The organism is Allosphingosinicella deserti (assembly GCF_003012735.1).
Lineage (GTDB): Bacteria > Pseudomonadota > Alphaproteobacteria > Sphingomonadales > Sphingomonadaceae > Allosphingosinicella > Allosphingosinicella deserti.
Map to the genome: position 1 here is coordinate 228,298 of NZ_PXYI01000006.1, position 57,671 is coordinate 285,968.

The window sequence follows — 57,671 nt, forward strand, 5'->3', positions numbered from 1 at the left end:
ATCCCGTCAGGCGCATTCAAGCACCCCCATCGTTCGCGCGCTGCCGGTCTCCAGGCGCGCGAGCAACTCGGCGCGTGAGGTCCACGCCGCCGCGCTGCTGGAATATTTGTCGCGTCCGTGCGCAGTGTTCATTCCCGTCGCCCGGGCACGATCGGCCTCGGCCAGGGTGAAGCATCCTGCCGACGTGTCCTGCGGCGGTTTGTTGCGGTGGGGAATGGCCCGAGCCATCCCCGAGGCGGTCGGTGCTGCTGCCGTCTGAAGACGTGATGACATGTGATCCTCCTGCTGGATGAGCGGGAGCACGTCGTCTCTCAGCCGCCGGCGCTCGAATTTAGGCCGTCGATCGCTCTTATGTGGGGCTGCCGGCCGGAATTACCAGTCGAATGCCGATTGCGGGAACGTGCGGATACCGGATGCCAGGACGTTTGCTCGACCGGAAATGGGCCGGAACCCGCCTCGGCGCCGCTGCCCCATCCTATAACGCCTGAATATCAAACGAAATCTGGATCATGATGCGCTTCGTTCACCTCCTCTCCGTCGCTTGCGCCGCCGCCGCCTTGATCCTCCCTGCATCGGCTTCTGCCGCCGGCATCGGCAGCGGGCTGTCGATCAGCGGCGACGCCGCTCTGGTATCCGACTATCGCTTTCGCGGGGTATCGCTGTCGGGCGAGGATCCGGCGCTGCAGGGCGGCCTCACCATCAGCCACGAGAGCGGCCTTTATGCCGGTGCGTGGGGCTCGTCGATCGAGGACAGCGATCTGATGGGCGAGGTCGAACTCGATCTGGTCGGCGGCTGGAGCGGCGATCTCGCGGCGGGCATGTCCGCGGACGTCTCGATCACTTATTATCATTATCCGAACGGCAAGGCCGCAGCGGGCAACAGCGATTATGCCGAGGCGATCGCCAAGCTTACACGAAGCTTCGCGAACGTGGAGGCTGGCGTCGGTGCCGCCTATTCCTGGGAGCAGGAAGCGATCGGCGGGGACAATCTGTACCTGTTCGGAGATGCTTCCACTACGATCCCCGGGACGCCGCTCACCGTCAACGCGCATATCGGCCGCTCGAGCGGCAGTCTCGACTTCGGAGATCCTTATCTCGATTGGGCGGCGGGCGTGGAAACCACCTTCGGTCCGGTCAGGGCCGGCGCGGCCTATGTCGATTCCGATCTGGCAGGCGAACTTGGCGGATCGGCGCTGGTCCTGTCCATCGGCCTGGGTTTCTGAGCCGAAGGCGCGATCGTCCCAGCGGCGTCAGGCGTCGTCCGACAGGGTGCAGTGCGCGGCGACGAAGTCGACGAACGCCCGAACCCGGGCCGGCAGCGGACTCGCGCCGCCGAGATAGACGGCGTGGATATCCTCTCGATCGCCGGGATTGTAGCGCTCGAGCACCGGAACGAGCAAACCCGCTTCGATGTCGGGCCCGACGTGGAAGCGTGCGAGCCTCGCCAATCCGATACCGCCGAGCGCGAGCATGCGGGCGACGTCGCCGTCACTCGCGCGCGCGATCGTCGGCGGCAGCCGCTCTTCGTTCGTGCCGTCGAGCTGGAGCGGCCAGCCGCCGATCGTCCGCGGAAACGTCCAGCCGATCCCCTTGTGACTGGCGAGGTCGGCCGGCCGATCCGGCATGCCGTGCCGCTCGAGATAGGCGGGTGAGGCGACTACGACCATGCGGCTGCTGCCGAGCTTGCGGATCATCAGGCTCGAATCGCGGAGAGGACCGATGCGGATCGCGACGTCGGCACGCTCTTCGAGCAGGTCGATGACCGTGTCGGACAGGATGATGTCGAGCGTGATGTCCGGATGGCAGGCGCTGAAGTCCGGGATCAACGGCATCAGAAAGCGCATGCCGAACGGAATGTTGCTGTTGATCCGCAAATGGCCGCGCGGTGCCGCGCCGGCGGCGGCTTCGCGCTCGGCTTCGTCGATCTCGCCGAGGATTCGCGCCGCCCGTGCGTAGAAGGCCTGCCCTTCCGGAGTGAGGGTCAGACGGCGTGTCGTCCGGTTGAGCAGGCGCGCACCAAGCCGGGCCTCCAGTCGCGAGACCAGCTTGCTGACGCCGGAGGGCGTGAGGCCGCAGGCATGGGCTGCCGCCGTGAATCCGCCAAGATCGACGATACGGACGAACACCTCCATTTCGGCGGCGCGATTGATGTCCAGGCGGGCGATATTCATGATCCCGGGTCATGGAAGATGAGACGCGATGCAGCCTAATTCACCACGCCGGCTTGCGCCATATCGGCCGCCTTCGCTTGTGGAGACGATCGATGCCGATTGCCGTACTCGCTCTTGCCGCCGGGGCGTTCGGCATCGGCACCACCGAATTCATCATCATGGGCCTGCTGCTGCAGGTCGCTGCCTCGATGCAGGTGTCGGTCGCATCCGCCGGCCTGCTGATCTCCGGCTACGCTCTCGGCGTCTTCGTCGGGGCGCCGATGCTCACGCTCGCGACGCGGCGAATGAAGCGCAAGCGCGTGCTGCTTGGCCTGATGGCGATCTTTACGATCGGCAACGCGGCCTGCGCGCTCGCACCCAATTACGAGTTGCTGATGGCGGCCCGAATCCTCACCGCGCTTGCCCATGGCACCTTCTTCGGCGTCGGCTCGGTGGTCGCAGCCGGGCTGGTCGGGAATGAGAAGCGCGCGTCGGCGATCGCGACGATGTTCACCGGACTGACGATCGCAACCTTGCTCGGCGTCCCGTTCGGTGCCTGGATCGGGCTCATGCTCGGGTGGCGAGCGGCTTTCTGGGCAGTGGCCGCGATCGGCGTCGTCGCATTTGCGATCCTTGCCCGGTTCGTGCCGCGCGATGTCGGCGCGGATGCTGCTCCGGCAGCCCTGCGAAGCGAGCTTGCCGTGCTTGCCAGGCCGCAGGTCCAGCTGGCCCTGGCAATGACCGTGCTCGGCTTCGGCGGATGTTCACCGTCTTCACCTACATCCAGCCGATGCTGACGCAGATCAGCGGCTTCCCGATCGCCTCGGTGTCGCCGATCCTGCTCGTGTTCGGCGCAGGCCTCTCTGCGGGCAACCTCCTCGGCGGGCGCTTCGCCGATCGTAACCTGCGGAGCGCGCTGGTCGCTACGCTCGGGATGATGATCGTCGTGCTGCTGGTGATGGCGCCGGCGATGAAACTCCAGGCGACGGCAGTGATTGCGGTTGGGCTGCTTGGTCCGGCGTCGTTCGCAACGGTGGCGCCGCTGCAATTGCGGGTTCTTCAGGAAGCCGGGACCGCCGGGCAGACGCTCGCGTCCAGCCTCAACATCGCAGCGTTCAACCTCGGCAATGCGATCGGTGCCTGGCTCGGCGGCTGGGCGATCGAACGGGGGCCGGGGCTTGCCGCTTTGCCGCTGGTCGGCGCGGTGGTCACCGCCGGAGGTCTCGGCCTCGCCCTGACCAGCCTGCGCCGCGACCGTCAGGCGGACACGCCGGCACGCGCCTGACCTTTTCATTTCAGCACGGGAGACCCATTATGGACTATCGCACACTCGGCGCCTCGGGACTCAAGGTCCCCGCGCTAAGCTTCGGCACCGGCACGTTCGGCGGCCAGGGACCGCTCTTCTCCGCCTGGGGCAATAGCGGCGCCGCCGAAGCACGGCGGCTGATCGACATCTGCCTCGATGCCGGGGTCACGCTCTTCGACACGGCCGACGTCTATTCGGCCGGCGCGTCGGAAGAGGTGCTCGGCGCGGCGATCAAGGGCCGGCGTGACCGGGTGATCATCTCGACCAAGACCGGCCTGCCGATGGGGGATGGTCCCAACGATGCCGGCACCTCGCGGCACCGCCTGATCGGGGCCGTCGATGCGGCCTTGCGGCGACTGGGCACCGATTACGTCGATCTGCTGCAACTCCATGCCTTTGACGCCGCGACGCCTGTGGAGGAGGTGCTGCAGACGCTCGACAGCCTCGTGCGCGCCGGCAAGGTCCGCTATGCCGGCGCATCCAATTTCGCCGGCTGGCAGCTGATGAAGTCGCTCGCCGTCGCCGATTCCCATGGCTGGTCGCGCTACGTTGCCCACCAGGTCTACTACTCTCTGGTCGGCCGCGACTATGAATGGGAATTGATGCCGCTCGCGATCGACCAGAAGGTCGGCGCGCTGGTCTGGAGCCCGCTCGGCTGGGGGAGGCTGACCGGAAAGATCGGGCGCGATCGTCCCCTGCCGAAAGACAGCCGGCTGCACGACACGGCGCAATGGGGACCGCCGGTCGACGACGAACGTCTCTATGATGTCGTCGATGCGTTGGGAGCCGTCGCCGACGAGACCGGACGGACAGTTCCCCAAGTCGCGCTGGCCTGGCTGCTCGCGCGACCGACAATCTCGTCCGTGATCATCGGCGCGCGCAACGAGGCGCAGCTGCGCGACAATCTCGGCGCCCTCGGCTGGACGTTGGCGCCGGACCAGATTGCCCGCCTCGATGAGGCGAGCGACGTCATGCCCGCTTATCCCTATTACCCGTATCGGACCCAGGAGGGCTTTGCGCGCTTGAATCCGCTCCCGGTGTGAGCGAAGCACCGTTGGCGCACCAGAGGAGCAGACATGTCCAGGACCCTGACCATTGATTTCGTCTCGGACGTGGTCTGCCCCTGGTGCGTGATCGGCCTCAGGGGATTGGAGATCGCGCTGGAGCGACTGCAAGGCGAGGTCGACGCGCAGATCCGATTCCACCCTTTCGAGCTCAATCCGGACATCGCTGCGGAAGGGGAAAACATCGTCGACCATATCGGCCGGAAATATGGCTCGACGCCGGAGCAATCGGCGATCAACCGCGCCACGATACGCGCGCGTGCCGGCGATGTCGGCTTCGCCATCGCGATGTCGGACGAGAGCCGGATCTACAACACGTTCGATGCCCACCGGCTGCTCCATTGGGCGGGCCTGGAAGGACGGCAGCAGGCGCTGGAGCATGCCCTGTTCGCAGCCTATTTCAGCAACGGCCTCAATCCCGCGGACTTTGCCATACTCGTCGCGGCGGCCGGTGAAGCCGGGCTCGACAGGGCGCGTGCAGCGGAGGTGCTCCAATCGGGGCTGTACGCGGACGAGGTTCGCGCCGGCGAGCGCTTGTGGCAATCGCGCGGAATCTCGGCCGTTCCGGCCGTGATCGTCAACGAGCGCTATCTCATCTCGGGTGGCCAGCCGCCGGAGGCTTTCGAGCAGGCGCTGAGGAACATCGCCGCGGAAGCCTGACGGCCGCCTCGCGTGCCAGAGTCAGCAGAACGTCACGCGACCGCAACGCCTCTGTAACGCGTCCGCAGCGCTGCTGACACGAGCCCCGGTTAGGACGCGTGAACGTTCACACCCGGGGGTAAGATGAAACCGCGCTCAGCCGCATTCCCATCTCTGCAGACGCCATCTCAAGTGGCGCTCGGCGCCATGGCCGGCCTGCCGACGCGCTCCCGATAGCTGCCATTCGACGCGACCCGGGCAGCGGCGCTTCGCCGACATGCCGGGCGCAGGAGAGGAGCCGCCGGCTCTGTTCGCCGGCCGAAAGGCTCAACCGATTTCCAGGGGGAATGAGATGACACGCTCGACGCTTACCACGCGGCTGCTCGCCGGCTGCGCGATGTTCGGTTTCGCCGCGGGCGCTGCCGCCCAGACCGCGGATGCCGCCGCGGTGCCGCCGGCCGATCCCGCCGCCTCCAGCGAGGAAGCCGAGATCGTCATCACCGGCTCGTTCGCCGAGAGCCTTAACGATGCCCTGCGCATCAAGCGCCGCGCCGACAGCATCGCCGATGCCGTCTCCGCTGCCGACATCGGCGACTTCCCGTCGGTGAACGTCGCCGAAGCGCTGCAGCGTCTGCCGGGCGTGTCGATCTCGCGGGAAGCCGGGGAAGGCCAGTTCGTGTCGGTCCGCGGCCTCGGACCCAACTTCGCCAACGTTACGCTGAACGGCGCGCCGATCGCGTACAACGAGAATATTCGGAATTCCGACCAGAGCGGCCGCCAGTTCCAATTCCGGGTCATTCCGGCCGATCTCATTTCCGGAATCGTCGTCACCAAGGCGCCGACGGCCGACATCATCGACGGCGGAATCGGCGGCAATGTCGACATTCGCATCGCCAGTCCGCTCGACACCAAGAGCTTCGTCAGCGCACGCGCATTCGGCCATTACGAGCAGCGGACCGAGGAACTGACTCCGAACGGCTCGCTGTCCGGCGGCTGGCGTAACGATGCGCGCACCTTCGGCGTGCTCGGCGGCATTTCCTACCAGACCCGCAAGGTCCAGTTCGAGCGCTTCCAGCATTTCGGCTATACCGACCGGGTCATCGCCGGGCAGACGGTCAGCGTCCCCAACGACATCGTCACGACCCTGGAGCGCGAGGATCGCCGCCGCCTGAGCGCGATGGGCGGGGTTGAATGGGCGCCGATCCCGGCGTTGCGTCTCAAAGCGGAGGCGCTCTACTCGAACTTCAACAACGAGATCATGGAAGACCGCGTCAGCTTCGAATGGGGCACGCGCGCCGATTTCGCCTCTAGGCTGGTGCCCGGAAGCGCAGTGGTGAAGGACGGTGTCCTTTATGGCGGCGAAATCCGCGGCGGACGAGTCAACCGCAACGCGGAATTCTCGGAGCAGACCCACGAAAATCTCTTCCTGCAAGCGAGCGCGACCTATGATGCGGACGGTTGGCGGATCGCGCCATCGTTCAGCTACTCCCGGGCGGAAAGCGGCCTCGATCTTCCGCTGCAACGGATCGACGGGCGCACGGCCGACAACCAGCCGGGCCTGGTCTACAGCCTCGTCTATGGTGACGATCCGGTCGGCAAGCGCCGCATCGGGCGAGTCCAGACCAACCTCGATCTCACCCAGGCCGGAGCAGCCCCGTTCTATCGTTACCGCATCCGCCCGACCAACTCGCTCGACGACGACAAGACGGCGTTGCTCGACATCAGCCGCGAATTCGAAGCCGATCTCGGCGGCTTCACGCTCTCCAAGATCAGCATCGGCGGCCAATATACCGACCGCAGCCGCGACTATCAGCGGCGTGACCGCACCGTATCGCTACGCCCGGGCGTCAGCGTCGACGGATCGTTCGTCGACCAGCTTGTTCCTTCGAACGTGTTCAACCAGACGATCGACGATTTCTATGGCCGCTGGGTGAGCTACGATCGCGATGCGTTCAAGGAGGCCTTCATCCTCCCCGGCGAATATGACGGCACCGATCCCCAGTCGGACGACCTCGTCGCCAACGGCCAGGATCTCCAGCAATCCTATGGGATCGGCGAGAAGATCAAGGCGGGATATGTGCGGGCGGACTTCGCTGCCGACGGCCTTGGCCTTCGCGGCAATGCGGGGCTGCGCTACGTCACCACCCGCACCGAGGTGGACGGCACCATCCTGCGGGCGGGGACGGCGCCGAACGGCACCGCCACGACGATCATCGAGCCGGCACGGTTCGAGGGCAAGTATGACGAGTGGCTGCCCAGCCTGAACCTCAACTTCGATCTCACCCGCAATCTGGTGCTGCGGCTCGCGGCATCACGTTCGCTGACCCGCCCGTCGCTCGCGGATCTGCGCACCGCCACCGTGCCCAACAGCTCGGTGATCTCGGATGTCTATGATCGCGGCCAGGCGGCGATCGACGAACGGCCCGCGTCCGCCCTCAACGGCGTCGGCGGAAATCCGGATCTCAAACCCTATACCGCGCTCAATTTCGACGCTTCGCTCGAATATTATTTCGAGGGATTCGGCGGCGTCTCGGTCGCCGTCTTCCACAAGGATATCGAGAATTTCATCGGCTCGATCGGCCGCACCGAACAGGTCGTGCTCAACACCCGCACCGGCCAGACCGTCACCGCGGACTTCCTGATCACCAGACCGCAAAATATCGGCGACGCGAAGGTCAGCGGCATCGAGGTCGGCGCTGCAATCGACATTGCCTACGGTTTCGGCATCGCCGGAAGCGCGACCTTCACCGACAGCGAGGCGAAGATCGAGACGCCCGCGGGGGTGGTCAAGGCGCAATTGCAGGGCGTCTCCGACACCAGTTTCTCGATCAGCCCGTTCTTCAAATTTGGTCCGGTCGAGGCGAATTTCAGCTACACTTGGCGTTCGGACTTCAGCACCAATGGCAACATCTCGCCGGGCAGCAACGCCGTCACCAACCCGCTCGATGCGATCGTGCAGGACGGATCGGGCACGCTCGACATGAGCGCCAAGGTCAAGCTGACCCCGGCGTTCGAGATTTTCGTCGAAGGCACCAACGTCCTCGACGAGCGGCAGGCCGCCTATCAGGGCACCGAGGCACGCCCGTACCAGATCCACGAATATGGGCGCAGCTTCAATTTCGGCGTGCGGGCTGCCTTCTAGCAGGGCCAGGAGTGGCGCAGAATCCCAATATTTGGCGAGATTGCACGGCGGCTTAGTCCAGCTTGGAGCCTGCTTGTACGCTAAGCTATTGGAAATGCGTCGTCCGGCCGATTTGGCACGGGTCGTGCTGAGGGAGTGGCAAGAAATCACTGCCACTCCCAAGGAGCCGCCCCGATGCAAGCCACTCACTCCAACACGCTCTTCCGCGAAGACACGATGCTCGGCGTCTGCGAGGCGCTCGGCCAGGATTTCGGCTTCAACCCGATCTACCTCCGGATCGTGCTCGGCGTGTCGCTGCTGTGGCAGCCGGTGGGCGTGATCGCCGTCTACTTCGGGCTCGGCGTCGTCGTGGCCCTGTCGCGGCTCGTCGTTCCGAACACGCCGCACCGCTGGCTCCGTCGCAAGAAGCAGGCGGCAACGGTACAGGATTCCGCCCCGGAAACCCTCGATGATCAGGTCCCGGAGGTCGCGCTCGCCGCCTGAGCCCGACAAGAGTTGCCAGCGGGGACGCCCCTGTCGCGCGAGCGGCGGGGGCGTATCCTTTGGTGCGGCTCAGCCGTGGCTGGCGCGGCTGTCCGGAGGCGCTTGAGCGCGATCGTGGAGGCCATAATCGCGGCTGACTTCGGCGATGCGGAGCCGGTAATTGCGGAACAGCCCGGCGCGGCCCTGCGCCTGTACCGCCCGATGCGCGCCGCTATTGCGCCATGCCGCCACTGCGGCTTCGTCTCGCCAGAAGGAGAGGGAGAGGAGCTTGCCGGGCTCGGCCAGGCTCTGGAAGCGCTCGATCGAGACGAACCCCTCGACCGCCTCCAGTTCCGGCCGGAGCGAGGCGGCGAGATCGAGATAGGTTGATGCATGGGCTTCTCCCGGCCAAACTTCGAAGAGCACGGCTATCATGCGCGCACCAATGGCGCATGCGGACCTGATGCAAGCCGCAGGAACAGGCGATCCTCCCGCTGGATGAAGCGCTCGCGGCGGCTGAAGGCGTAGTTTTCGCGGCCGAGCGGATTCTCCTTGAGCCGTGCCCGATAGGCCTCGTAGGCGGCGAGACTGTCGACCGTATAGACGCCGTAGGCGGTGGTCGCAGACCCTTCGTGCGGTGCGAAATAGCCGATGAGATCGGCCCCGCAGCGAGGAATGGCCTGGCCCCAGTTGCGGGCATATTCATCGAACGCCTCTGTCTTGTGCGGATCGAGCTGGTAGCGGATGAAGCAAGTGATCATGGCTGTCCTCCTGGTGGCGGGGGCTTAGGCTCCGACGACGAGGAGACGCTTCGGGGCTGGCCGAAGCATCGGCGGCCGATCCCGGGTAGCATGGAGCGGCGAAGGAGAGATGATGTCGAGCATCGGGTCGCTTGCCGGAATCGCGGCGCTGATCGGCGAGCCGGCGCGCACCGCGATGCTTGTTTCGCTGATCGACGGGCGAGCGCTGACTGCGACCGAGCTGGCGGAAGCGGCCGGTGTCGCGCCGGCGACGGCGAGCGGTCACCTCGGGCGTCTGCTCGAGGCCGGGCTGCTCGCACTCGAACGGCAAGGCCGGCATCGCTACTTCAGGCTGTCCAGCCCCGCCGTCGCGGCGACTCTGGAGGGGCTGATGGCGCTGGACGCGACGCTGCGGAGCCACGTCCCGCGCAAGACGATCGTCACCGGTCCCAAGGATCACGCCTTGCGGCGCGCCCGCCTCTGTTACGATCATCTGGCCGGGGAGGTGGCCGTCGCCATTGCGGATCGCATGGTCGCGCGCGGTCAGCTCGATCTGCGCGGCGATGGTGCGGCGGTGACCGGAACCGGCCTGGAGTTTCTCGGGTCGCTCGGCATCGAACTTGCGCCGGCGCGGACCGGCACCGCCTTCTGTCGACCCTGTCTCGACTGGAGCGAGCGCCGGCCGCACATTGCGGGTGCGGTCGGCGCCGCGCTGTATCGCCGGTTCGCCGAAAATGCCTGGCTGCGGCGTTCGTCAGAGGGCCGGGCGGTGACGATCACCGTGGCCGGACGGGCCGCGATCGAGCGGCATTTCGGCCTTCGTACTTAAGCTCCGGATCAACCGGCTGCCAAACCGCCATGATGCTCGTCATTGGCCGGGGCACGGTAGCGCGGCGCGACCTCGCGCCTGGACAGCTGCGGCGCCAGGGCAAGACGGGCGCGCTGCATCGCCTGCCACTCCCAGTCATCATGCAGCGGCGGAATGGTCACCACCTCTCCGCGATCGAAGCCGGCGAGCGCGGCGTCGACGAGATCGCCAACCTCCATCACCATCTCCGGCGGGAAGGCGTCGACGTCCTTGCCGGAGCGTGCCCAGATCTCGGTGCGGGTGGCGCCCGGCAGCACCGCCTGGACGTGGACGCCGCTGCCGCCGACTTCGTGCGCCAGGCCCTGGCTGAGCGTGAGAATGAAGGCCTTGGTCGCGCTATAGGTGCCGTCGAACATCTCGGGGGCGAGCGCCAGCACCGAAGACAGGTTGATGATTGCACCCGCTTTGCGCGAAACGAAGGCACGCGCGGCAGCGGCAGCGAGCAGGGTGGGTGCGGTGACGTTGAGCGCGACCAGTCGGACCAGCGTCTCCGCCGGTGAGGTGGCGAGCGTGCCCTCGAGCGACATGCCGGCATTGTTGACCAACAGGGTGAGCGCGGGATCGCTGTCGATGCGCTGCTCGATCCGCGTGCGCTGGACCGGATCCGTGAGGTCGGCGGGAAGCACGTCGATGGTGCGCCCGGCTTCGCTGCGGAGGCGCTCGGCAAGAGCGTCCAGCCGCGCTTCGTCGCGGGCGACGAGGATCAGGTCGTAGCCGCGCCTCGCGAGGCGATCGGCATAAGTCGCGCCGATACCGGTCGATGCGCCGGTGATGAGGGCAGTGCCTTTGGTCATGAACAGTCTCCAATGTATGAGGGGGAGGGATCAGGGACGAAGGCGGACCTTCGCCGTGACGGAGAGGCCGGGCCGCAGGGATTCAAGCGCCGGCTGGCCGGGATCGAAGCGGATGCGCACCGGCACGCGCTGGACGATTTTGGTGAAATTGCCTGCGCCGGGCTCGAACGGCAGCAGCGAAAAGGTGGCGCCGGAGCCCGGGGCGAAGCTCTCGACCCGGCCATCCAGGGTGCGTCCGAGCGCATCGACATGCACCGACACGCGCTGGCCCGTGCGCATCTCCCGTGTCTGGGTCTCCTTGAAATAGGCCGTGACGTAGAGGTCGTGGAGCGGCACCAGGCTCAACAAGCGCGACCCCGGCTGGACATAGTCGCCGACCCGGACCTGGCGGTTGCCGACGACGCCGTCGATGGCTGCGCGCACCAGAGTGTGGCCGCGGTCCTGGCGGGCGAGATCGATCGCTGCCGCCGCGCGAAGGCGTTGCGCTTCGGCTTTCTGGAGTGCGGCCAGCAACGACGCGCGTTTCGCCGAGGTGACGGCGGCTTCCCGCTCCGACACCGCCAGCATCGCCCGCGCGCGGGCTGCGCCCTGTTCGGCGCCGATCGCCGTCGTCCGGTAGCTGTCCGCGTCCCGGCGGGCGACCGCGCCGGTGGCGACGAGCGCGTCGTAGCGGGCCCGGTCGGCGCCGGCGCGATCGGCTTCGGCCGCGGCGGCGCGGATGCTGGTGCGGGTCGCGGTGACATTGGCTGCGGCGAGCTGCTCCTCGGCATCCAGGCTGACCAAAGCGGCATGGGCGGCGGCGACTTCGGCATCGGCGTTGGCGAGGTCGGCGTCGGCGCTTTCGAGCCGCGCATCGAACTCCTCCGGATCGATCCGGACGAGCGGATCGCCGGCGCGGACATTCTGGTTGTCACGGACCAGCACCGCACCGACCAGGCCGCGCACCTTCGGTGCAACCGTGGTCGCGTCCGCAGAAACATAGGCGTCGTCCGTCGACTCCGTTGTCGGGGGGGCCGTGATCCAGGCGGCGCCGCCAAGCGCGGCGGCAATCGCGAGGCCTGAGACGACCAGGGTTCGGGGCGCTATCCGGCGCCCCCGAGGCGCCTCGGTCTCCGCGGCCGCTGCAGGCGAATCCTCCCCGTTCTTGCTCCTTCGAAGCTCGATCACCTGCTCGCCGGTCGCGCTCATCCTCTGGTTCCCTCATGGGCAGGCGCTCGCCGGAACGCCTTGATGATATGATGAGCGTAATATAAATGACAGTCGTCATATGTCGAGAGGAATGTTGGTTGTGGCGGAAGCGAGACGATGATCGGAGTGCTCAACGGCCTCAGCCAGGACTGGTCCGCCGATCCGACCGCGATGCCGGACTCCCGGAAATTCCTGATCTTCGGCGTCATGGCGTTCGGCCAGTTCATGGCCCTGTTCGACATTCAGATCGTCTCGGCGTCGCTGAGCGAGGTGCAGGCCGGCTTGGCTGCCGGTCCGGACGAGGTCAGTTGGGTGCAAACCGCCTATCTCATGGCGGAGTTGGTGATGATCCCGCTCTCCGCCTATCTCGCCCTGGCAATGTCGACGCGCTGGCTGTTCGTGCTTTCGGCAGGCCTGTTCACGCTCTCCAGCCTGTTCTGCGGTCTGAGCTGGAACATCGAGTCGATGATCGCTTTCCGGGCGCTTCAGGGCTTCACCGGCGGTGCGATGGTGCCGCTCGTCTTTGCGGTGGGCTTCACGATCTTCTCCGGCAAGCAGCGGGCGATGATCCCGGCGATCCTCGGCACGGTCGGCGTGCTCGCGCCGACGCTCGGACCCACCGCCGGCGGCCTCATCACCAGCGCCTTCGACTGGCGATGGCTGTTCTTCATCAACATCGTGCCGGGGGTGATCGTGACCGTCCTCGCCGCTTTGGTGATCCGGGTCGATCGTGCGACTCCGTCGATGTTCGCACGGATCGACTGGAGCCATTTCGCGGCGATGGCGATCTTTCTCGGCGGGCTTGAATATGTGCTGGAGGAGGGACCGCGCAACGACTGGTTCGGCGACCACGGTATCGCGATTGCGGCCTGGGCGTCGCTCGTCGCCTTCCTGCTGTTCCTGGAACGCGCCTTCTTCTCGTTCAATCCGATTGTCCGGCTGACACCGTTCCGCAAGCCGCTTTTCGCCTTCGCCTGTCTGTTTTCGATCGTGATCGGCTTCGGGATGTATGCGTCCATCTACCTGATCCCCGTCTACCTCGCGCGGGTACGCGGCTTCGATTCGCTGCAGATCGGGACGACGGTGTTCGTCGTCGGCGTCGCGCAATTGTTCAGCACGATGCTCGCAGCATCGCTCAGCCAGCGGATCGACATGCGCTGGATGATCACCGCGGGCCTGCTGCTCTTCTCCTGGAGCCTGTGGCTGACCTCGCACATGACGAGCCAGTGGGGCTTCTGGGAGCTCGCCTTTCCTCAGGCCGTGCGGGGGCTTGCGTTGATGCTGTGCATCGTGCCGAGCGTCAACATGGCGCTGTCCGGCTTCGCGCCGGCGGAACTGCGCTACGCCTCGGGCCTGTTCAACCTGATGCGCAATCTCGGCGGCGCGATCGGCATCGCCGTCGTCAACACGCTGCTGCAGGACCATGGCCGCATCGCTGCGCTCCGGCTCGGCGAATCGATGGCGCGCGACCGTGCGACCGCAGAAACGCTCGTCCAGGGCGTTGCCCGCCGGATGTCGGAGATCACGCCGGATCCGGAGCGGGCGCTGCTGATGGCGCAGGGGCTGTTCGCCCGTGTCGTCGAGCGCGAGGCGCTGGTGCTGGCGTTCGACGACGTGTTCCGGCTGATGGCGTGGATGTTCCTCGCCGCGCTGGTGATGGTGCCCTTCTGCCGTCCGGCGGCCAATGCCGCCCCACCGCCACCCGATGCGGCCCATTGAGGAGACGAGTCTTGCGCCTATCCCTTCTGCTCAGCGTTTCCCTGCTCGCCGGCTGCACCGTCGGGTCGGACTATCATCCACCCTCGGCCGCGCTGACGCCCGCCTACCACGCAGCCGGCCTCAGCCCACTCGGCGAGACCGAGCGCGATTGGTGGCGCGCATTCGGCGACCCGAAGCTCGAAGCGCTCGTCAGCCGTGCCCTTGCCCAGAATCTCGACATCGAGGCCGCGGCGGCACGAGTCGCACAGGCCCGCGGGGCCGCCCACGGTTCCGATGTGGCTTCGCTCCCGCGGCTCGACGCAACGGCTTCGGCCGAAACGGTGCGGCAATCACTGGAGACCCCGGTCGGCCGCGTTGCCGACCGGCTGACCCTTCCGCGAAGCTATGAACTGTATCAGGTTGGTGTCCAGGCTGCGTGGGAAATCGATTTGTTCGGGGGCTTGCGCAGGGGTCGTCAGGCCGCGCGTGCGGATCTGGAGGCGGCTGCCGCGGACGCGGGCGCTGTTCAGGTCAGCGTCGCCGCCGAAACCGCCGACGCCTATTTCCAGCTGCGCGGCCTGCAGGCGCGGCTCGCGCTGGCGACCGAACAGCTCCAAACGGAGCGCACCCTGCTCGATCTGGTTCGACAGAAGGTCGAGCAGGGCATCGTCGCGAATCGCGAGCTCAACCGGCTGATTGGGGAGGAGCAGGGGCTGCAAGCCGCGCTGTCGCCGCTCCGGGCCGCGGCGGCGGGGCAATTGGCGCGGCTGGATGTGCTGATCGGAGCACAAGCGGGGACCGATCCGCTCGACCTCGGCTCCTCCTCCAACATTGCGGACGCGCCGCCGCCTGACGGTAGTAGCAACCCAGCCGATTTGATGCGCCGTCGTGCCGATATTCGTGCGGCCGAGCACCGGCTCGCCGCCGCGAATGCGCGAATCGGCATTGCCATCGCGGAGCATTATCCGCGCGTCTCGTTTGGGGGCCTGATCGGCGTAGTCAGTCTGGGCATGTCGAACCTGTTCACGGACGGCGCCGTGCAGGCGAGCGGCGGCGCGGGCCTGCGATGGCGCCTGTTCGACTTCGGCCGGGTGGATGCCGAAGTGGCGCAGGCGCGGGGACGCGAAGCCGAGGCGCTGGCGCTCTATCGCGCAACCTTGCTACGAGCGACCGGAGAGGTCGAGACGGCGCTCGTCCGCTATGTGGAGGGCGGGAGCGAGATCGCCGCGCGCCAGCGCGAGGTCGCTGCACTGCGCGCCGCCCGGGATCAGGCGCGCCAGGCTTATGCGGGCGGCGTGCTGGCGCTGATCGACGTGCTCGACGCCGATCGTGCCTTGCTGGTCGCCCAAGATCGCCTCGTGATGGCGAAGGCGGAGACCGCTCGGGCGTCGGTGGCGGCGGTCCGTGCGTTGGGCGGCGGATGGCTGGAGGAACGGAGCTGAGATGGACGAGAAAGTGTCGCACAAGGAGCGCACCCGCGCGCGCATCCTCGATGAGGCGGCCAAGGCGATGCGCACGCACGGATCGGAAGGGATCGGCGTCGCCGCCCTGATGAAGCGCGCCGGCCTCACCCATGGCGGATTCTACGCCCATTTCGCCTCGCGTGACGACCTCGTCGTTCATGCGATCGAGCGCATGTTCCAGGACAGCCGTGCTCTGGTCGACCGCCATCTGGGCGGCGGCGATGCGCGGGAAGGGCTTTCCAGCCTGATCGACGCCTATCTTTCGGATGCGCTCCTGCGAACCCCCGACCGGGGATGTCCATTGCCAGGTCTGTCGGGTGAGGTCAGCCGTCTGCCCGCGGGCGCGCGTGTCCATTTTCAAGAGAGCATGAAGCGCTTCCGCTCAGGTATCGCGCGCGCACTGTCGGCGATGGGTGTGGCCGATGCCGATCGGCTCGCGGCCTCCGCGCTGGCCGAAATGGTCGGTGCCATGTCGCTCGCGCGCGCCACCTCCGACGAGGCGGAGGCACGCCGCAGCCTCGCCGCCTCCCGTGATGCGCTGAAGCGGCGGCTGGGGCTCGATCAGGCCCTTTGAAGTTCAGGCCACGAAGGCGAAGCGCTGGGTGAGCCGCGGCGAGGCGAAGCGCGCCTCGCCGCGGATCCATTCGCCCTCGATCTCTGCCGAATGCGGGATGAAGCCGGGATAGATGACGAGCGTGTTGAATTGCGCCGCGATGCGGCCGCGCAGCTGATAGTCCGGGCTGTCGCCGGTGAAATAGCCGGCGTGACGGGTGCCGTCGGCACTCTCGGCAACCTGCTCGAAAAACAATGTGCCGCCGCGCACGTCCCGATTGAGATCGACGAGGCCGAACACGGCCACGGGATCGGTGTGCGGGAGCCGCTGGACGGGTTCGAGTTGGTCGGGGTGAACATCGACGATTGCGAAATCGCTATGGACCTGGCGGAATTCTGCGATCCGCTGCCGATCCTGGCGGATCGGCACACGCGACAGGAATTCCGCGTCGACGAGTTCGAGCACGCGGCGGGTCGCTTCCGCCAACCCGCGATGATCCGGCGGCGGTGCGATTCGCCCGGGATAGAAAAAGGGCGCCGGGCGAACGGCAGCCGCAGCGCCGCGTCGCGCACGGCGTCCGGCTCCGCGAAGAAATTCTCCGCGAACAGGACGGGGATGCCGGCCCCGATCTTCTCGTACCGGACCGTCAGCTGGGGCGAGATCTCGAACAACGAGTCCTGGAACAAGGTCGGTGGCGATATGCAACCGGCGTCACGCGGCTGCAATGGCTTGCGAAGATTTGTCCGCTCCGGATCGGCGCTACCTGCAGTAACATCGACTGGTTTCTTCGGAACAGCTCATCCGAAGCTGCCCGCTCAGTGATTGTGCCGCGGTACCTTGGCAGAGGTTTCCCGATATTTTGTCGCAAACTCCAGCACGCCGCCTTCGGAAAGCTGCCCGGTCTTCTCCCGGTAGATCTCCTCCCAGGGCGTGTTGCTCGCCGGCGTCGCCGGAATGCCTTCGCCCCTGCGCCGCTCGATCTCGGCATCCTCGACGAGCGCGTCGCAGCGGCCGGTGTTGAGATCGATTCGGATCGTGTCGCCGGTGCGCAACCAGGCAAGCCCGCCGCCGACCGCGCTTTCGGGAGAGGCGTTGAGGATCGAGGGACTGTCGGAGGTGCCGGACTGGCGGCCGTCGCCGAGCGTCGGCAGGCTGGTGATGCCGCGCTGAAGCAACGCGTCGGGTGGCTGCATGTTGACCACTTCGGCCGAGCCCGGCCAGCCCTGCGGGCCGGATCCGCGGATGACGAGGATGCAATGCTCGTCGATGGCGAGGGCGGGATCGTTGATCCGATGGTGGTAATCGTCGGACCCGTCGAAGACGATCGCCCGCGCCTCGAACACGCCTTCACGGCCGGGCTCGGCGAGATAGCGGGTGCGGAATTCCTCGGAGATGACGCTCGTCTTCATGATCGCGAAGTCGAACAGATTGCCCTTGAGGACGAGGAAACCGGCACGCTCCTTGAGCGGCTGGTCGTAAGGGAAGATGACCTCGCGGTCCCTCGGCTCGCGTCCTTCCAGATTCTCTCCTAGCGTACGGCCGGTGACGGACAATTGGGTGCCGTCGAGCTTGCCGGCCTGGAGCAGCTCCCACATCACGGCGGGCACGCCGCCGGCGCGGTGGAAGCGTTCGGACAGATATTTGCCCGCCGGCTGCATGTTGACCAGCAGCGGCAGATCATAGCCATGCTCCATCCAGTCCTCATGGCCGATGTCGACGCCGGCATGGCGCGCCATCGCGACGATATGGGGCTGGGCATTGCTCGAGCCGCCGATGGCGGTGGTCACGCGGATCGCGTTCAGGAACGAGTCGCGGGTGAGGATCTTCGATGGGCGGAGATCTTCGTAGGCGAGCTCGACGGCCCGGCGGCCGGTCTCGTAAGCCATCTGGCCGCGCTCGCGATAGGGCGCCGGGATCGCCGCGTTGCCGGGCAGCGACATTCCGAGCGCCTCGGAAATGGCGTTCATCGTCGAGGCGGTGCCCATCGTGTTGCAATGGCCGGCCGAAGGCGCACTGTCGGCGGCCCGGCGAAGGAATTCCTCCTCGTCGATCTTGCCGGCACCGAGCAGCCGGCGCGAGCGCCATATGACGGTGCCGGAGCCGACCAGCTCATTTTCGTGCCAGCCGTCGAGCATCGGCCCGCCGTTCAGCGTGATTGCGGGGATATCGACCGTGGATGCGGCCATGATCCCGGCCGGAGTCGTCTTGTCGCAGCCGGTGGTGATGACGACCGCGTCGATCGGGTAGCCGTTGAGGATCTCGACCAGGGTCATGTACGACAGGTTGCGATCCAGCGCCGCCGTCGGTCGGCGGCAATTCTCGAAGATCGGGTGCATCGGGAATTCCATCGGAATTCCGCCCGCGTCGCGAATGCCCGCGCGGATCCGGTCGGCGAGCTCGAGATGGATGCGGTTGCACGGCGCGATGTCGGAGCCGGACTGGGCGATGCCGATGATCGGCTTGCCGCCGCGCAGCTCGTCCGGGGTGATGCCGTAATTCATGAAGCGCTCGAGATAGAGCGCCGTCATGTCGCTCCGCCCGGGCGCGTCGAACCATTCGCGGGAACGGAAGGGACGGGCGGGCGTGCGGGTCATTGAGAGTCTCCAGGCAAGCAAGGGGCGCAACCGCGAAACGGCTGCGCCCCGGTAAGTGTTCGAGAAAAAGGCGGTCAGCCTTCCATCTGCTCCAATTCCTTGCCCTTCGTCTCGTGAATGAACTTCTTGACGAGGAAGAAACTGATCAGCGCCGCGACGGCGTAGAAGGTGTAGGCGCCGGCCAGGCTCCACTCCGACATGCGGGGGAAGGTCTGCGCAATGAGATAATTGGCGAACCATTGCGCGAAGCCGCAGACGGCGAGCGCCGAACCGCGGATCTGGTTCGGGAACATCTCGCCGAGCATCACCCACATGATCGGACCCCAGCTGACGTTGAAGAAGATCACGTAGAGGTTCGCCGCGATCAGCGCGAGCGTGCCGAGATTGCTGGACAGCTGGAGGTTGCCGGCGGCGTCGAGCGTGCCGTTGGCGAACGCATAGACCAGCGCGAACAGGGTCGCGGCCATGCCCGCCGAGCCGATCAGCAGCAGTGGTTTGCGGCCGATCTTGTCGACAAGGGCGATGGTGACGAAGCAGGCCGCGATCGAGACCGCACCCGACACGATGTTGATCTGGAGCGACTGGTCTTCGGTGAAGCCGGCCAGCTGCCAGAGCGTCGCGCCGTAATAGAAGATGACGTTGATGCCGACCAGTTGCTGGAACACGGCGAGCAGGAGACCGGCCCAGACGATCGGGCGAATGCCGCCGCCAGGTGCCTTGAGGTCGCTGAGCCGCGGACGGTGGTCGGCGCTGAAGCTCCCGCGGATTTCCTCGAGCTTGGCGGCTGCGACCTCGGCACCGAAGAGCGAGGTGAGCACGGTGCGCGCCTGGTCGTTGCGACCTTTGGAAACCAGGTAACGCGGGCTCTCCGGAATGAAGAGCAAGGCAACCAGGAAGATTGCGGCGGGGATCGCCTGCATCAGGTACATCCAGCGCCACGCTTCGATCCCGCCCCAGAACGGCGCGGTGGATTCGCCCGCGGAGGCGGCGAGGAAATAATTGACCACGAACGCGGCGGTGAGGCCGGTGATGATCATGATCTGCTGAACCGTCGTCATGCGGCCGCGAATGCTCGCCGGGGCAACCTCGGAAATATAAGCGGGCGAGAGCACGCTGGCGGCGCCGACGGCGATGCCGCCGAAGAAGCGCGCGGTCACGAACAGCCACTGGACGTGCGCAAAGCCCTGCACGAGCGCGCCGAGCAGGAAGAGGATCGCTGCAAGCATCATGACGTTGCGGCGGCCAAGAAGGTCGGCCAGCCGACCGGCAAGGAAGGCGCCGACGAAGCAGCCGATCAGCAACGAGCCGACGGTGAAGCCGAGGCCGTCCTTTGACAGTCCGAACGCCTGGGTGAGGCCCTCCTGGGTGCCGTTCACCGCGCCGCTGTCATAGCCGAACAACAATCCGCCGATCGTCGCCACCGCGACGATCGCGCCGATGAAGCCCATGTTCGCCCGGGCCGGGCTTGCTTCGGTCATGAAAGATCCTCCCTCTCCCCGGATGACCCGGGTGTGTCTGGTGCGATGTTAGCGTTAACGGGCGCGGTCTGAACAGGGGGTATTTTGCGGACGGCTCAGGCGGACTGAACCGCCGGTGTGCGAAGCTTGCGGGATGTGTCGACAGCGGCGGCGATCGGTGCCGACGTCGATTCCCGCACGATCATCTCGTGATCCAGCACAATCTCGTTGGTCTCGCAGCGGCTGCCGGCCCTGCGGGCGCGGATGTCGGCAAGCAACATGTCGAGCGCCGCTTCGGCCATTGCCGAAATCGGCTGCCGCACGGTGGTGAGCTCCGGCCAAACGGTGGTGGCAAGCGAGGTGTCGTCGAAGCCGACGACGCTGAGATCGCCCGGCACGACGAGATTGCGCCGGTGGGCGACGCTGATCGTCGCAGCAGCCATGTCGTCGTTGGACGCGAAGATCGCCGTCGGCGGGTTGGGCCGCGAGAGCAGCCGCTCGGCCGCGGCAAGGCCGGAGCGATAGGTGAAATAGCCTTGCTCGATCGCCGCGGCCTCGGCGACATCCAGGCCATGCTCGGTGATCGCGGCGAGGAAGCCGCGTTCGCGGTCGTGGCTGGCAATGTGGTTCGGATGGCCCTTGATGAAGCCGAAACGGCGATGGCCGAGATCGAGCAGGTGCTCGGTCATCTGCTTGGCCGCGCCCTGGTCGTCGATGCGCACGTTCGGGTTCTCATGGTCGGCGCTGCCCATCGCCACGGTGACGACGGGAATGCCCATCTCGCGCAGCGCGTCCATGATCGCTTCGGACTCCGATAAGGGCGGCGGGAGGATCACGCCTTCGACTTCGCTCGTGACGAACCGGCGGGTGACGTCCGCCTGTTCGCCGCCATTTTCCGATTCGCAGCTCTCGATCACGAGGTGGCAACCGGCGCGGCGGGCGGCCTCCAGCGCGCCGATCAGGAACTGGCTGAGATAGGCGGCGGAGGGATTGGCGTAGAGCAGGCCGATATGGGTCGCCTCGCCAGCGGCGAGGTTGCGGGCCGCGCTGTTCGGGGAATAATTCAGTGTCTTAACGGCATCGAGCACGGATACGCGGGTGCTTTCGCGGACGTTCTTGCCGCCATTGATCACACGCGAGACCGTCATCGCGGAGACGCCGGCGGCGCGCGCGACATCCTCGATCGTGACGGTGCCTCGGCTCCTCCGGCTTGGCCTGCTCATCCGCATCCCCCTGACATTCGGCGCGGAGCCTATGGTCACAGCCGCAGGATTGTAAATGCCCAGCCCCGCTGCGACGTCCCGTGTTGACCCTCGTTCGCGCCCGTGCCAGTCTTTGGTAGCGCTAACACAGCCCGTAAGCGACTTTACAGCACAAGCGACAAGAAGACCGGCCGCGGCGCGGATCGGATCTCACCCAAGGAGGGATAAGCTGATGACCATTGCCCGCTCACGCACCGCGCTCCGCGCCTTCGGCCTCGCCCTGCTCGCCGCGACTGCGACCGTCTCTCTCTCCGGCGCCTGGGCGCGGAGCGCCCCGACGCGAAGCGCATCGGAACGCCCGCTCTACAAGGATCCGGCGCAGCCGGTCGACCGTCGGGTCGAGGATCTCCTCCAGCGCATGACCCTGGAGGAGAAGGTCGGACAGATGATCTCGATCTGGGAGCATAAGGACAAGATCCAGAACGCGCGCGGCGACTTCTCGCCGGCGGCGGCATCCCGTACCTTTCCGAACGGGCTTGGCCAGATCTCGCGTCCGTCGGACCGCCGCGGCGTCAAGGCGGAGAACGCGCCCGGGAGCAACGGCGCGGCCGGTGCCGCCGCCGGCGTCGCCAACCGCACGGCGCGCGAGGCGGCGGAATATGCCAATGCGGCGCAGCGCTGGGCGATCGAGAAGACCCGGCTCGGCATTCCGCTGCTGATGCACGAGGAAGCGCTGCACGGTTATGTTGCCCGCGGTGCGACCAGCTTCCCGCAATCGATCGGCCTTGCCAGCACTTGGGATCCGGCTCTGGTCGAGCGCATCTTCTCGGTCGCGTCGCGGGAAATGCGGGCGGCGGGCGCAAACCTGGCGCTGGCGCCGGTCGTCGACGTCGCCCGCGATCCCCGCTGGGGCCGGATCGAGGAGACCTATGGCGAGGATCCCTATCTCGTCGGAACGATCGGGCTGGCCGCGATCCGCGGTTTCCAGGGCAGCACCCTTCCGCTGGCCAGGGACAAGGTGTTCGTCACCCTGAAGCACCTCACCGGCCATGGTCAGCCGGAGAACGGCACCAATGTCGGCCCGGCCGACATTTCCGAACGCAATCTGCGCACCAACTTCTTCCCGCCGTTCGAGCGCGCGGTGAAGGAACTGCCGGTGATGTCGGTGATGGCCTCGTATAACGAGATCGACGGCATCCCGTCCCACAGCAGCAAATGGCTGCTCACCGACGTGCTGCGCGGGGAGTGGGGCTTCAAGGGCGCCGTGGTCAGCGACTATTTCGCGATCCGGGAGCTGATCACCCGGCACAAGATGACCGACGATCCGAAGGTCGCGGCCGAAATGGCAATAAAGGCCGGAGTCGATGCGGAGACCCCGGACGGCGAAGCCTATGTCCATCTGCCCGAGCTGGTTCGCAAGGGCATCGTGCCGCAGTCGCTGATCGACGATTCGGTGCGGCGGATCCTGACCATGAAGTTCCAGGCCGGCCTGTTCGAGAACCCCTATGTCGACGTCGCCTCGGCCGACGCGCGCACCGCCACGCCGGATGCGATCGCGCTCGCCCGCGAGGCGGCGCGAAAGGCGATGGTGCTGCTCAAGAACGACAAGAATGTGCTGCCGCTCGACGCGGGCGCGCTGAAGCGAGTCGCGGTGCTCGGTACCCACGCGCGCGACACGCCGATCGGCGGCTATTCGGACGTGCCCCGCCACGTCGTCAGCGTGCTCGAGGGGATCCAGAAGGAAGGGCAGGGCAGGTTCCAGGTCGACTATGCGGAAGCGGTGCGGATCACCCGCAGCCGCTCCTGGTCCGCCGATCCGGTCGACCTTGTGCCGGCGGAGGAGAATCGCCGTCTGATCGCCGAGGCGGTCGAAACCGCGAAGAAGGCCGATGTCGTGGTCATGGTGCTCGGCGACAACGAGCAGACCAGCCGCGAAGCCTGGGCCGATGCCCATCTCGGCGATCGCGCATCGATCGACATGATCGGCCAGCAGGAGGAACTCGCCAAAGCGATCTTTGCGCTCGGCAAGCCGACCGTGGTGCTGCTGCTCAACGGCCGTCCCTTGTCGGTCAACTATCTCGCGGAGAATGCCCCGGCGCTGATCGAGGGATGGTATCTCGGCCAGGAGACCGGCAATGCGGTTGCCGACATACTGTTCGGCCGCGCCAGTCCAGGCGGCAAATTGCCGGTGTCGATCGCCCGTAATGTCGGCCAGCTGCCGATCTACTACAATCACAAGCCGACCGCGCGCCGCGGCTATCTGTTCGATCAGACCAGCCCGCTTTACCCGTTCGGCTACGGCCTCAGCTACACCAGCTTCACGATGTCGGCGCCCCGCCTCGCCGATGCCAGCGTGAAGATGGGCCGCGACGTGCGCGTCCGCGTCGACGTCACCAACACCGGCCGCCGCCAGGGTGACGAGGTCGTCCAGCTCTACGTCCGCGACGACGAGGCGTCGGTCACCCGCCCCGTGAAGGAGCTCAAGCGGTTCGAGCGCGTGACCCTGAAGCCGGGCGAGCGCCGGACCGTGACGTTCGATCTCAAGCCCGACGATCTCGCCTTCTGGAATCGCGAAATGAAGAAGGTCGTGGAGCCCGGGACCTTCACGATTTCGGCCGGCCCCAATTCGGTCGATCTCAAGAGCGCCAGGCTGACGGTGGTCGACTGAGGGGGGCGGCCCTCAGTTGCCCGTCGCACACCTGGCCGGCTCTCATTCGTGCAGGCCTCACGGCCGAGCGGGTGAGGGCAGGGTCGTTGCCGAGAAAGCGTGCACGCCGAAGAAGGTGCCGACGAAGCCTCCCGCAACGCGGGTGCTGAGAATCCTGCCGTCCTCGCCTTCGCGCAGCGGGCGCCAATCGCCCTCCCGAGTCGCATAGAAGAAGTCATATTCGGCGCCCCGTGCCCGGATGCGGAGATAGACGGGGGCATCCGGATCGCCGGCCAACGGCGCCGCGGCGATCTCGACGCCATCTGCCGGATCCGTTCCGCCAGCGCGGCGCTCGAGCTTGACGACGCGCTCGCCGCCTTTCTGCGAAACGGAGAGGAAGAACCAGAATTCGTCATTCTGGATCGCCGCCAGCCCGGCTTCGTCGCCCTCGCGGCGCGGCACGAACCGAAGCGCAGTCGATGCTTCGGCATTCAGATGCTGCTGGCGGCGGCCGAGCAGCGAGGGATTGCCGAACGCGCCGAGCGACACCGGGCGGGGCTGCAGCGAAAGCCGGCCGTCACCGATCGTGTACCAGCGCTCCCGCGGGTTGCGCATCATCGCCCAGTTCGGCGGCAGCGCGGCGCCGTCAAACTCTTCCCGCACGGAGAATGCGCCGCTGGTCGGCACCGGAGGAGCCGTCATGGCGGGAAGGTTCGGCCGCCTGTGGGTCAGCGGGATCGCTTGTCCGGGCGCGGTGATCCGCGGCCATCCATTCTCCCACGTCACCGGCAGCAGGAAGGTTTCGCGGCCGGTATTGTAGAAGTCGCCTTCATAGGGGCGCACCGCAAGGAAGGTCGCCCACCATTCGCCCGTCTTGGTCTCGACGAGATCGGCATGGCCGGCAGACGTGATCGGGTTCGGTCGATCGGCGGCAAGGTCACGCTGGGTGAGGATCGGATTTCCGGGGAACGGCACGTAGGGGCCGGTCACCGTCCGGCTTCGCAGCACCACCTGCGAGTGGTTGACCTCGGTGCCGCCCTCCGCGGCGGTCAGATAGTAGAAGCCGTCCTTGCGGAAGATGTGGGGCCCCTCGATCCAGACGGGTTTGCGGGCGATGTCGACGCCGCCGTTGACGAGCAGGGTGCGCGGGCCGACGGTTCGGCGCGCGCCCGGATCGAAGCGCTGGAGCCAAAGCGCGCGGTGGCCTTCGTAGAGGGGAGTGCCGACCGGCGGGCCGTTGTTGACGATCCACGCGCTGCCGTCTTCATCGAAGAAGAGCGAAGGATCGATCCCGCCCTCGAGATCCGGAAGCCAGATCGGATCCGACCACGGCCCGGCGGGATCGGTTGCGGTGATCACGAAATTGCCGCCGCAATCGACGCAGGTGTTGACGATGTAGAACGTGTCGGCGTGATGGCTGATCGCCGGCGCGAATACACCGCGGGACATGCCGAGCCGACCGAAATCGAGCTGGTCCGGTCGATCGATCGCATTGCCGATCTGGGTCCAGTTCACCAGATCGCGGCTGTGGAAGACGGGGATGCCCGGGAACCAGGAGAAGGTCGAGTTGACCAGATAATAATCGTCGCCGACCCGGGTGATGCTTGGATCCGGGTAGAAACCTTTCATGATCGGATTGCGATAGTCTTCGGGCCCCGGCCGCACGGCCTCGTCGGATCGGTCGGATCCGCCATAGGCAAACCATTCGAAATCGGCCGTGGCAGGGCGCTTCCGATCGGCAGGAGGTGCGATCGCGCAAGCGGCGAGAAGGATCGGCGCAAGCGCGGCGATCGCTGAGCGAATGCTAGAGATTGCTCGAAATCTCCTTGAGAGTCGCGCGAATTCTTCGGAGCATATCCGGCGTCAGGGGGCCGAGGATGCCTTGGGCCTGCGGGGGAAGATGCGCCGCAGGATCACTGTCGGTCTGGAACACATAATAATCGAAGACCGTGCGCCAAACGGCGCGCTGTTCGGCGGGGAGATTCCGGAGGGCGAAGAAGCCGTACATCAACGCGTCATACGGGCGGCCGATGTCCTTGCGTGCGTCGTTCCACCAATAGTTGACGAACAGGTTCAGCGGTTCGAGCGATTCGACACCGTGCCACCAGTGAAAGGGAATGTAGATCGCATCGCCCGGCTCCAGGTCGGCAACTTGCGCCGTCTCCATCGCTGCTGCGAAACGGGGATAACGCTCGAGATCGGGATTCGCGAGGTCGACCATGCTGACCGGCGTTCCCGCCGGAGTCAGCTCCATCGGACCAGGGTACAGGTTTCCGATCTGGTCGGGCGGAAACAGAGTGAAGCGGCGACGTCCTGCCACCACGCACCCGATATTCTCCATCAGATCGTAGTGCGGCGCTACCATGATCCGGTTCCCCATCCACGCCCGGGGCACGATTGCGGCATCGAGAAGATCGAGGCCGTTCTCCGTCTCGAACCCCGGAAACACTTGCGGCACCGGCTCGGACTGGACAGCCACGGAGTACGGCGCCGGATCGTTCCGGTCTCGCAACAGCCGATCGAAGAAGGGGTCGAGCGGCGACCGGCCGCGAGTGAAATTGAAACCGGTGAGGTCGTGGTTGTAGAAGAAGCGCCCGTTGATCCCGGGCTCGCCCAGCAGGACTGCAACCGGGCCGTCCCGGCGGAATTGCCGGAGATAGGCGATCAACGCTTCGTCCGACTGTCGCGCCGCCTGCACGGCCGGCCATTGGGCGGCGAGACCACGAAAAATGACGGGCTGATGTGCCGCACGAATGTCGTCTTCGAACCGGCGCCGATCGACGCCATCGATCTGGGGCACGGCCTTGGGAGTGGCGAGTAGGGTCAAGAGGCGCGCCTCAAACTAAGATGGGTGGCACTGCCCTGCTGTTCCAGGAAGTCGAATTGGGTGGGCATCATATCCGCAGTTTGCTGCACGACCCGGCGAACGTGAGCAAGCCGCCGCAGGGTTTCGTCGTCGGGCAAGAGATCGGCGGTGGGATGGTATCCGTTCGCTTCGATGCCCTGGCCCACCATCACCGACAGCCAGCTCGTTTCGGTGAACAACTCCTCATGTTCGCGGAAGACGCGACCGTTGCGACGGAACATTTCCATTTTATACGCCAGCCCGTCCGGCGGCGGCAGAGTCCGGCAATAATCCCAGAACGGCGTGTCGTTCCGCTCCGTCGCCTTGTAGTGGAGAATCAGGAAATCGCGGATGTCGACATATTCCCGTTCGGTGCGTGCATTGAACCGCTCGATCTCCAGCGGGTCGAATCGGCGGGTCGGGAACAGCGACATCAGGCGCGCGATTCCCGATTGGACGAGATGGATCGATGTCGATTCGAGCGGCTCCAGGAACCCGCCGGCAAGGCCGAGGGCGACCACGTTCTTCACCCACGCCTTTTTACGATGGCCCGCCGTGAAACATAACGGTTTCGGATCGGCAAGGGGGGCGCCATCCAGATTTGCCAGCAACGTCGCTGCCGCTTCGTCGTCGGAAATGTGGGCACTCGAATAAACGTAGCCATTGCCGGTGCGATGCTGGAGCGGAATGCGCCATTGCCACCCGGCCCCACGTGCGGTCGACCGCGTCAGCGGTTGCTGATCGGCGCCCGTTTCGCACGGCACGGCAAATGCGCGATCGCAGGGCAGCCACGTGCTCCAATCCTCGAACCCGGCGCCCAGAGCCTGCTCAATGAGCAGGCCGCGGAAGCCCGAACAGTCGATGAACAGGTCTCCTCCGATCCTGGCCCCGCTCTGCAGCACGACGGAGTCGACGAACCCGGTCTCGCCATTCAGTGCAACGTCGACGATGCGGCCTTCGGTTCGCACGACGCGGCGCGCTTCCGAGAAGCGGCGAAGATATTGCGCGTAGAGCCCGGCATCGAACTGGAAGGCGTAGGCGATCTTCGAAACCGGCGATTTGGGCTGATCGGGCCGCGGGCGCATGAAGCGCCCCTTCAGGCCCGCGACGACCGCCAGGGAATAGTCGTCCAGCGGGGTCTCGTCGCCGAGTGCGCGGCCCTTGAGCCAGTGATGGTGGAATTCGACGCCCATCATGTCGAGACCGTAGATGCCGAACGGATGGACGTAGCGGTGGCCGAGCCGGGTCCAGTCGACGAACTCGATGCCGAGCTTGTAGGTGGCGTTCGTCGCGCGCACGAAGTCGTCCTCGTCGAGGCCGAGCATCTCGTTGAAGAGCAGGATCTGCGGGATCGTGGCTTCGCCGACGCCCACCGTCCCGATCTCATCCGATTCGATGACTTCGATCGAGAAATCGGGCATTGCGCCCATCGTCTTGGCCAGGGCGGCGGCGGCCATCCATCCCGCCGTTCCCCCGCCGACCACGACGACCTTCTTGATCCGGTCCTCCCTCACAAGACGAACTCCGGCAGATCCTCCGTCGGCGCCATGGGCGGCCTGCAGGCCTGGGCGATGAACTCCTCATGCCGCGGCAGTTTCTGCGCCAGCTCCAGATAGCCGAGGCGCATCTCCTCGAGTGCGGTGGCGACACGGTCTTCGTCGAGCGCGTCGACCGCCGGCTCGTAATCTTCAGGCACGATCCCCTGGCCGAGCATCACCGCAACCCAGCTCGGCGTCGCGAAGAGCTCGAGCCCTTCGCGGAAGAGGCGGCCCTTGGCGCGCCAGAGCGCGACCTTGCGGGCGAGGCTGTCGGGTATGTCCATGGTTCGGCACCGGTTCCAGAATGCGGAATCGTCGCGCCTGGTTGCGTTGTAATGCAGGATGATGAAGTCGCGGACGTCTTCGAACACCTCCTGCATTTGGCGATTATACTCGTCCCGCTCGACCGGGTTGAAGCGCAGGTCGGGAAACAGCGCGACAAGCTTTGCGATGCCGCTCTGGACCAGATGGATACTGGTCGATTCGAGTGGCTCGACGAAGCCGCTTGAAAGACCCATCGATACGACGTTGCGGTTCCAGGCCTGCTTGCGTCGCCCGGTGGTGAAGGAAAGGCGGCGGGGTTCGGCCAGCGGTTCCCCCTCCAGGCTGGCGAGAAGCTTGGCTTCAGCCTCGTCATCCGAGCTGAACGCGCTCGAATAGACATAGCCGTTGCCCATGCGATGCTGCAGCGGGATCCGCCATTGCCATCCGAGGGGATGCGCGGTCGCTCGGGTGAATGGATCGGGTGGTCCCGTATAGCTGCTCGGCACCGCGATCGCGCGGTCGCAAGGCAGCCAGTGCGTCCAATCCTCGTAACCGGTCTTGAGCGCCTGTTCGATCAACAGGCCCCGAAACCCGGAACAGTCGACGAACAGATCGCCGGCAACGGTGCGACCGTCGGACAGGGTCAGCGAGCTGACATGGCCGTCCTCACCTCTCAGGGAGACGTCGACGACCTTGCCTTCCACCCGTTGAACCCCGCCGCGTTCGGCATAGTCTCTGAGGAACCTGGCGTAGAGGCCCGCATCGAAATGGAAGGCGTAGAGGAGGTGCGACAGCGGAGGGCGAGCTCCCCGTCCGGGGCGACCGAAGCGGCCCATCGCAGCGGCGACGCCGCTCATCGACCAGGCCGAGATATCCTGGATCGCGCGTCGTTTGCGCTCCCGCAGGTACAGCTGATGGAAGTGAACACCCTCCAGTTCATGGCCGTGATAGCCAAAGGGATGGAAGTATCGCTCGCCGATACCGCCCCAATTGACGAACTCGATCCCGAGCTTGAAGGTTGCCTTCGTCGCACGCACGAAATCATTTTCATTGATCCCGAGCATGCGATTGAAGGTGATCAGCGGCGGGATCGTCGCCTCGCCGACACCTATCGTGCCGATCTCTTCGGATTCGATGAGCGTGATTCGGGTGTGCCCGTTGTGGAGAAAGCGGGAGAAGGCGGCCGCCGCCATCCATCCGGCCGTTCCGCCGCCGACGACGACGACATCGCGAATATCATGCTCGTTCATCGAACGGCTCGCCTCATCATGTTGCCGAGATAATCGGCATGGGTTGGAAGGGGGGATGCCATGGCTCGGATGCTGTCGCGCATCTGACCCATCGCCGCTTCGATCCTGGCGATCGGAAGGGCGTCCGTCAGCGGATCGGCACGGTGCGGCAACACGCCCTGGCCGAACAGGACGCTGAGCCAGGAATCGCGCGCAAAGGTCTCCTCTTCCTGGAACGGCAGGCGCCCGCGTTCCCGAAAAAGGCGCAACGTGTGAGCGAGGCCGTCCGGAATCCGCATCGCGGCGGCATCCCGCCAGAATGGCTCGCGCCGATCGGAAGTCACGTAATGGAGCATCAGGAAGTCGCGTATCCGTTCCGCCTCGGCCGCGGATTGGCGATTGAATTCCGCCAGCTCGATCGGCGCGCACTCCCGGTCCGGCATCATTGCGACGATTCGATCGATGGCACTGTGCGCAACGTGAAGGTTGGTCCATTCAAGTGGTTCCAGCGCCACGGCAGCTTCGCCGACTGCAACGCAGTTCCGCAGCCACGGATCGGGGCGGCGTCCAATCCGGATCGCGACGGCCGGCCCACGCGGCTCCGCGCCGCTGTGGACACGCAACGCGCGTTCGGCCTTGGAATCGCTGAGATGTGCGGACGCGTAGACGAGTCCGTGCGACGTCCGCGCCGGCGACGCCGCCTGCCAGCGCCAGCCGCTCGACATCGCGACCACGCTGTCCATCACCGGCAGCGAGGCCGGCGCCGTACCCTCCGCAAGGATCACGCGGTCGCAGGGAAGGTAGCACGACCAGTCTTCGAACTTCGCATCCAGCGCGCTCCGGATGCGGGCAGCCGGGCCAGTGCAATCGACGAAGAGGTCTGCCGTCACAACCTGTCCGTCGTCGAGGCGGAGGCCGCCGACGAAGCCGTCCTCCCCGCGCACGTCGACCTGCGCGATTTTCGCCTGGTGTTCGCGTGCCCCCAGATGGACGGCGAAGGCACGCATCAAATCAAGATAGCGTGCCGGATTGAGTTGGAGTCCGTATTCGAAGCTCGCCAGGATCGATCCGGGTCCACCCTGCGGATGGACGAACCGCCCCATACGCGCGAGTTCCGCCGCAGGCGAGAAGGTGTCGAAGCTGGCGGTGCCGCCGGCTTGCCGGACCCGGTGCCAATACAGGTGAAAGGAGGTCGCGCCGAAGGGGCGGCCATGTTCCCCGTAAGTGTGGACGTAAGCCGGGCGGTTTCCCGCCCAGCCTTCGAATTGCGTGCCGACGCGATAGCCGCTCGCCGTTCGCGCAACCGCGTTCATTTCGGAAAGGCCGAGATCGCCGTGAAATGCCGCGATCGAGGGGAGGGTGCTGCCGATGCGCTCCGCCAGCGCGTCGGGTGCCGGTGCATCGGCGATCACTGTCACCCCGACGTTGGGCAGGTGCCGGCGTAGCGCCGCCGCGGCAGACCAGCCAACGATGCCGCCGCCGGCAACCACCACGTCGCGGATGGGGCGCGAATCCGGCACCTCAAGCCGCCTCGGCCATTGCGCAATACGAACGAATGTAGGCGGCATGATCCGGCATGGCCTCGGCAGCCGCACGGATGCGGCTGCGAAGGGCCTCGGCGCGATCGGCCACCTCTCCGATCGGTAGCACGCCGGCGCGCGCATCATGGCCTTCGGGAAAGATATTCTGACCGATATAGACGGCAACCCAGCTTGCCTCCAGGAACACGCCCTCCCGATATTTGACGATGCGCCCCCGGCGCCGGAACAGATCGATCTTCTCGCTTAACGTGGACGGCAGATCCATCGTCCGGACATAGTCCCAGAACGGCGTGTCCGAGCGTGTGGTCGCATGATAATGGAGGATCAGGAAGTCCCGGATCCGATCATATTCTAGGTCGATCAGCCGGTTGAACTCGTCGCGATCCACCGGCGATATCCGTTTCTCCGGGAACAGCTCGACAAGGTAGGTGATCGCCTGCTGAATAAGGTAGATGCTCGTCGATTCCAGCGGTTCGAGGAAGCCGCTCGCGAGCCCTACGGCGACGCAGTTGTGCGCCCAGCTGCGCTCGCGGCGCCCGGCCACGAAACGCAGCACGCGCGGATCGGCGATGGGCTCGCCCTCGACCGCATCGACCAGCGCATCGCGCGCCGCCTCGTCGCTGGTGAATGCGCTGGAATAGACATATCCATTGCCTGTGCGGTGCTGGAGCGGAATTCGCCAGCGCCAGCCCGAAGGCATCGCAATCGCGCTCGTATAGGGCGTGAGTGACGTCTCGGTGCGGCACGGCATCGCGACGGCGCTATCGGCAGGCAACCAGCGTGACCAATCCCGAAACGGCTCTCCCAGGGCCTTGCCGAGAAGCAGCGAAATGAACCCTGAGCAATCCACGAAGAGATCGCCCTCGATAACCTCGCCGCTTTCCATGGTGATCGACTCGATGTCACCGGATTCGCCGTTGCGATCGACACCGACCACCCGCCCTTCGGTGCGTCGCGCGCCCATGCTCTCGGCCAGGCGACGCAAGAAGGGCGCGAACAATGTGGCGTCGAACTGATAGGCATAGCCAAAGGTAGAGGCGATCGATTCGTGATCCTTCTCCGGGAGCTGGAAGCGATTCAAGCGCCCGGCCATCACGCCCATCGAATATTCGTCCAGGCTCCCGACGGGACGACCTGCCAGGCGCAGCCGCGTCCAATAGTGATGAAAGCCGATTTCCGACTGGCCGTCCCCGAAGGTGCCGAACGGGTGGATGTAGCTGTCGCCGATCGCGCCCCAGTTTTTGAACTCGATCCCGAGTTTGAAGGTGGCGCGCGTGCTCGACATGAACTCCGCTTCGCTAATTCCGAGTCGCTCATTGAAGGCGCGAATATGGGGAAGGGTCGCTTCGCCGACGCCGACGATCCCGATCGTTTCCGATTCGACGAGGTGCACGGTGCACCGGTGCGGCAGCAGCTTTGCCAGTGCGGCGGCAGTCATCCAGCCGGCGGTTCCCCCTCCGACGACGACCACTCGCACCGGCATCTGGTCCTGGGTCAACCCGCTTCGCTCCCCTCCAGCCTCCGTCCAGTCCGGCCGTTGATCGGACGCGCGGGGAGGCTCCTTCTAGTGCCGCCTCGCCTCTCCCTTTATCAAGGACTTTAGTAGCTTACCGTTTGCTGCTGTTGCAAACCTGTCACACTTTCGAGCTTTGTGCGACTCTCCGCCGGAAATGCGTCAGGCCCTCTTGTCGTGCGGCGCATCATCGGTTTATTCCTGAATCGAAAACAAAAAAAGGGCGCTAAATTGTTAGCGCTATCATCTTGGGGAGGACTTTCCGAATGAATGCATTCGCCGGTGAACCTGTGTCTGCGCCAGAGCGGGACTTGGGAGTATTTCTGCGTTCCGGCGCATCGGTGCTGGCGTTCTGCGCCTTTGCTGCGGCGGCTCCGGTTCTCGCGCAAACCGCTCCGTCGGGTCAGCCCAGCGATGCCGGCGCTGCGCTCGAAGGAACGGCCGGACGCACGCAGGGTGCCGACACCGGCGACACGCGTTCCGCCGAATCCGCCGATGCGGCGGCGCAGAGCGCACCCGCGGCGGATGACGCGATCGTCGTCACCGGCATCCGGCAGAGCCTTCAGAATGCACAGAATTTGAAGCGGAATGCCGACACGATCGTCGACGCGATCACCGCAGAGGATATCGGCGCCCTCCCGGACCGCTCGGTCACCGAAGCATTGCAGCGCGTCCCGGGCGTTTCGATCAATCGCTTCGCCGGCAGCAACGATCCGGATCACTTCTCGGGCGAAGGCTCTGGGGTCGTCGTCCGCGGCCTGACCTACGTCCGATCCGAATTCAACGGTCGAGACACGTTCTCGCCGGGCGTCGGCGGTCAGGCGATCAACTTCCAGGACGTGCCGGCCGACATGCTCGGGTCCGTGGAGGTCTGGAAGAACACGACGGCCGAGATGATCGAGGGCGGCCTGTCCGGTACCGTCAACATGAACTTGCGCAAGCCGTTCGACAACAAGGGCTTCTTCGCCGGCTTCAGCGCCGAAGGTGTTCGCACCGACATGCGCAAGAAGTGGAGCCCGGTCTTCACGGGTGTTCTCAGCAATACGTGGGACACCAGCGCGGGGCGTTTCGGCATCCTTGGTGCGATCTCCTATTCGAAGCTGTTCTCGCGCGCAGATGGCGTTCGGGTCACCAACTACCAGACCCGGGACGGCCGATATGCGGTTCAGTCCAACGAGACGGACATCCTGGCGTGCCGCACGCCGCTGCCCGGCAACACCAACACCACCGGTTTCCCGTCGAATGTCGACGCCTATTTCGGGACGGGCGCGGCCGGTGCGGCTTTCCCCAACCCCGCTGCAACGGTGGGCAATCCGTGCGTCGGGGCCGCTTCGGGGCCCGCGGATGGCTTCGCCGATACTCTGTCGACCGCTTATGCTCCGATCGGCGGGCAATTCGTCACGCAGGAGTTCAATCGCACCCGCCGCGGCTTCGGTGCTTCTGCCCAGTGGGAAAGCAACGATCGTCGGGCGCTCGTCACCGGCCAGTTCCTGCGATCCCATGCAACCCAGAAGTGGGGCGAGTATACGTTCGAGGCCGGAGGCGATCTCAACGAGTACAATACCTTCCCCGCCGGCTGCCTTCCCAACAACAACGGACCGATCCAGGGCGAGCCACCGAACCAGGCCCGCACCCCCCGTGCCGAGTGCGCGCTCAATTCGAGCGGGCAGATCGTTGGGGCCAGCGGCACCAGCTGGCAAAGCTATCCCAATGGCCAGACATTCCCGAACTATACCTACAATGAGGACGGGGTGTTCGAGAGCGGCTACATCACTCTGCCGATCGGCGGGTGGCGCGGCGGCACCTGGGATCAGGTGCCTCAGGGCGGCATGCAGCACACGCTCAACCGGCGTCAGGTGGAAGACACCAACAAGGTCAATGACTTCGGCCTGAATGCGAAATTCACCCCGAATGACCGCTGGTCGTTCAACGCCGACGCCCAATATGTCAGTGCCAAGCACGATAACATGGACTTCGGCATCCATGGCTCCATCTTTGCCGATCAGGAACTCGATCTTACCGGCGAGTATCCGCAGGTCACGCCGCACAAGCCGCTGACCCTCAGCCAGACCTGGGCTTCGCCGTCCGACGCCCTTCGCGGCGCGTCCGACGAGGAATACTTTACCAACCCGCGCTATACGTACTGGCGCTCGGCGATGGATCACATCGAGCAGAGCTCTGGTGAGGAATGGGCGTTCCGCGGCGATGCGCAATATAATTTCGAGGAGGGCGAGTCCTTCTTGAAGCATGCCAAATTCGGCGCGCGCTACTCCGATCGCGATCAGAAGTTTCGCTACACGAGCTACAACTGGGGCTCGCTCTCGGAGGTGTGGACCGGCAACGCCGTCCATATGAACGAAGTCGGTGGTGACAACGTCGTCCTGCACGATTGGGGGACGTTCTTCCGGGGCAAGGTCAATGCACCGCCACGCGGAAACTATTATTCAGGCGACCTGATCGACGGCTATGAAGACGCGATCGCCTTTACCGATCTGGTGCAGGACAATGCGCGCGCAAACGGCGGCGGCGGTGCCGCCGACTGGGATCCTCTGGCCCGGCGACCCGGCGCGATTGCTGGCACGCCGTTTTTGCCGACCGACCTGCAGAGGGTTCGTGAAGAAAATCTGGCGGCCTATGCGATGCTGAGCTTCGGTCGCGAAGAGCCGATTTTCGGCAACGTCAGGCTCGACGGCAATATCGGCCTCCGGGTGGTGCGCACGAGCGGAGAATCGGAAGGTGCGGTCGGTGCGCCGACGGAGGATGATGTCGGGACCGACGACCCCTACGAGGTTCGCTGCGCCATCCAGCAGCCGCCGCCTGAAGCGCCGCCGGGTGCTCAGCCTTCACGCCCCAGCGGTCTCTGCAACCTTGGAGAGACGGGCTATACCGCCTTGCGCACCTTCGCGAATGGCGAATATGCCCAGACGGTCAACGGCAACAAATACACCTACTTCCTGCCCAGTCTCAATCTGAAGTTCGGCCTTTCCAGGAACCTGATCCTGCGGTTCGCTGCCGGCAGGAATCTGGCGCGACCGGGCACATGGGATCTGCGGACCCGGGCCGATTGGTCGGTTACCGGCACCTCGCTGGGGGCAACGACGGGCAATCCGTTCCTCAAGCCGGCAATCTCCGACAATCTGGACGCGAGTGCGGAATGGTATTTCGGAGGCAGCGCCGTCGGGTCGCTGACGTTCAACCTGTTCGCGAAGAACATCCACAACTTCTTTTTCCAGAACGTCTTCGAAGAACAGTACACGTTCAATGGAATCACTCAGAACGTCATCGTTCGACGTCCTGACAATTATGAAAAGACGGGCAAGATCCGCGGTCTCGAGCTGTCTTACCAGCAGACATACGATTTCTTGCCAGGTCTGCTGAACGGGTTTGGATTGAGTGCCAACTATTCGTACATCCACAGCAAGGGTCTGGAGAATGCGCAGCTCTTCATCGGCTCACGGGCGCCGATCGGTACGGCCGGCAACCTGCCGCTGGAGCAACTGTCGAAGCACAATCTGAACATCCAGCCCTTCTATGAGAGGGGACCGTTCTCCTTGCGCCTCGCTTATACTTGGCGCTCCAAGTTCCTGTTGACCGCGTCGGATGTGATCTTCCCTTATTATCCGATCTTCAACGACGCGTCCGGCCGGCTTGATGCGACGGTGTTTATTGATATCAGCAAAAACTTCAAGATCGGCGTTCAGGGCGTGAACCTGACGAACGAAGTGACGAAGACGCTGCAGCAGTTCACCGTTGGCGGCCTCAAAGGCCCAAGGTCCTACTTCATGGAGGATCGCCGCTTCCACTTCATCCTTCGCGGCACCTTCTAAGTCGACCGTTCCACGAAAGTTCACCTCCCCTGCCTCGGCAGGGGAGGTTTTGTTTGTGAGGCGCCCGACGTGTCCGTGGCGACAGCAATGCGGTTTCGCTGCGGCCGGCCCTCACGCGATCAGGGCAACGCTGCTGCTTGCCTCTGCGAGGCGTGCTTGATGATCTCGACCTTGCCGATCTTCTCTCGCAGCTATTCGGCGACCTCTTCGGCACGCCTCCGATCATCGGTGCGGAAACCGTGGACGTTACCGAGAATGTCCTCGCCGTGCACTTCGTAGAGGCCGGAGGGAAGCGTCCGATTCATGTCTGGCCCTCGTTACGGGGCACTGGGCGGAGGCCCCTGCTGTCGGATCGTGTCGGGAGATTTTCGCTTTGTGTCGAAACGGTGCCGGCGCGGCGCCGGGTGCGGTGCGGCCGCCCGGAGGGCGACCGCACCGTCCGCGTCAGAACGCGGTCTTCAACGTCACGAATACCTGGCGCGGCGTACCGGCGAGCAGGGTCTGGCTGTCACCGCGATTGGCGAAGCCGTTGGTGCCGATCGTCGACACATATTTCTTGTCGAACAGATTGACCGCATTCGCCTGCAGGGTGACCCCGTCCAGCGCACCCGAGGTGAAGCGGTAGCCGAGGCTCGCGTCGACGATGACGAAGCCGCCCACCGAGGCATCATTCTCGTAGGAATAAAAGCGGCGTGACGTGTAGTTCGCCCCAAGGCGCGCGAAGACGCTTTCCGCGTCATAGGTGATCTCGCCTTTGACGAGGTGCTTGGGCGAATTCACGACGGTCTTGCCGTCGGTCGCCGCGACGATCGTTCCTGCCGCGTTGACGACGTCGTCCTGATATTCAGACTGGTTGAAGGCATAGGATGCGAACAGCGACAATTCAGGGGTGACGCGGTAAGTGCCTGCCGCCTCCACGCCATAGGAGCGTACGCTGCCGACATTCTGCAGGATTGCTGGGTTGCCTTGGATGCCAGCGCCGCTCGAAAAGGCGACGAGGCGGTTGCGGAAGTCCACGTAATAGCCGGCGAGCACGCCCTGGAATCGGCGGCTTTTGGTGCGCACGCCGACTTCGTAGGTCGACGATTTCTCCGGCTTGAGATCGAGGGCATTGAAGCCGATCTGGGTCGTCGCGAACGGCCCCTCGGTCGCCGACGAGGCATAAGCGCGCATGTTCTGCGAGAAGGTGGCGAAGATCTCCTGATCCGGTGTGATCTCGAACAGGGCGCCGACCTGGGGCAGGAACCAGTCGCGCGCGGTGATCTCGCCGACGGCAAGACTGCCCTGAACCACCGGCTCGGCGCGGTTCCGCACGCGCAGGCCCTTCCAGCCGGCATTCACGGTCAGGCGTCCGGCCTGCAGCGTGTCCTGGACGTGATATTGGAAGGTCTTGGTGTTGAAATCGAGCTCCCATTGGGTGGCAAAAGGATTCTTGGGCCACTCGATGCTGCTGCGGCTCGGCGCTCCGGTGGTGTTGGCAAGGCCGTAGAAGCGCCGCGCCTGGTTGAAGTCGTTATCCTCGTACCAGACGCCCGCCTCGATCCGGTTGTTGCCCAGCTCCAGCGCGGTCGATCCGATGAAGCCGTAGCGATCCACTTCATATTCGGTGGTGCGGATGCTGATCGGTGCGCCGCCGGGGGTCGGCACATAGGGCGTATACCAGATGCCTCGGCCGCGGTTGCGATGGTAATAAGCGGTGGCGGCGACGCTCCACGCATCGGTGAGGCCGGTGTCGATGCCGACGGCGCCGAGCCAATCCTTGCGCAGGCCTGCCGCGTCATAATAGGCATCGTCTGCAGTCTTGATCGGTGCGGGGTAGACGGTGCCCGCGGCCGCATTGCTCACCGGCGCGCCGGTGTCGCCGCGATTGTTGGCGATATGGGCGACGCGAACGGCAAGATCCCAATCGTCGGCGAAATTGTCCCAGTCGTAACCGAGCCGGTCGATCATCTCCTTGGAGAGATCCTGATAATCGTTCTCGCGGCGGTCGGAGAAATTGACGAAGCCGAAGATGCGGCCGTCGGGAAGCTTCTGCTCGATGCGGGCGTTCACCTGGTGCTGGCGCTGAATGCCGTCGCCCTTCCATTTGTCGGCATCCTGGAATGCGTAGCTGAGCGACAGAGCGGGGCCGCCCTCGACGAGCTGACCGCTGTCCATGCGGACGAAGCCGCGGACATTGTTCTCGCTGCCGTAGGTCGCATTGGCTTCGAGGCCGAATTCGTCCCTGGGGGCGCGGGTGAAGAACTCGATCGTGCCTCCGAGATTGCTGGAGGAAGCGGCGGAAAGGGAGCCGGCGCCTTGCGCGACCTCGACCCGGCCGACATTTTCGCTCGCGATGGCGCGGCTGATGTGCAGGCCGTTATGGTTGCCGTAGCTCATGTCGCCGAGCGGGATGCCGTCGAGCGTGAACCCGAGCTGGGCCTGGTTGAAGCCGCGGATCGAGATGCGGCTCGACCATTCGTAGCTTCCGAACGGATCTGAGGACTGGAAGTTGACGCCGGGCAATTTGTCGATCGCCTTGAGCGGGCTGATTCCCGGCACCTCGAGGGCGATGTCGGCGGCATCGAGTTCCTGCACCTGCCGAGTCTGGCCGGTGCCGATGATCACGATCTCCTGCTCGCCGCCGCCCGCCGCGACATCGGCGTCGATTTCGGCGATCGTCGATTCCTGGGCAAACCCCGGTGTGGCGAGAAACACGCCGGCGGTGCCGGCAAGCAAAAGGGACGTGCGGAAAAGCTTCATGTCATTCCCCCGAAAGGCGCGAGGTTGCGCGGTCGGGTCGCCCTAGGACGGGTCCGTGGCAGGGCGGTTGCGGAGATATGAAAAAGCTGTGTCAGTCGTAATTCGATGCTGTGTCGCAGCAAAATTGTCACGGCAGGCCGCTAGGGCAGTATCATGCTGATCACTCTCGCGCTTCTCGCCTCCGCTTTTGCCGGCCCCACGGCGGCGCCCGCTTCGCCGATCGTCATTGCCCATCGCGGCGCCAGCGGCCTGCGTCCGGAACATACGCTCGCGGCCTACCGGCTTGCGATTGCCCAGGGCGCCGATTTCATCGAAGCGGACGCGGTGATGACCCGCGACGGCGTGCTCGTCGCGCGTCACGAGAACGAGATCGGCGGGACAACCGATGTCGCCGCCCATCCCGAATTCGCCGGACGGCGGAGAACCAAGTCGATCGACGGAACGTCGGTCACGGGCTGGTTCACCGAGGATTTCACGCTTGCCGAACTGAAGACGCTGCGCGCGCGTGAGCGGCTGCCGGAACTCCGCGCCGAAAGCCGCAGGCACGATGGTGAGGAGACTCTGCCGACCCTCCAGGAGGTGATCGACCTCGTCCGCGCGGAGAGCAAGGCCCGCGGACGCGAGATCGGCCTCTACATCGAGACCAAGCATCCGAGCTATCACCGCGGACTTGGTCTTGCGATGGACGAAGCGCTGGTCTCGCTGCTCGAGCGCAACCGCCTCTCGCGCAAGGACGCGCCGCTGTTCATCGAATCGTTCGAAGTCGGCAATTTGCAGCGCCTGCACAACCTTACCGAAGTGAGGCTGATCCAGCTCGTCAACGACAGCGGCCACCCGCCGGATCGACCGACAGGCGAGACCTACGCAGCGATGGTAACGCCGACCGGACTTGCCGCCGTTGCGCGCTATGCGGCGGGGATCGGACCCGCCAAGGCACTGATCGTCCCGCGTGATGCGGCCGGCCGCAGCGGCGCGCCGACGGGCCTGGTCGGCGAGGCGCACCGGGCCGGGCTGCTCGTCCATCCCTGGACGTTCCGCAGCGAGAATGCCTTCCTGCCGGCGGAAGACAGGCGCGGCACGGCGCCCGCCGCGCACGGGGATGCGCAAGCGGAGGTTCGCCAATTCCTGGAACTGGGCGTGGACGGCATCTTCAGTGATTTTCCCGGCGACGCCGTCGAAGTGCGCAGAAACCTCGTCAAGCCTGACAAGGACTAGGAGCAAGGCGGGAGCGACGTCACCATGCGTCGCTCCCGCAAAGAATCAGGGCTTGAGACCCTTGGCCATGTTGAGATGCGCCGCAACGGTGGGGCTGAGTCCCGCCGCGAAGCTCTTGAGCTCGGCCACGTCGCCGTTGGCAGCATAGGTGTTGAGCGCGTCCAGCGTCTGCTGGTGGCCCGCCTGCTGGCCCGCGACATAGGCCTGATCGAAGGCTGCGCCCGTTTTCGATCTGAGATCATCGAGGACGCTCTGCTGCTGCGCGGTGAGCGTCGGATCGGGGGTGATCGGTGTCGCGAGTCCCGAAGCGACGGACTTGAGCTTGGCGGTAGATTCGGTGTGCGCCGTAATCATCTGCCCGGCGAACTTCTTCACGGCCGCGGACTGAGCCTTTTCTTGCGCCAGCTGCGATGTCGCGATCTCGAACGCATCGCTGGCCGCGGCGGTGTTGGCGAAAGCCTGGCCGCCGGTCGGGACCGCTGCGGTGGAACTGGCGTTCATATCCGCCGGCAGCCCGACGTTCGTATCGGTTACGCCGGAATTTGCGGTCGCGACGTCGGCATTCTCGTTCTTCTGCCCGCATGCGGCGAGCGCGATCGCGCTTGCCGCGAGCGTGGCGAGGATCCTGAATTGCATAGTCTTCTCCCTCTCGAATGCCGGCTCAACGTGTCATGGGAGAACGGCGTTCCGGCGGATGGCGGACCTATCGACCACGCGCGACGTTCACCGGTTGATTAAGACAGGCGGCGCCCGCCGTAGGAGAGGAACCGATATGAGTATCTTCGGCAGCATCATGAACAAGATCTTCCATCACAAGACCGCCGCGCAGCCGGCTCCTGCAGCACCCGCACAGGCGCAGCCTAAGCCTCAGCCGCAAGCGAGCGCTCCCGTGGCGGCACCCCAGACGACTGCGGCTCCTGCGGCCGCGCCGGCACCACAGAATGTCGACGTGGGCAGGGTGCTCGAGGAAATGGCGTCGATGAAGGACGGCGGCGGCAATTACCGGAGTTCGATCGTCGATTTGCTGAAGCTGCTCGATCTCGATTCCAGCCTCGCCGCCCGCAAGGAACTCGCCGGCGAGCTCAACGTCCATGCCGGTGCGGACGGCACCGCCGAGCAGAACATCGCTCTGCATAAGGCCGTCATGGCTAAGCTTGCCGACAATGGCGGCGTCATTCCCGACAGCCTCCGCAACTGATCCAGTCATTACTGAAGCTTGTGGAAGTCTGCTCGGCGGATCGTGATTGCTGGGGACGCGATTGTCCGGCGAGTTTCGACGCCGTCCGCCGATCAGATCTTCACGATCCAGTTCTTTCGCCGCAACGCGTCGACGCAAGCCCAGATGAACAGCAGATAGAGGAAGATCGGGATCAGGGTTGCCCAGCGGTCGCCGAGCGCGCCGCGCGTCGCCTCGAACGGCGCCATCAGCAAATCCCAGCCGACCATGGAACTGGTCAGCTGGTGGATGACGTACGCCGCGATCGCGTTGATCCCGAAAGGAAGCGCGACGATCAGCATTATTCGCGCGGCTCCGGACGGCGCTGCCGCATCGCGATCCAGCCAGAGATGGAGCAAGGCAAGCAGGATGGTGGTGAGGCCGCAGGTCAGCAGCACGAAGGTGCTCGACCAGATGTCCTTCACCACGGGAAAGGCGAAGCCCCAGGCGATACCGATCACCGCCATGATCAGACCGGCCAGCGCCAGGCGCAGCGGGGCGTTGGGATGACGGCCGCGCAGATATTCGCCGATCGCGACGCCGATCAGGCCATGGGCGATCGCCGGCAGGGTGCCGAGCAGGCCCTCGGGATCATAGCCTTCGGGGCCCTTCACATAATTGTGGTTGCCTGCCCCGAGCAGGATCCGATCGACGGCTGCGACGAAATTGTGGCCCCGCACCCAGATGTCGGTCGACAGGCCGTCCGGTGAGGGGACGAGGGCCAGCGGCCAGTAAAGCAGCAGGATCGCGGCGATGACCGCCAGTCGCACCTTCGGGCCGCAGAGGAAGAACAGCAGGGCGCAGGCACCGTAGACCAGGCCGATGCGCTGGAGCACGCCGAACAGCCGCCAGCTCGTCGCCGCGAAATCGGAAAACCACCACAGGTTCGAAAGCACGAAGCCGAGCACGAACAGGCGGATCGTGCGCCCGATGATGTGCCGCCGTTGCTCTGCGGTGAGCCCCTGCTCGGCACGAACCCGGCCGAGGGCGAGCGGGATCGAGACGCCCATCATCATCAGGAAGCCTGGAAACACCACGTCGGCCAGGGTGAGACCGGCCCAGTGCGAATGGAGGAGAGTCGGGAAGACCTCGCCGCTGCTTGAGATTCCAGCCGCCGAGTTGACGATGATCATGCCGACCACGGTCAGGCCGCGCAGCGCGTCGAGCGACAGCAAGCGCGGGTGCGGCGCCGTGCCTGCATTTACGGGATCCGGCTGTCCGGCGCTGTCGCTCATGGTGTTCCCCTCGAAGCTCAGATGTCGTGCAGTTCGGCGACGACGTCGTAGGAATCGCCGCGATAATGGCAGTGGGTCAATTCGGCGGCTCGGCCGTCGGCAAGGAAGCCGATCCGTTCGATGAACAGGCCGGGCGATCCGGCGGTGACGCCGAGCGCGTCCGCCTGTGCCTTGCCGAACGAAATGGCGCGCAGCCGCTGCAGCGCCCGCACCGGCCGGTGCCCGGTCTGCGAAAGCGCCTCGTAGAGGGAGTCGCCGACCACCTCGATCGAGGGCAGGCAATAAGCCGGGATCGTCGCGCGCTCGGTCGCCATCGGCTGTCCGTCGGCAAGGCGAATACGCTGGAACCGATAGACCATCGTCCCGGGCGAGAGGCCGAGCGACAGCGCTTCCTCGGGCGTGACCGCACCGATTGTCCGCGAAACCCAGATGCTGTGCGGGGTGCGCCCGCGCGAGATCATGTCCTCCGAGAAAGACGATAGCTTCGAAAAGACCTTCTCGACGCGCTGGCCGAGGACGAAGGTGCCCGCGCCGCGCCGACGGGTCAGCAGGCCTTCGTCGACGAGCCCGTCGACCGCCTTGCGCACCGTGATTCGGGAGACGTCGAACTGTGCCGAGAGATTGCGCTCGGTCGGGATCGCGCTATCCTTCTCGATCCGCGATTCCTGGATGGCGCTGCGGATCAGTTGCTGGAGCTGAAGGTAGAGCGGCTGCGGATCGTCGCGGCGCAGCGCTGCGCCGGACTCACTCAGCCGCATCGCGCACGGCCTTGTTCACCGTCCGGATCAGCAGGTGATCGTCGCTGTCCTGCGAAATCTCCCACACCATGATCCCTCCTGCTCGCGAGCCGGCGAGACGGCCTTTCTCGGCCAGCGTCGGAGGTCCGTTGAAAGTGATGTAGCTGCAGCCTGCGCAGCGGCTTCCGATCACGTCGGTGAGCAGGGCCGCAGCGCCGAATTTCTGCCGGATGTCACGAAACGGATGGTTCGGCGTGTAGTCGCCATAGCCGTAGCCGTAGAAGGGGAGGCCAAGCGCGAGCTTTTCCTTGGCGACGCCGCGATCGAGCCACAGCTGGACATCCTTGCGCGCCTGTTCGACGGTCGAATGCTCGTCGCCCGCTTTGCCCCAGGTGGTTCCGATCGCGTCATAGGACATCACGCCGACGATATCGAAATAGGGAATGGACGACACCGGCACCATTCCGCCCTCGTAGGAAGCGGTGGCGCAGGTCAGCAGCTTGCCGCGCCGCTTCAGCGCTTCGCTCAAGGCGGCGATGAACGGGGTGAAATTGCCCTCCTTGTCGATCTTCGTCAGCAGGGCGCCTTCGATGTCGACGTCGATACCGTCCAGCCCGTGCCGGTCGACCGCGTCGACGAGCGCCTTGACCAGTGGCCCGCGCGTGCCCGGCTGCAGCAGTGCGCTCCAGTCGCCGGAGCAGGCGGGAATCCCGCCGCCACCCAGCGAAATGAGCAGCTTGCTTCCTGCAGCGTGCGCCTTCGCGGCAACGCTGCGGACGCTGTCGGCCTGCAGCATCCCCCGGGCGCCATCCTGCGCGCAGGCGAAACCCGCGCCATCGAGAATCCGCCCGCCCTTGTCGGGATTGACGAAGGCCAGGTTCAAATGGGTGTAGTCGGCGAAGTCCGCCTTTGCGATCGAGCGTTCGAGCCTCTTGAACACGGGAATGTAGCCGACCGCGAGCGGACGGGCCGCCATCGACGCGGTGCCGATCGGAAGCATGGCGAGCATGAGAGCGATGGCGCCCGCAAATCTGATCCGGTGCATCGGCCCCCTTGTCCTCCCCAGCGACAATACCTTTTGGTATCCACTGGAAAGCTAGCACGCGCCCAGCAACTTCGCCAAGCCTTGTTGTTCGTTCGCCGTTCCGAGCTTGTTTCCAGCGTTTGTAGGAACTTGTGAGCGACGGGTCAGAGCCGCGTTGACGCGCTCCGGCCGGCATGACAAATCTATGCCACCGCCATGACAAGGCGCTGACCAACCGGGAGAGAGACGCGTGAAGCTTAAGGTGGCCCTGTTCGCATTCGCTGCCATGACCGCGCCGGCGCAAGTCTGCGCCGCCGTGTCGCAGGACGAGCTCGATCGCATCGCCCGTGACATGGACCTGCGTTTCACCGTCGTCGACAACCAGCCCGGCAAATGTCCGGATGGTGCCGGCGGCTGCTTCCTCTCAGAAATCGAGCTTCGGCTGCCGGAACGGCTTCCGCAGCGTTTCGCCAGCGAGGATCTGCCGATCTATTTCAGCCTGGTTGCGCGATTGCAGCGGGTCGACAGCGATCTGTTCGAGGCCGATCTGGTCAACGGCGACCTCCACGTTCTGCGGCCGAAGCGCGGAGCGCGGCTCGAAGGCGGGCGCACCTATCGCATCAAGCTGTGGAGCGCCGGGCATTTCTATTCGGCTTATTACCCGATGCCGAATTTCTACCTTGCGCCCGCAGGATTGGGCGCCCGCGTGATCGCAGCGACGCGGCCGGTGGTCGATCCGGAGACGGGGCTCGAAACACTGCCGTTCGTCGGTCCGATGACCAACGAGGCGAAGCTTGCCACCGGATCGGCTGACGATGCCACGACGTGGCGCACCCCGGAGCGCGCTTATGCGCTGTACGCGCGCAACGGCGCCCTTGCGAAACCCGATGTCGCCATCCTGCCGACGCCCGCCACGGTCAAGCGGCTCCAAGGCGCGCCGCTCGACCTGCGCGGCGGCGTGCGTCTCCGTCTCGCGGGTGCCGATCGAGGCCTGCTGCAGACCGCGCTCAACCGGCTGGTGGCGTCGGGCGTCGGCGGCCTGGATCGCGGGCCGGAGCTCAGGATCGATGTCGCGCCGGGGGCAGGGCTCGCCGCGGAGAGTTATCGGATCGCCGCGACCACGGCCGGGATCCGCATCCGCGCCGCCGATGCGGCCGGCGCGGGGCACGCCTTGCGGTCGCTCGCCCAGCAGGTGGCCTTCGAAGAGGGCCGGCTGCGCCCGATCGAGATTGCGGACGCGCCCCGGCTTCCGTTCCGCGGCCTCCACGTCGATGTCGCCCGCAACTTCCACAGCAAGGCCGAGATCCTGCTGCTTCTCGAGCAGATGGCCAATTACAAGTTGAACCGGCTGCACCTTCATCTCGGCGACGACGAGGGCTGGCGGCTCGAGATCAAGACCTTGCCGGAGCTGGCACAGGTCGGCGGCTTCCGGTGTCACGATCCATCGGAAACGCGCTGCCTGCAGCCGCAGCTCGGCGCTGGCCCCGACGGTAACGGCCCGGTGAACGGCTATTACAGCCAGGCCGATTATCTCGAAATTCTCGGTGCCGCCACGGTGCGCGGGATCGAGGTCATTCCGTCCTTCGACATGCCTGGACATTCGCGCGCGGCGATCCGCTCGATGGAAGCGCGGTACCGGCGGCTGAGCGCGGCCGGCGATCGTGCGGGCGCCGAGCTCTACCGGCTGGTCGAGCCGACCGATAAAACGCGTTATCGGAGCATCCAGAATTATGACGACAACACGTTGAACGTGTGTCTGGATTCCACCTACCGCTTCGTCGACACGGTGGTCGGCGAGCTGGCGACCCTCCACCGCGCCGCCGGCGTGCCGCTCAAGACCTACCATATCGGCGCGGACGAGACGGCAGGCGCGTGGAGCGAATCGCCTGCCTGCAAGACGCTGATGGCGTCGAGCGGGCAGGAGCCCAAGCAACTCGGCGCCATGTTCATCGAGAAGGTCGCGGCGAGTTTGGCCGCCAAGGACATCGAGGTCGCCGGTTGGAGCGACGGGCTCGGCCATACCGACGCCAAGAAGATGCCCCGCGCCGTGCAGTCGAACATCTGGGGCAGCCTGTTCGGCGGCGGCGTCGCCGAAGCGCACGACCACGCCAATCGCGGTTGGCGAACGGTGATCTCGGTTCCCAACGTCACATACCTCGATTCCCCGTATGCGCCGGATCCGATGGAGCGCGGCTATGACTGGCCGTCGCGCGACAGCGACACCTTCAAGGCATTCGCCTTCATGCCCGAAAATCTGGCCGCGAATGCCTCGGTGATGCAGGATCTGCAGTCGCGCGGGACCCGCATCGACGACAAGACACCGCTCCGCGCCGGCCGCAGGATCGAAGGCCTGCAGGGGCAGATCTGGAGCGAAACCGTCCGCAGCGACGATCAGGTCGAATATATGCTGTTCCCGCGCCTGATCGCGCTCGCCGAGCGCGCCTGGCACAAGGGCGACTGGGAGCCCGCCTACACCCCGGGGGCCGCTTATGCATTCGGCGACGGCAAGGTGAACCAGGCTGCCTTGCTTCAGGATTGGCGCCGCTTCGCCTCCCGCATGGGAGTCCACCAGGCCTTCCTCGACGATGCCGGGATCGACTATCGTCTTGCACCTCCGGGTGGCAGGATCGAGGCCGGCATGCTGCACGCCAACAGCGAATTCCCCGGCACCCCGATCGAATATCGCGAAGGCGGTGGCGCCTGGCGGTCTTATACCGGCCCGGTGGCGGTCAAGGACGCCGTCGAGCTGCGCACCCGCAGTCCGAATGGACGTCGCGCAAGCCGGGCGGTGCCGCTGGGGCAATAAGCTTCGTCGGGCTCTCGCGCCGGGCAGAGCCAGCGCCAATTCAGATCAGAAATGTAACAGGATCCTCCCTGCGTACGGGGAGGATCCTGTTTTTCTGCGATCGCGTGCCCGCGGGCGGGCAGAGGCGCGATTACGCGTCTTCGCGCGCCAGCTTCGCGGCCCAGCCTGTGGCCGTCGGCGGCAGCAGGACATGGAGCGTACCGGCGGGAGAGCGGGTGACGCCGCGCACACCAAAGGTGGCAAGGGCCGGTTCGTCCGCCCGGTCCGGGTGGACGAGATCGACGAGCAGCCGATTGGCGCGCACGCTCAGGCTGCGGATGTTCGCATCTCCGCCGAGCGCTGCGAGGATTCCGGCGGATTCGTCAGGCGACGTTGCCGCCGCCTTGGCGGCCGCCGGTGCAGCGGCAGCCGGAGGCGTGGCTGCCACGGGCGCCGGCGCCATGCCGGCGCTGCGCACCGCATCGCGGATCTCGCCGGCAACCTGGTCGGCAATCGGGCCGAGCACGACCTGCAGCGCGTTGCCGCCGGGCCGGACGATGCCCTTGGCGCCGAGCGCGCGAAGCCGCGGTTCGTCGATCCGCGCGGGATCGACGAGCTCCAGCCGCAGGCGAGTCATGCAGGCATCGATGCGCAGGAAATTGGTCGCGCCGCCGAGCGCGCCGACGAAGCCGCCGGCCCGGCTCGTGTCCTCGCCATCGGCCTGGGCGACGAGCGCTTCCTCCGGCTCCCGGCCCGGGGTCTTGAGATCGAAGCGAATGATGCAGAAGCGGAAGATGCCGTAATAGAGCGCGAAATAAGCGAGGCCGACCGGAATCAGCATCAGCGGCCGCGTCGAAAGGCCAAAGCCGAGCACATAATCGAATAGGCCGGCGGAGAAGCCGAAGCCGAGCTTCACGCCGAGCGCGTTCATCAGCACCGCCGACAGGCCGGTCAGCACCGCATGGACGGCGTAGAGCGCCGGAGCCAGGAACATGAAGGTGAATTCGATCGGCTCGGTGATGCCGGTCAGGAAGGCGGTGAGGGCAAGCGAGAACAGCATGCCGCCGACTGCCTTGCGCCGCTCCGGCCGCGCGCTGCGGTACATTGCCAGGCACGCCGCGGGCAGGCCGAACATCATCACCGGGAAATAGCCGGCCATGAACGCGCCCGCAGTCGGATCGCCGGCATAATAGCGCTTAAGATCGCCGGTTACGCCATGATAATCGCCGATGATGAACCAGGCGAGGTTGTTGAGGATGTGGTGGAGCCCGGTGACCACCAGCAGCCGGTTGAGCGTGCCGTACACGAACAGGCCGAGGGCGCCCGCATCCACCACCCAGCGGCTCAACGTGTCGATTCCGCCGGCGAGCCACGGGAAACCGAGCCCGAACAGCAGGGCGCCGAACAGGCCGACGAAACCGGCGATGATCGGGACGAAGCGGCGACCGGCGAAGAAGGCGAGATATTCGGGCAGGCTGATATTGGCGAAGCGGTTGTAGAGCATGCCGCCCGCGATTCCCGACAGGATGCCGGCGGGAATGCTGAGCTTCGAGAGCTGCGTCGTCACGTAGGCGGCGGCGGCAAGGTCCTTCGCCGCCTGATCCTGGAAGGCGGCCAGGGCTTCGGGCGGCACCTGCAACAGGGTCTTCGCGCCCTCGGTGGTGACCAGGAAGGCGACCGCGCCGGCGAGCCCGGCGGCACCGTGATTTTCGCGCGCAAGGCCGACGGCGACGCCGATCGCGAACAGCAGGCCAAGATGGGCGAAGATCGCCTGGCCGGCGCCGGCGACGAAGGCGATGTCGAGCAGATCGGGCTGGCCGAGGCGCAGCAGCATGCCCGCGGCCGGAAGCACGGCGATCGGCAGCATCAGGGCGCGGCCGAGCGGCTGAAGTCGATCGAGGCGGATCATGCCGAAGCTCCTGCAAGGCGGGTGGGGGCGACGGACGGTTCGTCGAGGAGGCGCCGCACGGCGGCGGTCGAGGTCTGCGCCAGCGCGCGTTCGGCGAGCGCAGTGCAGTCCGCGACGGTGACGCCGCGAAGACGTGCCTTGATCGTCGGCACGCAGGCCGCGGTCACCGACAATTCGCCAAGGCCGAGACCGACGAGCAGCATCGCGCCGAGCGGATCGGAGGCAAGACCGCCGCAGGCGCCGATCGGCCGTCCGCGCCGCGCTGCCGCCGCGGCGGCGGTTCCGATCAGCCGCAGCACGGCGGGATGGAAGGCGTCGACCTGCGCCGCGACCAGCGCATTGGTCCGATCCATCGCCAGCGTATATTGGGTGAGATCGTTGGTGCCGACCGAGAAGAAATCCGCTTCGTCGGCAAGCTGATCGACCAGCATCGCGGCCGCCGGAGTCTCGATCATCACACCGAGTTCGAAGGGCGCAGCATCGCCGAGCGACGATGCCACCGCGCGGGCCCGTTCGCGGACCTGGCGCAGCTCGTCCAGCCCGCTCACCATCGGCACCATGATCCGGCAGCGTCCGGCCGGACGCACCCGCAGGACCGCACGAAGCTGCGCATCGAGCAGATCGGGCCGCCACAGGCTGGTGCGCACGCCGCGCAGGCCGAGCGCCGGATTGTCCTCGTGCGGGATGGGCAGGAACGGGATCGGCTTGTCGCCGCCGACATCGAGCGTGCGGACGATGAGCGGCCGATCGCCGAGCGTGTCGGCGATCGCCTGATAGACGCTCAACTGCTCGTCCTCGTCGGGCGCGGTGTCGCGCTCCAGAAACAGGAATTCGGTGCGAAGCAGGCCGCAGCCCTCGGCGCCGACCGCGACCGCGGCGGCGGCTTCTTCCACCGATGCGAGGTTGGCGAAAAGCTCGATGCGGGTGCCATCAGCCGTCCGACACTCCTGCTTGGCCGCGTCCTCATCGCGCTGCCGCGTTTCGGCGGCCGCGGCGATCCGCGCTTCCGCTGCTGTGAGCGCCTCGGCTGCGGGATCGGCATCGATCCGCCCCGCGGCCGCATCGAGGATTATGCGTGTGCCCTCGCGGATCCGGGCGAGGCCCTTCCCGGCGGCGACGATCGTCGGCAGGCCCGCCGCCGCGGCGAGCACCGCGACGTGGGAGGTCGGGCCGCCGTCGACGGTGCACAGGCCGGCGATCCGTCCGGTCAGCGCCATCACGTCGGATGGGAGAATGCCTTCCGCGAGCACGATCGCGTCCGCAGGCATGTCCGGCAGCGACCCGGCTTGCTCGCCCGCAATGATCGCGAGCACCTGGCGTTCGAGATCGAGCAGGTCCTGGACGCGTTCCTGGAGAAGGGGATTGCCGGTCGCCCGCAGGTGATCCGCAACCGAAGCGATCGCGCTTCGCCACGCCCAGCCGGCGCTCTCGCCGCGGGCGATGCCGGCACGGGCGGCCTCGACGATCTCGTCATCTTCGACGAGCTCGAGATGGGCAGCGGCGATTGCGGCGGCGGTCGGCTGCTTGCCGGCGCTTGTCGCAGCCAGAGCGGCGCGCACCTCGCTCAGCGCCGCCTCGAGGATCTGCCGCTCCTCGGTCACGCCCTTGCCCTCGAGGGCGACATCCTGGACGGTCTTGCGGAGGTGGATTGCGGTGCCGATCACCAGCCCGGGCACGGCGCAGACACCGGCGATCCGGTCGGGCGCCGGCTCCGCATCGATGGAAGCCGGCTCAGTCGATGCCGCAGGCGAGGGAACAATCGCGGTGGGCGCGTGGGCCGGCTGGTCTTCGAGCGCGGGCAATTCCGTCTCGATCAGCGCCGCGATTGCCGCGGCTGCCGCTTCGGCATCCTCGCCCGATGCTGCGATCTCGACCCGGTCTCCAGCGCGTATGTCGAGCGCCATCACCGAAACCGGGCTGCGGGCGCGAGCTTCGCCGCCCTTGGCGCGGAGGCTCAGGTCGGCGGTGAACGCCTTTGCGCGGGCGGCGATGCGCGCCGCCGGGCGGGCGTGGAGACCGTTGGGAAGGGTGACGACCACGGCGCGGACGCTTTCGGTGCCGGTGCTCAGGCTCTCCGTGCCGGCCTCGTCCGAGATCCCTTCGACCGTGCCGATGCGATCGCCGGCCGTGACGAGGCGGCTGCCGCTTGCCACGAACCGGAAGAGCTCGCTGTTGGTGACGACGATCGGCGTCACCAGGCTGCGGGCCTGGAGCGCGATGGAATCGAGATCGAACGAGATCAGCACGTCGCCGGTGCGAACCTGCTGATCCTTGCTGACCCTGGCGGTGAAGCCGTTGCCGCCGAGCCGCACCGTCTCGAGACCGATGTGGATGAGGATTTCGGCGCCGTTCGCCGCGCGCAAGGTCACCGCATGGGCGGTCTGCGCGATCAGGGTAATCGTGCCGTCGCAGGGCGCAACGATCGCGCCGGCGAGCGGATCGATGGCGATTCCGTCGCCCATCATCCGGCCGGCAAAGACTTCGTCCGGGACCTCCTCGAGACCGGAGGCCCAACCCGCCACCGGTGCGTGCAGAACGACGTCGCTCACCGGCGCCACCCGGCGCAAGAAGAGACCCCACCAAAACCGTTCGCCATGACGTTACCAATCGAAGACAATTCCGAGACGCGGCCAATCTTCAATCTTTACGCGCCAGCGTCAATCCTTCGAATTTCACCTGGACATTGGTATCTGGTTGGTATGGTGGCGTGGATCTGGTGGAGTGTTCGGTCAGCCGCTTCGTGCCGGACGGCGCGCCAGCCACGCGCCGCCGGCGAAGAGCGCGGCAACGCCGCAGAGACTTGCGGCCGCGACCAGGGTGTGTCGTGGCCGCTGCGCGCGAAAGCCGCCGTCGATCCCACCGGCCGGGGCAGGCGGGACGAACAGATTGCCCGCCGTCGCCGGCATCCGCCGGCTTCGATCGAGACTGCGTTCGATCGCACGGCGCGTGGCGGCGGCGCCGAGAAACTGGGCGAGCTTCATCAGGCCGACGGGCGCTCCGACGCCGATGCTGTTGCGCGGCCGATCCGCGAGGCCGACGACGGCGCGGGCGACGTGCCGCGGGTCCATCGCGCCGGAAACCTCCACGGGGTTGCCGAGATAGTTACCCGAATGGCGAAAGGCCGGCGTGTCGACCAATGTCGGATACACGTCGCAGACGTGGATGTCCGGATAGTCCACGAGTTCGCTGCGGAGGGCTTCCGACATGCCGCGCAGGCCGAACTTGCTGGCGCTGTAGGCGACGGCAAGAGGGGCCGGGAAAAAGGCTCCGACCGAGATCATGTTGACGAACACGCCGCGTCGCTGCGCAATGAAGATCGGCAGCACCGCGTGGGCGTCGTTGAGATGGCCGATCAGATTGGCTTCGATGACCCTTCGATGCGCCTCGATCGGCACCTCGTGGAAGCGCCCGACCGCGCCGATCCCGACATTGCTGAACCACAGGTCGATTACGCCGAGATGGTCGCGCGCGCGGCCGGCAAGATGCGTCACCGCGGCCGCATTGGTGACGTCGGTCGGCACCACCAGCGCCTCGCCGCCGGCGTGGCGGCATCGTTCCGCGACATCTTCCAGCGCTTCGGCGTTACGGGCGGCAAGCACCAGGCGTGCGCCGTCCGCAGCGAAGGCTTCCGCCGTGGCGGCGCCGATCCCGCTCGACGCTCCAGTGATCACCACGGCCTTGCCTCTGCGCGGGTCCATGTCGCTCGATCCTCTCCAGTTCGCGCAGGCTAACCGGCGCGGCGCACGGTGGTTCCGGTGGGCCGATCGCCGCAGGCCTTCCTGCTGCGCACTCGAAACGGAGCGGCACAGGCGCGATATTTGCCCGCCAAATATCGGCGAATAACCATATGGTAACGCTGTTTCGCTAGCTCTTCCTCTCATGAGGAGCCGTAGCCAGTGTCGATAGCCACGCGGGTTTCGGTCGCGTGCTCGGCCGTGCTTCTCCTTTCGCTTCTTCTCCTCGGCTCCGGCCTTGCGGTCGGTAACGCCATTCGGGATGCGAACCAGCGCGTCGTCTTGCTTGCACGTGCACTGCAGGTGGAGGATTCGCGGGATCAGGCGCAGCGGAACATCCGGCTCGAACTCGGCGAGACCACCCGCCTTGCCGAGAAAGGAATGGCCGTGGCGCCGGCCCGTTGGGCCGAGCTTTCAAAAGCGCTCGATGCCTTCGGAGCCGCCTCGGCGATCGAAACAGGTACATCCACGGATCCCTCCCTTGCCGGAATCAGGACGGCCTCGATCCAGACCCACGAGGCCACGCACCTGTTCGTGGCCGCGAGCCGGGACCTGATTGCCGTCGCACGGCGTGACGGCAAGGCGGTCAAGGGCGCCATGCCGACATTCCTCGCATCGCTGAAGCGGCTCGAAGCGGCCAGAAACCGCAGTCGCGACGCGCTGGTCTCTGAAATCGGCGGATCGGCCGAGCGCAACCGCATCGAGAGCTATCGCAACATCATCTGGGTGCTGACCGGCGGCTTTTTCGCGGCGGCGATCATCTTCGCGATGACCATCTGGCTTCGCGACCGGGTGCTGTGGCCGATCGTCTCGATCGCGGCACGCCTGCGCGAATTCAACAATGGCGATGCGAGCGGCGTGATACCGGGCCTCCATCGCCCGGACGAGCTGGGCGAGCTCGCCCGCGGCCTCGCCGAATATCGCGCTGCCGTCGAGAAACGCGCCGTCGCCGAGCGCCGCGCCGATTTCCTTGCCCATCACGACATGCTGACCGGGCTGGCCAACCGGCTGCTGTTCGACAATCGGCTCGCCCACGAGCTCGCGCGCAGCCGGCGAACCGGGGACCGCGTGGCAATCTTCGCGATCGACCTCGACGGCTTCAAGGGCATCAACGACCGTCACGGCCATGCCGGCGGCGATCAGGCGTTGAAGCGGATAGCCGGATTGCTTGCCGGGTGCGTTCGCGGCGACGATCTGGTGGCAAGGCTGGGCGGCGACGAATTCGCGATCATACAGGTCGCGTCGGGGCAGCCGGCTGCAGCAGAGGCCCTGCTGGCGCGCCTGTTCGCCGCAACCGAGGCGACAGCGGGCGAAGAGATCGAGATCCGGATGAGCGTCGGGGTCGCGATTTCGGGCGATGCCCAGGACGGAGAGGAACTGCACAACCTCGCCGACCTTGCATTGTACCAGGCCAAATCCGAGGGGCGAAATACCGGGCGCTTCTTCGATTCCGGCCTCAAGGAGCGGGAGCGTCTTAGGCTTCACCTGGCACGCGATCTCGAACACGCCATTGCCGCCGGCCAGCTGCGCGTCGTCTTTCAGCCGATCGCCGAAATCGAGTCGTTGCAGCCGGTCGGCTACGAGGCCCTGCTGCGGTGGCGGCATCCCGATTTCGGCGAGGTCCCGCCGGACCAGTTCATCCCGATTGCGGAGACCACCGGCCTCATCGAATCGATCGGCCTGTGGGTCGCCGATCAGGCCTTCGCGACCGCAGCGACATGGGATCCAGCGATCTCGCTGTCGCTCAACCTGTCACCGATCCAGTTTCGCAGGGCGGGTACCGCGTCCGATTTGATCGCCTGCGCCTCCAGGCACGGACTGGCCGCCGATCGGCTCGAATTCGAAGTGACCGAAAGCGCAACCCTGCTCGGTAGCCATCGGGACGAGGTGCTGCGCGGCCTTCAGATGCTTCAGGCGAGCGGCGCCAGGATCGTCATGGACGACTTCGGAACGGGCCATTCCTCGCTCAGCAACCTCAAGGAATTCCCCTTCGACAAGCTCAAGATCGACCGTTCTTTCGTTGCCGCAATGCGCGACGACAAATCGTCGGCATCGATCGTCAAGGCGACGATCGGGCTCGGCAAGAGCCTGGGCGTCACCATCGTCGCTGAGGGAGTCGAGACTCAGGCGCAGCTCGAAGCGCTGCGGCGCCTCGGCTGTCACCAGGTTCAAGGCTATCTGATCGGCCGCCCCGCAGCCTGGATCAGCAATGCGGCGGAGTCGATGGCCAGCAGGATGCCGCTTTCGACCGGCGCCGACTGACGCCTCGTCGGTGAAGCATATGCCCACGTTCGGCGAAGCGAGCGCCGGGGCTGCCCTCGCGGCGGGCGGGCGAGTACGCGGTTCCGCCTGAAAGCGGCGGCCGCGTTCCGGCCCGCCACCGCATCAATGGTGGCCGGGCGCATATTTGAACTGCAGCGCCTTGTACCATTCGAGATCGTGCGGCGGCGGCGGCGCGCCCTCCGGCAGCGGTCGCCCCGAGACGCTCTGGAAATAGGCGACGCTCGCGTCGCGCCACCAAGCGGCCTCCTTGTGCTGAATGGCGAGGAAGCTGGCGACGTCGTCGAACCGGCGCGCGTCGACATAGGGCCTGAGCCCATCCCAGGTCGCACGCATCTCGCCGACGGTGCCGACGCCGCGGCCGTACCGGAGGACGAGCTCGTCCCAAAGCGGCCGGCCGGAGGCCATCTTCGTGTCCCACGGCAGGTGATGGAACCAGAGCAGATCCTTTTCCGGAATCCGATTTGGGTCGGCGAAGCTGCGGGCGACTTCCGGTGCATATTGGGCGACGGCGTCGCTGCCGGTCTTCGTCCGGTCGAAGCCGATGCCGTTCGCGTCGGCGCGGTGATAGTAAGTCGGGTTCCAGTCCGGCCGCTCCAGGTCACCCACCCAAGGCCCGGGCCCATAATGGTGTCCGGTGGCCATCAGATGGTGGAGGCCGAGCGGGGTCATGTAATCGACCACCGCCTGGTGCGAGGCCATCATCATCCCCACCGCGGGACGCACGAACTTCGGATCGGTGGAAAAGGTCATCCGCGCCCATTCCTCGGCAATCGTGCGGGACGACAGCTCAGGATCCCAGGCAAGGCGACCGAACGCGTACCAGTTCGCCTGGTCGAAATGCGAGCCGCTCCAGTTGCGGTCGGTGCCGATATTGGCGACGCCGGCCATTCCCGTCATCCGGTATCCGTGGAGCCGCCCGTCGATCACCTTGGCGACCGTCGAGCCCTTGCCCTTGGCGTAGGTGTCGGCCTTGAGGACCTCCTCCCAGGCGGAGCCGAGATAAGCAAGGTGGGTAGCGAAGCCGAGATATTCCTTGGTGATCTGAAATTCCATCATCAGCGGAGTCTTCGGCATCGCCCCGAACAGCGGATGAAAGGGTTCGCGCGGCTGGAAATCGATCGCGCCGTTCTTGACCTGGACGACGACATTGTCGCGGAATGTACCGTCGAGCGGCTTGAACTCGGAATAGGCCTGCTTCGCCCGATCCTCGACATTCTCGGCGGCGTAGACGAAGGCGCGCCACATCACGATACCGCCATGCGGCTTCACCGCGTCCGCGAGCATGTTGGCACCGTCGGCGTGGGAACGCTTGTAATCCTGCGGCCCCGGCTGGCCTTCCGAATTGGCCTTGACCAGGAAGCCTCCGAAATCAGGCACGACGCGATAGATCTCGTCCGCCTTGGCCTTCCACCAGGCACGGACGGCCGGGTCGAGCGGGTCGGCGGTCTTGAGCCCGCCAATCTCCAGCGGGGCGCTGAACCGCGCCGTCAGATAGACCCGGATTCCATAGGGGCGGAAGACCGCGGCGAGCGCCTTCACTTTCTCCAGATAGGCGGGCGTCAGGATGTCGGCATTGGCGTTGACGTTGGTGAGGACGGTGCCGTTGATCCCGATCGAGGCATTGGCCCGGGCATAATCGGTGTAGCGGGGATCGAGATAATCCGGGAGCTTGTGCCAGTCCCACAGGGAGAAGCCGGCATAGCCGCGCTCCACGGTCCGATCGAGATTGTCCCAATGGTTGAGCAGGCGCAGCTTCACCTTCGGCGCCTCGGCGATGTCGAGCCGCTCGGTCGGCGCGCCGGTTTCCACTTCGCGCAGCAGGCGGAAGGCGCCGTAGAGCAGGCCGACGTCGCTGTTGGCCGCGATCACGGTGGTGGTACGGCCGTTCACCGGCATCGAGCGGATCAGGAATCCTTCCGGACCAAGCCTGGCAAGCGGAAGGCCAAGCCGCGCGATCTCGGGCGAGCCCGCCGGCGTGCCCAGCAGGATCGCGCCGTCTCGTCCGATCGCCGTCGCGCGCGGGAGGGGGTGGCCGAGCATGTTGGAAAATCCGCGTTCCAGCTCGGC

Annotated in this window: 43 protein-coding genes (2 of these 43 only partly in view); 17 read left to right on the forward strand and 26 right to left on the reverse strand. The window is 65.9% G+C overall.

What is annotated here, in order from left to right; genetic code table 11:
- Window positions 1-16: the beginning of a hypothetical protein gene (locus tag C7I55_RS18585; protein WP_106514514.1), read on the reverse strand. 215 nt of this gene lie to the left of the window's left edge; 16 of the gene's 231 nt are visible here — the first part of the coding sequence; its start codon is at window positions 14-16; its stop codon lies beyond the left edge, outside the window.
- Window positions 7-273 carry a hypothetical protein gene (locus C7I55_RS18590; protein WP_106514515.1) on the reverse strand — a complete coding sequence of 89 codons (267 nt, stop codon included), beginning with the start codon at window positions 271-273 and terminating at the stop codon, window positions 7-9. Before C7I55_RS18590 ends, C7I55_RS18585 begins: the two co-directional genes overlap by 10 nt.
- A gap of 236 nt (window positions 274-509) precedes the next feature.
- Here C7I55_RS18590 and C7I55_RS18595 point away from each other — a divergent pair, with 236 nt between their 5' ends.
- Window positions 510-1,223 carry a TorF family putative porin gene (locus C7I55_RS18595; RefSeq protein ID WP_106514516.1) on the forward strand — a complete coding sequence of 238 codons (714 nt, stop codon included), beginning with the start codon at window positions 510-512 and terminating at the stop codon, window positions 1,221-1,223.
- 27 nt (window positions 1,224-1,250) lie between these two features.
- Here the strand turns inward: C7I55_RS18595 and C7I55_RS18600 are convergent, their stop codons facing one another.
- Window positions 1,251-2,171, reverse strand: a complete 921-nt coding sequence (locus C7I55_RS18600) for a LysR family transcriptional regulator (RefSeq protein ID WP_233222289.1) — start codon at window positions 2,169-2,171, stop codon at window positions 1,251-1,253.
- 92 nt (window positions 2,172-2,263) lie between these two features.
- On the opposite strand from C7I55_RS18600, the gene C7I55_RS28980 reads away from it, so the two are divergent.
- The 6 genes from C7I55_RS28980 to C7I55_RS18625 all read left to right on the forward strand — a co-directional run bounded on the left by C7I55_RS28980 (window position 2,264) and on the right by C7I55_RS18625 (window position 8,784).
- Complete coding sequence (locus C7I55_RS28980; protein ID WP_233222290.1) at window positions 2,264-2,947, forward strand: MFS transporter; 684 nt, start codon at window positions 2,264-2,266, stop codon at window positions 2,945-2,947.
- Entirely contained in the window at window positions 2,911-3,435 is a 525-nt protein-coding gene (locus tag C7I55_RS28985; RefSeq protein ID WP_233222291.1) for an MFS transporter, read from the forward strand. Before C7I55_RS28980 ends, C7I55_RS28985 begins: the two co-directional genes overlap by 37 nt.
- A gap of 29 nt (window positions 3,436-3,464) precedes the next feature.
- Window positions 3,465-4,499, forward strand: coding sequence for an aldo/keto reductase (locus C7I55_RS18610; protein WP_106514517.1), 1,035 nt, complete (start codon window positions 3,465-3,467; stop codon window positions 4,497-4,499).
- 33 nt (window positions 4,500-4,532) lie between these two features.
- A complete protein-coding gene (locus C7I55_RS18615) occupies window positions 4,533-5,180 on the forward strand; it encodes a DsbA family oxidoreductase (RefSeq protein ID WP_106514518.1) in 648 nt (215 codons plus the stop codon).
- Window positions 5,181-5,511: 331 nt separating this feature from the next.
- Window positions 5,512-8,301, forward strand: a complete 2,790-nt coding sequence (locus C7I55_RS18620; RefSeq protein WP_106514519.1) for a TonB-dependent receptor — start codon at window positions 5,512-5,514, stop codon at window positions 8,299-8,301.
- Window positions 8,302-8,475: 174 nt separating this feature from the next.
- Window positions 8,476-8,784: a PspC domain-containing protein gene (locus tag C7I55_RS18625; RefSeq protein WP_106514520.1), complete on the forward strand. Its 309-nt coding sequence runs from the start codon at window positions 8,476-8,478 to the stop codon at window positions 8,782-8,784.
- Window positions 8,785-8,853: 69 nt separating this feature from the next.
- On the opposite strand, the gene C7I55_RS18630 is transcribed toward C7I55_RS18625, so the two are convergent.
- Both C7I55_RS18630 and C7I55_RS18635 read right to left on the reverse strand, forming a co-directional pair.
- Window positions 8,854-9,198, reverse strand: a complete 345-nt coding sequence (locus tag C7I55_RS18630) for an antibiotic biosynthesis monooxygenase family protein (RefSeq protein ID WP_106514521.1) — start codon at window positions 9,196-9,198, stop codon at window positions 8,854-8,856.
- Window positions 9,195-9,524 (reverse strand): NIPSNAP family protein, encoded by a 330-nt coding sequence (locus tag C7I55_RS18635; RefSeq protein ID WP_106514522.1) that lies wholly within the window; start codon window positions 9,522-9,524, stop codon window positions 9,195-9,197. The genes C7I55_RS18630 and C7I55_RS18635 overlap by 4 nt, the downstream gene beginning before the upstream one ends.
- Before the next feature lie 112 nt (window positions 9,525-9,636).
- Between C7I55_RS18635 and C7I55_RS18640 the strand changes: the two genes are divergently transcribed.
- Entirely contained in the window at window positions 9,637-10,332 is a 696-nt protein-coding gene (locus C7I55_RS18640) for an ArsR/SmtB family transcription factor (RefSeq protein ID WP_106514670.1), read from the forward strand.
- Window positions 10,333-10,340: 8 nt separating this feature from the next.
- Here C7I55_RS18640 and C7I55_RS18645 read toward each other — a convergent pair whose 3' ends face one another.
- Window positions 10,341-11,165 carry an SDR family NAD(P)-dependent oxidoreductase gene (locus C7I55_RS18645; RefSeq protein ID WP_106514523.1) on the reverse strand — a complete coding sequence of 275 codons (825 nt, stop codon included), beginning with the start codon at window positions 11,163-11,165 and terminating at the stop codon, window positions 10,341-10,343.
- A 30-nt stretch (window positions 11,166-11,195) separates the two neighbouring features.
- Window positions 11,196-12,353, reverse strand: coding sequence for an HlyD family secretion protein (locus C7I55_RS18650; protein WP_106514524.1), 1,158 nt, complete (start codon window positions 12,351-12,353; stop codon window positions 11,196-11,198).
- A 117-nt stretch (window positions 12,354-12,470) separates the two neighbouring features.
- Here C7I55_RS18650 and C7I55_RS18655 point away from each other — a divergent pair, with 117 nt between their 5' ends.
- Genes C7I55_RS18655 through C7I55_RS18665 form a run of 3 tightly spaced genes read left to right on the forward strand, consistent with a single transcriptional unit; the run spans window position 12,471 to window position 16,088 of the window.
- Window positions 12,471-14,072: a DHA2 family efflux MFS transporter permease subunit gene (locus C7I55_RS18655; RefSeq protein WP_199192912.1), complete on the forward strand. Its 1,602-nt coding sequence runs from the start codon at window positions 12,471-12,473 to the stop codon at window positions 14,070-14,072.
- An 11-nt stretch (window positions 14,073-14,083) separates the two neighbouring features.
- A complete protein-coding gene (locus tag C7I55_RS18660; protein WP_158266495.1) occupies window positions 14,084-15,493 on the forward strand; it encodes an efflux transporter outer membrane subunit in 1,410 nt (469 codons plus the stop codon).
- Between the two features lies 1 nt (window position 15,494).
- Window positions 15,495-16,088, forward strand: a complete 594-nt coding sequence (locus tag C7I55_RS18665; protein WP_106514526.1) for a TetR/AcrR family transcriptional regulator — start codon at window positions 15,495-15,497, stop codon at window positions 16,086-16,088.
- 3 nt (window positions 16,089-16,091) lie between these two features.
- Here the strand turns inward: C7I55_RS18665 and C7I55_RS28225 are convergent, their stop codons facing one another.
- From C7I55_RS28225 to C7I55_RS18685, 4 genes are all read right to left on the reverse strand, one after another.
- Window positions 16,092-16,772: a DUF6445 family protein gene (locus C7I55_RS28225; RefSeq protein WP_269845223.1), complete on the reverse strand. Its 681-nt coding sequence runs from the start codon at window positions 16,770-16,772 to the stop codon at window positions 16,092-16,094.
- Window positions 16,773-16,882: 110 nt separating this feature from the next.
- On the reverse strand, window positions 16,883-18,661 hold the full coding sequence (locus tag C7I55_RS18675; RefSeq protein ID WP_106514528.1) for an IlvD/Edd family dehydratase: 1,779 nt from the start codon (window positions 18,659-18,661) through the stop codon (window positions 16,883-16,885).
- Window positions 18,662-18,735: 74 nt separating this feature from the next.
- The gene (locus tag C7I55_RS18680) at window positions 18,736-20,139 is read right to left on the reverse strand and encodes a sugar porter family MFS transporter (RefSeq protein ID WP_106514529.1); all 1,404 of its coding nucleotides are present in this window, start codon (window positions 20,137-20,139) and stop codon (window positions 18,736-18,738) included.
- A gap of 95 nt (window positions 20,140-20,234) precedes the next feature.
- Entirely contained in the window at window positions 20,235-21,341 is a 1,107-nt protein-coding gene (locus tag C7I55_RS18685) for a LacI family DNA-binding transcriptional regulator (RefSeq protein WP_106514530.1), read from the reverse strand.
- A 211-nt stretch (window positions 21,342-21,552) separates the two neighbouring features.
- Here C7I55_RS18685 and C7I55_RS18690 point away from each other — a divergent pair, with 211 nt between their 5' ends.
- The gene (locus tag C7I55_RS18690) at window positions 21,553-23,988 is read left to right on the forward strand and encodes a glycoside hydrolase family 3 N-terminal domain-containing protein (RefSeq protein ID WP_106514531.1); all 2,436 of its coding nucleotides are present in this window, start codon (window positions 21,553-21,555) and stop codon (window positions 23,986-23,988) included.
- A gap of 57 nt (window positions 23,989-24,045) precedes the next feature.
- Here the strand turns inward: C7I55_RS18690 and C7I55_RS18695 are convergent, their stop codons facing one another.
- Genes C7I55_RS18695 through C7I55_RS18720 form a run of 6 tightly spaced genes read right to left on the reverse strand, consistent with a single transcriptional unit; the run spans window position 24,046 to window position 32,822 of the window.
- The gene (locus C7I55_RS18695) at window positions 24,046-25,824 is read right to left on the reverse strand and encodes a glycoside hydrolase family 43 protein (RefSeq protein WP_199192933.1); all 1,779 of its coding nucleotides are present in this window, start codon (window positions 25,822-25,824) and stop codon (window positions 24,046-24,048) included.
- The gene (locus C7I55_RS18700; protein WP_233222293.1) at window positions 25,772-26,794 is read right to left on the reverse strand and encodes a cupin-like domain-containing protein; all 1,023 of its coding nucleotides are present in this window, start codon (window positions 26,792-26,794) and stop codon (window positions 25,772-25,774) included. Before C7I55_RS18700 ends, C7I55_RS18695 begins: the two co-directional genes overlap by 53 nt.
- Window positions 26,791-28,326, reverse strand: a complete 1,536-nt coding sequence (locus tag C7I55_RS18705; protein WP_106514533.1) for a tryptophan halogenase family protein — start codon at window positions 28,324-28,326, stop codon at window positions 26,791-26,793. Before C7I55_RS18705 ends, C7I55_RS18700 begins: the two co-directional genes overlap by 4 nt.
- Complete coding sequence (locus tag C7I55_RS18710) at window positions 28,323-29,864, reverse strand: tryptophan halogenase family protein (protein WP_106514534.1); 1,542 nt, start codon at window positions 29,862-29,864, stop codon at window positions 28,323-28,325. Before C7I55_RS18710 ends, C7I55_RS18705 begins: the two co-directional genes overlap by 4 nt.
- On the reverse strand, window positions 29,861-31,363 hold the full coding sequence (locus tag C7I55_RS18715) for a tryptophan halogenase family protein (RefSeq protein WP_233222294.1): 1,503 nt from the start codon (window positions 31,361-31,363) through the stop codon (window positions 29,861-29,863). Before C7I55_RS18715 ends, C7I55_RS18710 begins: the two co-directional genes overlap by 4 nt.
- Window position 31,364: 1 nt before the next feature.
- Window positions 31,365-32,822, reverse strand: a complete 1,458-nt coding sequence (locus C7I55_RS18720) for a tryptophan halogenase family protein (protein ID WP_233222311.1) — start codon at window positions 32,820-32,822, stop codon at window positions 31,365-31,367.
- Between the two features lie 386 nt (window positions 32,823-33,208).
- Between C7I55_RS18720 and C7I55_RS18725 the strand changes: the two genes are divergently transcribed.
- On the forward strand, window positions 33,209-36,724 hold the full coding sequence (locus C7I55_RS18725) for a TonB-dependent receptor (RefSeq protein ID WP_233222295.1): 3,516 nt from the start codon (window positions 33,209-33,211) through the stop codon (window positions 36,722-36,724).
- 444 nt (window positions 36,725-37,168) lie between these two features.
- On the opposite strand, the gene C7I55_RS18730 is transcribed toward C7I55_RS18725, so the two are convergent.
- Window positions 37,169-39,466, reverse strand: a complete 2,298-nt coding sequence (locus C7I55_RS18730; RefSeq protein WP_106514537.1) for a TonB-dependent receptor — start codon at window positions 39,464-39,466, stop codon at window positions 37,169-37,171.
- 153 nt (window positions 39,467-39,619) lie between these two features.
- Here C7I55_RS18730 and C7I55_RS18735 point away from each other — a divergent pair, with 153 nt between their 5' ends.
- A complete protein-coding gene (locus C7I55_RS18735) occupies window positions 39,620-40,681 on the forward strand; it encodes a glycerophosphodiester phosphodiesterase (protein ID WP_106514538.1) in 1,062 nt (353 codons plus the stop codon).
- A 45-nt stretch (window positions 40,682-40,726) separates the two neighbouring features.
- Here the strand turns inward: C7I55_RS18735 and C7I55_RS18740 are convergent, their stop codons facing one another.
- Complete coding sequence (locus tag C7I55_RS18740; protein ID WP_106514539.1) at window positions 40,727-41,317, reverse strand: DUF4142 domain-containing protein; 591 nt, start codon at window positions 41,315-41,317, stop codon at window positions 40,727-40,729.
- Window positions 41,318-41,453: 136 nt separating this feature from the next.
- Between C7I55_RS18740 and C7I55_RS18745 the strand changes: the two genes are divergently transcribed.
- The gene (locus C7I55_RS18745; protein WP_106514540.1) at window positions 41,454-41,879 is read left to right on the forward strand and encodes a DUF3597 family protein; all 426 of its coding nucleotides are present in this window, start codon (window positions 41,454-41,456) and stop codon (window positions 41,877-41,879) included.
- A gap of 92 nt (window positions 41,880-41,971) precedes the next feature.
- On the opposite strand, the gene C7I55_RS18750 is transcribed toward C7I55_RS18745, so the two are convergent.
- From C7I55_RS18750 to C7I55_RS18760, 3 genes are read right to left on the reverse strand one after another with little or no spacing between them, the layout of a single operon-like run.
- On the reverse strand, window positions 41,972-43,132 hold the full coding sequence (locus C7I55_RS18750) for an acyltransferase family protein (RefSeq protein ID WP_106514541.1): 1,161 nt from the start codon (window positions 43,130-43,132) through the stop codon (window positions 41,972-41,974).
- A 17-nt stretch (window positions 43,133-43,149) separates the two neighbouring features.
- Window positions 43,150-43,890 (reverse strand): GntR family transcriptional regulator, encoded by a 741-nt coding sequence (locus C7I55_RS18755; RefSeq protein WP_106514542.1) that lies wholly within the window; start codon window positions 43,888-43,890, stop codon window positions 43,150-43,152.
- The gene (locus C7I55_RS18760) at window positions 43,877-44,914 is read right to left on the reverse strand and encodes a glycosyl hydrolase family 18 protein (protein WP_106514543.1); all 1,038 of its coding nucleotides are present in this window, start codon (window positions 44,912-44,914) and stop codon (window positions 43,877-43,879) included. The genes C7I55_RS18755 and C7I55_RS18760 overlap by 14 nt, the downstream gene beginning before the upstream one ends.
- A gap of 229 nt (window positions 44,915-45,143) precedes the next feature.
- Here C7I55_RS18760 and C7I55_RS18765 point away from each other — a divergent pair, with 229 nt between their 5' ends.
- A complete protein-coding gene (locus tag C7I55_RS18765; protein WP_233222296.1) occupies window positions 45,144-47,699 on the forward strand; it encodes a family 20 glycosylhydrolase in 2,556 nt (851 codons plus the stop codon).
- 130 nt (window positions 47,700-47,829) lie between these two features.
- On the opposite strand, the gene nagE is transcribed toward C7I55_RS18765, so the two are convergent.
- The 3 genes from nagE to C7I55_RS18780 form a co-directional block, all read right to left on the reverse strand.
- Complete coding sequence (gene nagE / locus C7I55_RS18770) at window positions 47,830-49,587, reverse strand: N-acetylglucosamine-specific PTS transporter subunit IIBC (protein WP_199192914.1); 1,758 nt, start codon at window positions 49,585-49,587, stop codon at window positions 47,830-47,832.
- Complete coding sequence (gene ptsP / locus C7I55_RS18775) at window positions 49,584-52,136, reverse strand: phosphoenolpyruvate--protein phosphotransferase (RefSeq protein WP_106514676.1); 2,553 nt, start codon at window positions 52,134-52,136, stop codon at window positions 49,584-49,586. Before ptsP ends, nagE begins: the two co-directional genes overlap by 4 nt.
- Window positions 52,137-52,316: 180 nt before the next feature.
- A complete protein-coding gene (locus C7I55_RS18780) occupies window positions 52,317-53,285 on the reverse strand; it encodes an SDR family oxidoreductase (protein ID WP_106514544.1) in 969 nt (322 codons plus the stop codon).
- A 198-nt stretch (window positions 53,286-53,483) separates the two neighbouring features.
- Here C7I55_RS18780 and C7I55_RS18785 point away from each other — a divergent pair, with 198 nt between their 5' ends.
- A complete protein-coding gene (locus C7I55_RS18785; RefSeq protein WP_106514545.1) occupies window positions 53,484-55,583 on the forward strand; it encodes a putative bifunctional diguanylate cyclase/phosphodiesterase in 2,100 nt (699 codons plus the stop codon).
- Between the two features lie 123 nt (window positions 55,584-55,706).
- On the opposite strand, the gene C7I55_RS18790 is transcribed toward C7I55_RS18785, so the two are convergent.
- On the reverse strand, window positions 55,707-57,671 hold the 3' portion of the coding sequence (locus C7I55_RS18790; protein ID WP_106514546.1) for an alpha-glucuronidase family glycosyl hydrolase. The gene runs 207 nt beyond the window's last position; the window shows 1,965 of its 2,172 coding nt (coding positions 208-2,172); the start codon falls outside the window, past its right edge; the stop codon is at window positions 55,707-55,709.

What these genes read in the sequence shown, in the direction of transcription:
- C7I55_RS18590 (WP_106514515.1), bottom strand. Translation starts at nt 273, where the DNA reads ATGTCATCACGTCTTCAGACGGCAGCAGCACCGACCGCCTCGGGGATG.
- C7I55_RS18595 (WP_106514516.1), top strand. Translation starts at nt 510, where the DNA reads ATGATGCGCTTCGTTCACCTCCTCTCCGTCGCTTGCGCCGCCGCCGCC.
- C7I55_RS18600 (WP_233222289.1), bottom strand. Translation starts at nt 2,171, where the DNA reads ATGAATATCGCCCGCCTGGACATCAATCGCGCCGCCGAAATGGAGGTG.
- C7I55_RS28980 (WP_233222290.1), top strand. Translation starts at nt 2,264, where the DNA reads ATGCCGATTGCCGTACTCGCTCTTGCCGCCGGGGCGTTCGGCATCGGC.
- C7I55_RS28985 (WP_233222291.1), top strand. Translation starts at nt 2,911, where the DNA reads ATGTTCACCGTCTTCACCTACATCCAGCCGATGCTGACGCAGATCAGC.
- C7I55_RS18610 (WP_106514517.1), top strand. Translation starts at nt 3,465, where the DNA reads ATGGACTATCGCACACTCGGCGCCTCGGGACTCAAGGTCCCCGCGCTA.
- C7I55_RS18615 (WP_106514518.1), top strand. Translation starts at nt 4,533, where the DNA reads ATGTCCAGGACCCTGACCATTGATTTCGTCTCGGACGTGGTCTGCCCC.
- C7I55_RS18620 (WP_106514519.1), top strand. Translation starts at nt 5,512, where the DNA reads ATGACACGCTCGACGCTTACCACGCGGCTGCTCGCCGGCTGCGCGATG.
- C7I55_RS18625 (WP_106514520.1), top strand. Translation starts at nt 8,476, where the DNA reads ATGCAAGCCACTCACTCCAACACGCTCTTCCGCGAAGACACGATGCTC.
- C7I55_RS18630 (WP_106514521.1), bottom strand. Translation starts at nt 9,198, where the DNA reads ATGATAGCCGTGCTCTTCGAAGTTTGGCCGGGAGAAGCCCATGCATCA.
- C7I55_RS18635 (WP_106514522.1), bottom strand. Translation starts at nt 9,524, where the DNA reads ATGATCACTTGCTTCATCCGCTACCAGCTCGATCCGCACAAGACAGAG.
- C7I55_RS18640 (WP_106514670.1), top strand. Translation starts at nt 9,637, where the DNA reads ATGTCGAGCATCGGGTCGCTTGCCGGAATCGCGGCGCTGATCGGCGAG.
- C7I55_RS18645 (WP_106514523.1), bottom strand. Translation starts at nt 11,165, where the DNA reads ATGACCAAAGGCACTGCCCTCATCACCGGCGCATCGACCGGTATCGGC.
- C7I55_RS18650 (WP_106514524.1), bottom strand. Translation starts at nt 12,353, where the DNA reads ATGAGCGCGACCGGCGAGCAGGTGATCGAGCTTCGAAGGAGCAAGAAC.
- C7I55_RS18655 (WP_199192912.1), top strand. Translation starts at nt 12,471, where the DNA reads ATGATCGGAGTGCTCAACGGCCTCAGCCAGGACTGGTCCGCCGATCCG.
- C7I55_RS18665 (WP_106514526.1), top strand. Translation starts at nt 15,495, where the DNA reads ATGGACGAGAAAGTGTCGCACAAGGAGCGCACCCGCGCGCGCATCCTC.
- C7I55_RS18675 (WP_106514528.1), bottom strand. Translation starts at nt 18,661, where the DNA reads ATGACCCGCACGCCCGCCCGTCCCTTCCGTTCCCGCGAATGGTTCGAC.
- C7I55_RS18680 (WP_106514529.1), bottom strand. Translation starts at nt 20,139, where the DNA reads ATGACCGAAGCAAGCCCGGCCCGGGCGAACATGGGCTTCATCGGCGCG.
- C7I55_RS18685 (WP_106514530.1), bottom strand. Translation starts at nt 21,341, where the DNA reads ATGAGCAGGCCAAGCCGGAGGAGCCGAGGCACCGTCACGATCGAGGAT.
- C7I55_RS18690 (WP_106514531.1), top strand. Translation starts at nt 21,553, where the DNA reads ATGACCATTGCCCGCTCACGCACCGCGCTCCGCGCCTTCGGCCTCGCC.
- C7I55_RS18710 (WP_106514534.1), bottom strand. Translation starts at nt 29,864, where the DNA reads ATGAACGAGCATGATATTCGCGATGTCGTCGTCGTCGGCGGCGGAACG.
- C7I55_RS18720 (WP_233222311.1), bottom strand. Translation starts at nt 32,822, where the DNA reads ATGACTGCCGCCGCACTGGCAAAGCTGCTGCCGCACCGGTGCACCGTG.
- C7I55_RS18730 (WP_106514537.1), bottom strand. Translation starts at nt 39,466, where the DNA reads ATGAAGCTTTTCCGCACGTCCCTTTTGCTTGCCGGCACCGCCGGCGTG.
- C7I55_RS18735 (WP_106514538.1), top strand. Translation starts at nt 39,620, where the DNA reads ATGCTGATCACTCTCGCGCTTCTCGCCTCCGCTTTTGCCGGCCCCACG.
- C7I55_RS18740 (WP_106514539.1), bottom strand. Translation starts at nt 41,317, where the DNA reads ATGCAATTCAGGATCCTCGCCACGCTCGCGGCAAGCGCGATCGCGCTC.
- C7I55_RS18745 (WP_106514540.1), top strand. Translation starts at nt 41,454, where the DNA reads ATGAGTATCTTCGGCAGCATCATGAACAAGATCTTCCATCACAAGACC.
- C7I55_RS18750 (WP_106514541.1), bottom strand. Translation starts at nt 43,132, where the DNA reads ATGAGCGACAGCGCCGGACAGCCGGATCCCGTAAATGCAGGCACGGCG.
- C7I55_RS18755 (WP_106514542.1), bottom strand. Translation starts at nt 43,890, where the DNA reads ATGCGGCTGAGTGAGTCCGGCGCAGCGCTGCGCCGCGACGATCCGCAG.
- C7I55_RS18760 (WP_106514543.1), bottom strand. Translation starts at nt 44,914, where the DNA reads ATGCACCGGATCAGATTTGCGGGCGCCATCGCTCTCATGCTCGCCATG.
- nagE (WP_199192914.1), bottom strand. Translation starts at nt 49,587, where the DNA reads ATGATCCGCCTCGATCGACTTCAGCCGCTCGGCCGCGCCCTGATGCTG.
- C7I55_RS18780 (WP_106514544.1), bottom strand. Translation starts at nt 53,285, where the DNA reads ATGGACCCGCGCAGAGGCAAGGCCGTGGTGATCACTGGAGCGTCGAGC.